The organism is Bradyrhizobium sp. WSM3983, from assembly GCF_000473045.1.
Taxonomy (GTDB): Bacteria; Pseudomonadota; Alphaproteobacteria; order Rhizobiales; family Xanthobacteraceae; genus Bradyrhizobium.
In genome coordinates this window covers 1-42,233 of record NZ_KI421490.1, presented here as the reverse complement: position 1 = coordinate 42,233, position 42,233 = coordinate 1, and the positions used below count along the sequence as shown (strand labels likewise).

Below are 42,233 nucleotides of genomic sequence, written 5' to 3'. Positions count from 1 at the left end.
CTATTGCCCCCGTCGTCTCGCAGATGACCGATACGAGGGCCCGGTCGAGCCACACGCATCACCACGAGCCTTGACGCACAGACCCCGGGCGTCAGGACCACACGATTTTGCCGTACGCAGATCACACCGGTCGTGCGCGCGACGCGTCCGCTCACGGTTGCCCGCCCTGCGAAGCCTTCGCGCCGACGTGACCCACATCCACCGCAATCCGGCCCGCGTTCGTGACGATCGCGATACGCCCCTCTTCCTTGGGCCGGAGTGAGGTGATGCATACGCCGTTTCCGAATTTCGGTAAAGTGGAATATTTTTGGCCGCGGGCATTGCCCCACGCCTAGCGTGTTTTGCCTGTCAGGCAACGCAAGGGATTGTAGTTCGCAGGGTTCAGGGGTCGAAACAAAATTCTCAAACTCTAAAAATTCTCAAACTCTAATTGTCAAAAAACATTTGGCAGTCCGGTCTTGGCCAGGTCGCAAGCTGGCGGGCCGGTCGTCATTCCGGCGAGGTCAGCACCCCTGGATTTTGTGCGGGCTTCGTCGCAGCCGGATAGCCTTCGGCATTGGCGAGGTCGCGACGTAGCGATGGCGGTGCCGCCTGGAGCGCGAAGATGATCGCGATCTGGGTTCGGTTATGGAGGCGATATTTGCGCATGATGTTGCCGATATGCGCCCGCACCGTGTTCTCCGAGATCTTGAGCTCGTAGGCGATGTTCTTGTTCTGTAGTCCACGCGCGATGAGCATCATCAGCTCGCGCTCGCGCGGCGTCGGCGTAATCAAATCTTTTGGATCCGGGCTCATGACTTGCTCCTCCCTGGCCTGTGGTTTGATGTCGTGGCCAACCCAGCATGTACTCACTCCGTCTTGAGCGCCTCGATCGGACTGAGCTTGGACGCCTTGTGTGCAGGATAGAAACCAAAGATGAGGCCGGTCGCGATTGAAAAGGCGAGGGCCAGGGCAATTGCTTCGCTGTCGATCGACGTGATCCAGCCGGCCATGCGCGCGACCGTCATCGACAGTGTGACGCCGCCGAGGACGCCGATGGCACCGCCGAGCAGGCAGAGCACGAGCGCTTCGCAGAGAAACTGGAGACGAATATCGCGCATGCGCCCGCCGAGCGCCCGGCGGATGCCAATTTCCCGGGTGCGCTCGGTCACCGATACGATCATGACGTTCATGATGCTGATGCCGCCAACAAGCAGCGAGACCGAGGCGATGGCGACGAGCAGAAGCGCCACAGTGCGGATCGCCCCCTGCTGCGCTTCCATCGCCGCGGCCGGATCCTGGACCTTGAAGTCGTCTTCCTGACCCGCAACGATCCGGTGCCGTTGCCGCAGCAGGCTTTCGATTTCCGATCGCGCCCCGGTCATCTGACCGTCGGCGGCCACCTTCGCAATGATGTAGGCGACTGAATCCCGGTTGATGTTGCTCGCGCTGCCGAGGAAGCGGAGCTTGGCCGTGGTGAGGGGGACGAAGGCGACATCATCCTGCGCGGGGCCCTTGCGATCGAGCACGCCGACCACTTCGAGGGGGACCTTCATGATCCTGATCTGCGCGCCAATGGGATCGTCGCCCGGCGCGAACAGCTCGCGCGCAACCGTGCTTCCGAGGATCACGACTTTTCCGGCGGCGGCTTCCTCGGTGTTGGAAAAGTAGCGTCCGGAGGAAAGCTGCCAATCCCGCACCATGAAGTGCCCGGTCGTCGTGCCGTTGATCGTCGTGTTCCAGTTCTTGCCCTCGTGGATGACTTGCGCCGTTCCGGCGATCGATCCGGCCGCGGCCTGGATTTCCGGAATCTGCTCGAGGATGGCCTGCACGTCGCTTTCGGTCATCGTCAGCTTGCTGCCTTCCTTGAGACGGACCCCGCCCTGGTAGACTGCGCCGGGCATGATCATCAGCACGTTGGCGCCGATCGAGCGGATCTGCTCCTGGAGCCGCAACTGCGCGCCGGCGCCGATCGCAAAAACCGTCACGATCGACGCAACGCCGATCACAATGCCGAGCATGGTCAGGAAGCTGCGCAACGGGTTGAGGCGCAAGGCGTGCAGAGCGATCCGGAAGCCCTGAAGCATCGTCATGACCCAATGCTCCGTCTGGGTAGCAACGCCGCCACCGTCTCGTCGCTGACGATCTCGCCGTCATGCAGGCGGATCGTGCGCCGGCACTGGGTCGCGATGCGCGGATCGTGCGTGATCATCACGATGGTCTGGCCGCGCTGGTTGAGTGCGGCAAACAGCGCCAGGATCTCGGCGCCGGTGCGGCTATCGAGTGCGCCGGTCGGTTCGTCCGCGAGAACGATCAGCGGAGAGGCGATCAGTGCGCGCGCGATCGCGATGCGCTGCTGCTCACCGCCTGACAGCTGTCGTGGAAAGTGATGCGCCCGGTGCACCATGCCGACCGCCGCCAGGCTCTCCTCGGCACGCGCGAGGCGCTCCTTGTGGCCGACGCCACAATAGACCAGCGGCAGGGCGACGTTTTCGATCGCGTTGTGGCGCGCGAGCAGATTGTAGGACTGGAACACGAAGCCGATGCTGCGGGCCCGCAACGTCGACCTGCGGTCTTCCGAAAGGTCGGCGACATTCGTCCCCTCGAGATAGATCACGCCCTCGCTCGGGAGGTCGAGCAACCCGATCATGTTCATCAAGGTGGACTTGCCGGAACCGGACGGTCCCATGACGGCGAGGATCTCGCCTCGCTCGATGTCGAAGCTGACATTGCGCACCGCTGCGACCGCGATCCCGCCTGCGCGGTAGGTCCTGCCGACGGATCGGAGGCTGATGAGGGGCAGGGCGTCTGTCATGATCCGAACCTGATGCCGAGAAATTCCATGCCGGCCGGCCGGATCGCCTGTCCGACGGCGACCTGGCTGCCCTCGACGAGCTCTCCGCTCTTGAGCGCGACCTGTTCGGTGCCCGCCGCGCCGACTGTCACGGGGATCCGCTGAAGTGCGCCGCTGGCGGTGCGCAGCCAGACGCCGCTGCGTCCGGGGACCGCGTCTGCCCGCGCGCCCGAAGGCTGGAAGCGCAGCGCGGCCAGCGGCACTTTCAGCACGTTGTCCTGCTGCTCGATCACAATCTTGACCAGGGCAGTCATTCCGGGCAGCAGCGCACCGTCGAGATTGGAAGTCGACAGGACGACGGTATAGGTGACCACGTGCTGCTGGTTTTGCGGAGCCTTGCGCACCTGCCGTACCGCCGCCTCGAAGCGGCGGTCGGGATAGGCATCGACCGTGAAGTGAGCGCGCTGGCCCGGCGCGATGCGTCCGATATCCGCTTCGTCGACCTGCGCGTGGATCTCCATGTCCTCGAGGCGATGGGCAACCACGAAGGTGGTGCGGGACTCGAGGCCGACCGCGAGCGTCTGGCCTTCGTTGACGAACCGGCCGACCACGACGCCGTCGATCGGCGAACGGATCACGGTGCGGTCCAGATCGGCCTGGGCTGCCGCAAGGACGGCGGCTTTTTCCGGCACCGCCATCCTTGCCTGGTCCAGCTCGGCCTCGATCCGGCGGACGTCGGCCAGCGCGCCATCCACCGAGTAGGTATTGAGGGACATCATCACCTCTGCCTCGCGCTCCTGGGCTACGCGGGCCGCGAACTCCGTCTGGGCGTCGTCGACCGTCGACGTCGCCACGACATTCTGCGACTGCAGTGCCAACTTGCGTTGCAGGGTCTTCTGTGCCGACGCCTTGACCGCCTGCGCGCTGTCGAGCTTGGCGGCGAGTACGTCCCTGCTGCCCTTGGCGTTCTGCAGGTCGATCCTGGCGCGATCGAGCTTGGCCCGCTCGATGTCGACCAGGGAGTCGGAAACCGCCAGCGCCGCCTTGGCCTCGTCGACCTTGGCCGCGAAGCTGCGGGGATCGATCAGGGCAAGCGGCTGGTCCTTGCTGACGGTGTCGTTGAAGTCGACATAGACACGCGCGAGTTGCCCCGACAGTTGCGAGCCGACCTCGATCGTCTTGACGGGCTGAAGAGCGCCGGTGACCGTGACGGTCTGCTCGATGCTGCCGCGCTGGATCGCGGCGTAGCGGAATACGGGGGCGTCCGACCCGAAGGTCGGAGTCTCGCCGCCGGCGGGCTTGAGGAACTGCTTCGTCGACTCGTAGGCACGACTGGCGCCGTCCGCGGCGCTCCCGGCAGCACCCGCAACGACATCCGGTGCCGCGCCGTAGATGGTGGCGAGGCCGCACACAGTTCCAAACAGGACAATGACTGGCACAAATCGCATATCAAAAACCCGCCCTTTTGAAATGACAATGTTGGCGGAAATGCCCGATAGCTCGCTACGGTTGTATTTCGTCAGATTAAATATCGTTGTCTCGGCAGTATGTCGTTGATCTTGGGGTGACGGACGGGTGCGCTCCATGATCCAGAAGTAAAATCTGGCGGCTGCGACCTTTCGTGATTTGCGCGGAACGCATACCGGGCGTATTCAAAAAGATGCGCGCGTATCGAAACTCGACAGCTGACTGAACGTCGCGTCTGTTTTGCGGGCGATCGGCGTTCGCGTTGGCGCATGGATGGCGAGCCATGACGCAGAGGGCGATATCACGGCGGCAGCGCCGGACTGTCACATCCTTGACATGGTATCGCGCCGTGATGCCGCCTGTGGCGGCATCGAGCCCTTTCAATCACGAAACCCGATATGTGAACGCCTTCACTCGTATCAAAGGGCTGTTGGCCTTAAGACGTGAGAGCTGCGGACCGATGAGATTCGCGCGGTCATCGCGCATGCTTTCAAGCACCTTGTTATCGATTGCAAGAACAATGGATGGCTCGTTGCTGGATCATCGAGCGCCAAGTCCGGGAGTGTATTGCAATGAGTTCAATTCAAGCCACAGTTTATGTTGTTGACGACGAAATCCAGATACGAAACGCGATTGGCAGCCTCTGCGAGGAGACAGGACATCAGGTGAGGCTGTTTGCCTCGACGGACGAGTTCCTCGAGGAGAGTCTTTCCGACGGACCGTCATGCCTCGTGCTCGATGTCCGCTTTCCCGGGACGTCGCCGACCGGGCTCGAGCTCCAGCGCAGGTTGGCTAGATCGGGCGTGCCGATTCCGATCGTCTTCATCAGCGGCCACCCGGACGTGCGTGTCTCGGTCGAGGCGATGAAGCTTGGCGCGATCGAGTTTCTGCCAAAGCCGTTTCGCGAGCAGGAAATCCTCGATGCCATCAGGCACGGCATCGAGCGCGATCGCAACCGGATAGAGCGCGAAGACGTGGTGCGTGAGGCGCGTCTTCGGGTCGAAACGCTGACCGCTCGCGAACGGGAGATCATGCTGCTGATGGCGGAGGGGCTCGTCGCCAAGCAGATCGCGGCGAAACTTGGCGTCAGCGAGGTGACCGCGAAGGTGCATCGCGCCAGGATGTTGCGAAAGCTGGAGCTGCGTTCGCCGATCGAAGTGGTGCGATTGATCGACAGCATGGGTCTCGAAGCCGAGACGATGCGGACCGGCGCCGGACAGCCGCTGATCTAGCGCTGTCGGCGGCGCGAGTCAGCACGACGTCTAGTCCGTAGCGACTAGCATGAACTGCAGTCTGTCGCACGGAGCTCGATCGGTTCAGAGTTATCCCTACGATGTCGGCCTCCTCCAAGACGGCATCTGCAAACTGCTCAGCAACTTAGCAAGAAAGGGATACTCCATGCGTAAATTGCTCCTCGCTTCCGTCGCCGTGTTCGCTCTGTCCTCCGCGGCCCAGGCCGCCAACACCGCGACCACCGTGCAAATCGGCGCAGCAAACGGCTCCACCGTGAACCAGCAGGGCCACGTGAATGACTCCTCGACCACGTTCCAACTCGGCATCGTGAACAGCGCGAGCACCATGCAGGGCACGACCTCTCCGTCTCTCAACAATGCCAGCTCGGTGACCCAGATTGGCGTCCTTGGCAACGCGGCCACCACTGGGCAGGTTGCCACCGGCAACAACACGAGCTCGATCAGCCAGTCCACGCTCCTCGGCTTCGCGCCGAACAACTCCGCTGGCGTCGGGCAGCTCGGTGGCGGCCTCAACCTCAGCACCATCACGCAGCACTAACCAGCCCCGTACCTCTGGGTGCGCGCGCGCCGCGTACCCAGAGTTATGTTCCAATGGCCAACGACCAGGCTTCTTGGTGGAGTGGCGGATCGAATAGCTGCTCCTAGCGGAGGAACTCACATGCGGATCAACTATCTACTCGCAACAGCAGCCATGCTCAGCGCGTTGGCTTCTGTCGATGCCGAAGCCGCCAACACGATCAGCGTGTTGCAATTCGGTACGACAAATCTCTCGTCCACAACGCAGACCGGCCCGGTGAACAACACTGCGACGACGCTGCAATTCGGGGCCTTCAACCAGGCATCGAGCGTGCAACTCGGTTCATTCTCTTCGGTCAATTCAGTGACGATTGGACAAGGCGGCACGACGCCTACCGCGACCAATATCGCTACGGCTGGCCAAGTCGGAGGCGCCAACACGAGCTTGATTGGCCAGATTGGTTTGAACAACGCCGCCGGGGTATCCCAGCTTGGCATTCTGAACGGCTCCACGATTCTGCAGCAGGCTCCGTGACCTGAGATCGTGTGGTGACTCGGCAAATATTGTGGAGGCATATGATGAACAAGCATCTTCTGGTCGTTGCGACAGTGGTTCTCGTCTCCTGTTTCGCCGCGAACGGCCCCGCGCGGGCGCAGGGCGCCGACATCAAGACGATCGTCTCGGTCAACGGGCCCCCCGTTGTCGTGAACCAGAGCAGCTCGCTCAACATGGTCGGCATATTCCAGGTTGGCGGCAACACCAGTGCGACCGTGGCCCAGAACGGCACCAACAATGCGGTCGGCGTGCTGCAATTCGGCGGGACGACATCGGCGTCGGTCGGGCAGGCTGGCGTGAACAATTTTGCCTTTGTCGGCCAGACCGGCCAGTCGGCGACGAGCCTCCTGTCTCAGCTCGGCAGCATGAATACGGGGGCGATCGCGCAGTTCGGCACGGTCAACTCCTCGACGGTGAACCAGACCAGTCCCTGAGCTGCGCACGAACTCGCCGTCGCCAGAGATGTGACGTGTTGATGAGGCAGGGTGATGAGATATGGTAGAGAGTTCCTGGCGTTGGCGGTGTTGTCCGCCGTCACCAGCGTTGCGTCCGAGGCATCCGCGGGATCCAGGCCATCGCCAGCCGTTGGTGGGCTTGTGCGTGCCTGGACCAACGGAAACGTGAGCATCGAGACGGTCGTGGAGTTCGGCAATAATCCGCAGCCGGTCACGATCGTCGAGAACAGCCGCATCAATATCGCGCGAGTCATCGAGATCGGGACGGGCACGGTCGATGCGACGATTGTCCAGAACGGGACGCGCAACTATGTCGATGTGATTCAGGTCGGGAGCACGACCAATGCGCTGATCGGACAATCGGGCGTGAGCAACATCGCCGACATCACCCAGGTCGGCAATTCGACCAATGCGCTGCTGCTCCAGGTCGGTGACATGAACACGGGAGCTGTCAGGCAGTTCGGACGTTTCAACTGGCTGGCCATCTTCCAGTTCGGACGATGATCGAGACGAAGAGGTGTGACATGAAATTCCTCCTGCTCGCATCCGGAATGACCCTCATGACCGCAATTGCGATGGCGCCGGCCGGGGCCGGGGAGACCGGTGACGGCCACACCACTGTGGTCCAGGACGAAAATGGGACAGCGGTCATCACGCAGAGTGGCGATCCGGCGCAGGCCGAGGTCAAGATCGACAAGGAGCCGGGCCGCACCACGGTCTATCGCCGTAGCGGTGGCAATACCGCCATCGTGTCGCAAGGCACGGGAAATGCGCAGGACATGCTGGATTGGCTGCGAAAGCAGCAGGGCCACTAGCGCGAGCGCCATCTTCCGGGCGTTCTGCCGCACCCGGTTCCCCGTTAATCCCGTGCCTTAACCAACAATTAATTATACGTTTGCGGGTGGGCGACAGCCCGGCCTAGCGTGCGATGGGGAGCCGCTATTCGCGAAGCCAAACGAGTTGGTGCGTATCATGATGTCCAGATCAAATGGGGCCTTGCTCGCCTCGCTCAGCGCAGCCGCGCTGCTCCTTAGCCCCAGCGACAGTTTTGCACGACCGGGCGGCGGCGCCCCGCATGGCATGGTGACTGCAGCCGCGCCGCCGGCTGTGGCGCGTCCGCCGATCGCGCCCGGCGCGCGGTTTCACCGTCGGAACAGTTCATTTGTCTATTGGCCAGGTGGAGGCGGATTCTTCAACGACAGCGCAGGCTACAGCCCGCCGTTCGCCGACGCCGGGCAGCCCGTCACCAACGACGTGCGCTATACCTACACCTACGACGTTCCCTGGGACTGGGCGCATCGCTTCCCGCCGAACGTCGTGCCGTCCGACCGGCCCTATGTGCCGAGCTGCCCGACGGAGCAGGTGACGGTGCCCGGCCGCGGTGGCGGCGAGCACACCGTCAACATCATGCGCTGCTACTGAGCAGGGCAGCTCATTCCAGAATGCATTACAAGATTCCTGCCGCGGCCGCCTGGTCGCGGTCGGATTGTTTCTGCCTGACGTTCGCGAGCTCGCGGCTGCAAGCCGCAAAAGAGGTCGTCCCCGGGCGCAGCCCGAACTGGCCGCAGACATCCCGATCCTCATCCGCAATGATGCGCGCGAGCTCCGCCTCGGCGGCCTCGCGCAGCGCTGGCGCCGAAACGACTGTGTTCAGCCCCAAGGCCGTCACGACGGCGAGCAGCAACGCAGCGGCGATCCCGGGACGCTGCAGATCATGGGCCGTAGGTTGAGAAGGGCGAGCCTTGCTTCTGGCTTCGGGCATGAAATCCTCTCGCATGAAACATCGATGGTCAGAAAAATGATGATCGAGCCGTCCGGCAAAATCGGCGGATCGAACACGAATACACGTCGCTCCGCAGCGGGGACGTGAAACAGATTACAATTTTCAAGCCGGCGCGGACCTAATTTCAGAGGCGATACTAGCCGAGTTCAAAACTGGTTACGCCGAACACGCGGTCGAGCCGCAGTGACGGGATCGGTCCAGTGTACATTCGCGCCGTTTCGAATGTCGGCTTCAGACCAAGGGATTCCGCAAGCGCAATAGCATCGCCGTTCACCGCGGGGATGTCGAGCACAATCTCGCTGCTTCCGGGACTGGCCAGCAGAGCCTGCACGATGGCGTCGGCGGCGGCGCGGTGATCGGCTACCAGTGGGCCGATCTTGCGGCCTGTCCGGCAGGGACGGACCACACCCCACGCGGCAAGCTTGCCGTCGCGCATCAACGCGCGTCCGACGTGTCCGGGCGTGTTGATCCAGGCGCGCAGGAAGGTCGCGCGTGGGGCAGGGAAGACGGTTGTATCGTCGGCTTCCACAAGTGCGAACGGGATCGTGTTGAGCGCAACGACATCGGCGGGCGGCTTCGGTGGTGCGGCGACCGCGCCGCCATAGCGGATATTGGCGTAGGCCAGCTGGAAGCCGGACTTCTTGTAATTGTCCTGCTGCGCCACGACGCCGTCGAGGCCGATCACGCGCGAGCCCGCATGCGCGATCGCGGCGTTCCAGATGCGCAGGCCGTGGCCTTTCCCACGAAAGCCTGCGCGCACGATGTAGAAGCCGAGAAACGCGAAGCGGTCGTCGTAGTTGACGCAGGAGACGGTCGCGACCGGCTCGCCGCCGATCTCGCCGACGAAGAAACCTTGCGCGTCCGGGATTGCGAAGCAGGCGTCGTCGCGCAGGCCGGGATTCCAGCCCTCGGCCGCGGCCCAGTCGATCGCGACGGAGATCTCCTCGGGACGCAGATTGCGGATCTGCAAATCGCTCATGTCGTGGTGCCTCGTGGCGATGGACCTGCGGGCAAGTCTGGCTGTAGAAGGCCTGGTGACAGGCTAACCTTCGGTTCGCTTCAACGTTATCACAGGGATCACCAGTTATGGCAGCAGAGAAGGTCGCACTCGTCACCGCAGGCGGCAGCGGCATGGGGGCAGGGGCCGCGCGGCGGCTCGCGGCCGACGGCTTTCGCGTGGGCGTCCTGTCGTCCTCCGGCAAGGGCGAGGCGCTGGCGGTCGAGCTCGGCGGCTTCGGCGTGACCGGCTCGAACAAGTCCAATGACGATCTGAAGCGCCTCGTCGACGGCGCGCTCGCGAAATGGGGACGCATCGACGTGCTCGTCAACAGCGCCGGCCACGGCCCGCGCGCGGCAATCACCGAGATTACCGACGAGCAATGGCACACAGGCCTCGACACGTATTTGCTGAACGTGATCCGTCCGACCCGGCTGGTGACGCCGGTGATGCAAGCGCAGAAGGGCGGCACCATCATCAACATCTCGACCGCCTGGGCGTTCGAGCCGAGCGCGATGTTTCCGACTTCGGCGGTGTTCCGCGCGGGCCTTGCCGCCTTCACCAAAATCTTCACCGACACCCATGCGGCCGACAACATCCGCATGAACAACGTGCTGCCCGGCTGGATCGACAGCCTGCCGCAGCTAGATGCGCGCCGCGACAGCGTGCCGATGAAGCGCTACGGCAAGGTCGAGGAGATCGCGGCGACGGTATCGTTCCTTGCATCCGACGGCGCGGCCTACATCACCGGCCAGAACATCCGCGTCGACGGCGGGCTGACGCGCTCGGTCTGAGGTGGGCCCATTCGAGTCGCGCTCTCGCGATCTTGTCGTGGCGCGACACGGCCCTGCATCGCCCGTCGCCGATCAAGGATGATGCGTGGCCCTTTGGTCACACCCGTCATCGGTTCGTATGAACTCGCGCGCACGCTACGTCACAGTCCCAGCGAACTTCGCGGCAGCCCAAGACGCCAAGCGGGGTGCCGCCTATGCCTAGCCCTTGCCGGAAACACTTGGCCGGCGCATTCGGAAACGCGCGTTTCGATCGCGTGGGGCAAGGAGACTGCAATGAAGAAGTTTTTGCTGGCGGCAGCGATGGTTGTTTTGGGCACCGCGTCCGTGCAGGCCGCCGACCTCGCGGCACACTACACCAAGGCGCCGATGATGGCGGCCGGCTACAACTGGACCGGATTCTATGTCGGCGCCAATGTCGGCGGACAATGGGGCAGCTCCGATCCGCGCACCTCGACCGTATTTGATCCGGCCGGATATTTCGCCAGCAGCAGCGTGCCGGCCATCAACGCGATCGGGATCCAGCACGCCAACAGCTCGAGCGTGACCGGCGGCTTTACCGCCGGCTACAATTGGCAGGTCAACAGCGCCGTGCTCGGCCTGGAGGGCGACATCAATTATTTCGGCTTCAAGGGCAGCGCCACCGGCTCGGCGCTTTATCCCTGCTGCGCGCCGACCGGCTTCACGGTGTCGTCGTCGGTGTCGGCCGACTGGCTTGCGACCATCCGCGGCCGCATCGGCTTCCTTGCTGCACCGACCTGGCTGGTCTACGCCACCGGCGGTGCCGCGATCGCCGAGGTGAAGGGCAACTTCAACTTCACCGACACGTTCTCCGCGGCGACTGAGTCGGCCGCAATCCGCGATACGCGGGTCGGCTGGACTGCCGGCGTCGGCAGCGAATACGCCTTCGGTGGCGGGTGGTCGCTCAAGGCGGAATATCTCTATGTCGATCTCGGCCGCGCCACGACGACCAGCACAAATCTCAATACCGTGGGCTTTGGCGCCTTCCCCACCAACGTCTACACCCACTCGGTCGACCTCAAGTCGAACATCGTGCGCGTCGGCGTGAACTACAAGTTCGGCGGACCGGTCGTCGCCAGGTACTGAGCATCCCGTTCCGAATCTGGTGTGGAAAGCCCCGGCTCAACTGGGGCTTTCTGCTTTGGTTGGCAGGTTCAGTGCGAGGCTACGAGCTTGGCCAGCGTAGGCAAGATCTTGTAACGCGCGATCTCGTGCGGATATTCGCCGCGATTGGCGAGCAGCACGATGCCGATCCGGTGGGCCGGTAAGAGGCCGATGTAACCCGACGCGTTGTTGAGGCCGCCCGGCTTGTCGACGATTGTGACGCCGGGAAGGTGCACGGTCTCCCAGGCCATGGCCTGGCCGAACCTTTGGTCGACGCGGAAACTTTCGCGCTGTGTCATTCGCAGCGCCTCGCGCAAATGCGGATCGAGCGCGCGGCCGTCGACGGAGGCCGCGACGAATGTCGCAAGATCCCGCGCGGACGAGAGCATCTGGCCGGTGCCGGGGAAATCGAAGTAGCTCTGCTGGTTGCCGATCGGGCCGATCGCGCTGCCCTGGTCGGAATAGCCCTGCGCCACGCGCCGCATGACGGCGTCGTCCATGTGCGCGCGGTTATCAGGCCCGCGTTCGGGAAGGAACGTCGCATGCATGCCGAGCGGCGTGAGCACGCGGCTCTCGATCAGCCTTTCGATCGGCGTGCGATAGCAGCGCTCGAGCACGAGCTGGAGCAGCACGTAAGCGGCATGACTGTAGATGCGCTGCTTGCCGGGCGCGACGTCCGCGGGCGGGGTCCAGGCGTTGAGCATCGCGATGAATTGCGCCTGAGAGTAGGAGTCGTTCGGCCAGGGCGGATGATCGGTCGGCAACAAGAGGCCAGAGGTGTGCGTGGCGAGCTCGCCGACGGTGACGCGGCGGATGTATTCGCCAGTGAGCTCCGGCAGATATTTCGGCAGGGGATCGTCGAGCCGCAGTTCGCCGCGGAGCGTGCCGAGCGCCACCAGCGTCGCCTCGAACGGTTTTCTTAAAGAGGCGAGGTTGAACAGCGTGTCCTGCGTTACGGGATTTCGCGTGGCTTCGTCCGCGAAGCCGTAGGTGAAGAATTCGACATCGCGGCCGGCATAGAGCGCGGCGGCGAGGCCGCCCGGATGCTCCGGCGTCGCCGTCGGCGCGAGCTCGTTGGCGACGATATCGCGCATCTGCGCGATCATGTCGGAATCTGCTGACGCGCGGCGAGGTCCGGCCAGCGCGGCCGCAAAGGGAACAAGCGCGGCGCGGGCGAGGGATCGCCTTGTGATTTGCGGGGAGATGACAACAGGCGGCACGTGATCTGACAACGATGCGGTGCGCCCCCGGAGACCATCTTAGCGAGACGGGTGCAGCGTCCAATTCACGATTGCGCGTTGTGGGTTCCATATCAGCCTCGAAAAAATACTTAGCTCACGAGCTAACAATCATTGACGCCGTTCGTGGTCGCGCCTATAGTTAGCTCCATGGCTAACCAATTATCCCAGCTCGACCAGGTTTTTGCAGCCCTTGCCGACCCCACGCGGCGGGCGATCGTGATGCGGCTGTGCGCCGGCGAGGCCTCGGTCGGCGAACTCGCCGACCCCTTCGACATGGCGCTGCCAAGCTTCATGAAGCACATCCATGTGCTGGAGCTCAGTGGGCTCGTGCAGTCGGAGAAATCCGGCCGCGTGCGCACCTGTCGCCTCAGCCCCGATGCGCTCGTCGGTGCGGAAGACTGGTTCCAGCACCAGCGCGCGATCTGGGAAGCGCGGCTCGACCGCTTCGAGGCTTACGTGATCAAGCTCAAGAAGGAGAGGGCGGCCGCCAAGCGGCCGTCCAAGACGTCTGACAAGACGGCTGACAAGACGACCAACAAAACAAGTAAACGGAAAGGTGCCGAGTAATGACGAGTTCTGCCAACGCTGCCCTGTCGCAATGGTCGATCGACCGCGAGATCGTGATGTCGCGCGTGATCGACGCGCCGCGCGATCTGGTGTTCGAGGCGTGGTCCGACCCAAAACATCTGCCGCAATGGTTCGGGCCGAAGGGATTCAAAATCGAGACCTTCGAGATCGACGTGCGTGTCGGCGGCGTCTGGCGCTTCAACATGATCGGCCCCGACGGCACCATCTATCCGAACCGCATGCGTTTCCGCCGCATCGAGCGGCCGTCCTTCATGGAGATGGATCATGGCGTCGACCAGGACGACGATCCCGGCATGTTCCGCTTCACCATCACCTTTGCCGAGCAGAGCAACGGCAAGACCGTGCTGATGATGCGGCAGCTGGCAGCGAGCACCGAGCAGCGCGACGGCATGATCGGCTTTGGCGCCGTCGAATACGGCTACCAGACGCTGGACAAGCTGGCGGCCTATGTCGGTGGACTGAAGAAATAAGCCCCGCATGATTCCCCGGGGGCCCTCGAAGTGGTGCCCCCGGAATAGGCTCGGGGACACGTGGAAGCGTAGTCGCCTTCGCAAATATGACAGCGCGCAGGCGAATTATGACAGCGCCGTCACGTAGATTTTTGTCGCGCCGGCCCGCAGATTTATGACAGAATTGCTACCGTTGGATGTCATATTGACTACGGCGGAGCGATTCATGTTGCAGTGGCAGGCACGGTCAAATCCCCTCGCGTGGTGGTGGGGCTCTCTGACGCTTGTCAGCGCAACGAACATCCTCGTCTGGTTCATGCTGTACCGCGAGTTCTATCCGACCGTGGCCGGCAGCGTCGGCGGCGGCTCGGATATCGGGCTGATGTTCCTGCTTTGCGCGGGCTATGTGTTCGGCTGCGCCTTCCGCTCGGTGCTGCCGCGCGCCGACGTGCAGCGCATATGCCTGTTCGATACCTGGCTGTCGAGCGTGTTCGTCGGTCGCACCGTCGCGACCGTGGCCGAGCTCTGCTTCGTCGCGCAATGGGCGATCATCCTGCATCAGCTCGGCCACATGACAGGCGGGGAGACCGCGGTGAACATCGCGCTCGTGATCGTGCCGATCATCGTCATCGCGGAGTGCTTCTCCTGGTACGCGGTGGTGACCACCAACTTCCTCTTCAATGCGATCGAGAACTCGCTGTGGGCGGTGACATTCTTCCTTGCCGGCATTGCGCTGTGCCGCCTGATGCCGGAATTCCAGGGACCGGTGCGCTGGGCACTGATCGCCGGCATCATCGGCATCGCGTGCTTCCTCGCCTTCCTCGTCACCGTCGACGTGCCGATGTATCTCAGCCGCTGGCGGGCGGGGCATAAAGAGGGCGGCAGGTTCCTCGGCTTCCTCGAAGGCCTGCATGACGTCTCGACGCGTTGGGTGGTGACCCACGACATCGCGCATTGGAAGGGCGAACTGACCTGGATGTTCCTGTATTTCAGCGCCGCCGTCTGGTCGAGCCTCGCGCTCTGCGCGCTCTACGCCATGGAAGGCTATCTCACGCGCTATCTGGCCTGAAGGTAGACTCTTTTTTGACGCGTTTTCTTAACGCGAACCGGTATCCACTTCGCTTGAAAACGCTCTATTTGCCGACCAGGCCGCACTTGCTGCGGTCGAGCGGGCGGAAGGCCTGGTCTGGCGGGATGGTCGCGACCAGCTTGACGAAGTCCCACGGCCCCTTGGACTCTTCGGGCGTTTTGACCTGCGCCAGATAGAGATCATGCACCATGCGTTGGTCCTCGCGAATGCGGCCGTTCGTCGTGTAGGCGTCCGACACCGGCGTCGCCTTCATCTTGGCCATCACGGTGGCGCTGTCATCCGAGTCGGTGTCCTTCACCGCTTGCAGGTAGTGGCGCACGGCGGAATAGACGCCGGCCTGGATCTGGGACGGCATCGCCTTGCGGCGGGCATAGAACGCATCGGAGAACTTTCGGGCCGCCGGCGAGACGTCCTCGAAGAACGAGGTGACGATGAGATCGCCGCGCGTGGCCTTGAGGCCGACCGCCTCGATATCGACGTTCTGGAACGACATCGGCACGATCTTGATGCCCTGGTCGGCAAGGCCGAATTCCTCCGCCTGCTTGATCGCGGTAGCGTTGTCGCCGGCGACATTGATCGCGAGGATCTTTGCGCCCGAGGACTGCGCCTGCAGCAGGAAGGAGCTGTAATCGGGCGTGCCGAGCTGAGCCTTGACGCCGCCGGCCACCTTGCCGCCGAGCGCCGCGATACGGTCGCGTGCGGTCGCCTCGATCGAATGTCCGAAGGCGTAGTCGCCGGTGATGAAGAACCAGGGCTCCTTGCTGGTCCGCATGATACCGGAGACCACGGCTGTCGCCGTGGAGTAGGCGTCCTGGGTCCACTGCACGCTGCTGGGCGCGCAGGCGTCATCGGTCAACTGGTTGGCACCGGCGCCGGAGACGAGGAAGATTTTTCCGTTGCCGCGCACGAGCTCCTGCACGGCGAGCGCCGCGCCCGAGCTGCCGCCGTCCGCAATCGCCTGCACGCCGTCGCTGAACCATTTTCGCGCGAGCGATGCCGCAAGGTCCGGCTTGTTCTGGTGATCGGCCTGCAGGATCTCGATCGGCTTGCCGTTGATCTTGCCGCCGAACTCCTCCGCCGCCATCCGCGCCGCCTCGACCGAGCCCGGGCCCATCGCGGTTGCGAAAATGCCGTTCATGTCGGTGAGGACGCCGATGCGGACGGCACCGCCCTTGATCTCGGCGCTCGCGGCGCCCGCGAGCGCCAGCGTGATCAGCAGGATGGCAGTGGATGTCATGCGGAGATTGGCCATGGCGTTTCCTGATTTTATCGTTGATGGGTTCGTGCTCGTGGTCACGCCTGTTCGGCGATGACCTTGTTGCGCAAAATGCCGATACCGGAGATTTCGACCTCGACCGTGTCGCCGGGGCGCATCCACAGCGGCGGCGTGCGCTTGGCGCCGACACCGCCGGGCGTGCCCGTGACAATGACATCACCGGGGACGAGCGGGCAGATCGTCGAAATGTAGGCGATCAGCTCAGGGATCGCGGTGATCAGGAGATCCGTCGTGGTGTCCTGCACGACGGTGCCGTTCAGGCGCGTCTGCAAGGTCAGCTTCGACGGATCGGGGATCTCGTCCGCCGTCACCAGCCATGGGCCAAAGCTGCCGCTCTCCGCAAACGTCTTGCCGGAGAGGAACTGGCTGGTGTGGCGCTGCCAGTCGCGGATGCTGCCTTCGTTGTAGCAGGCATAGCCGGCGATGTGGTCGAGCGCGCGGCTCGCGGGAATGTGGCGGCCTTCCTTGCCGATGACCAGCGCGAGTTCGCCTTCGTAATCGAAATCGTCGCTGACATTCGGCTTCACCATGGGCTGGAGATGGCCGACCTGGCTGCAGGGGAAACGGACGAACAGCGCCGGCTTCTCGGTGACGGTGCGGCCGGTCTCGGCGACGTGGTCGCGGTAGTTGAGGCCGACGCAGATGATCTTGCCGGGATCGGGGACGACCGGCGCGAAGCTGATCTTGTCGAGCGGATGATCTGGCGCCGTGGAGGCGACCAGCTTTGCCGCCTCGGCCACGCGACCCGCTTCGAGCAACTGCCGCAGCGTGGCGCAGGGCGCCATGCGCGTGCCGAGATCGACCACGCCGTTGTCCTTGACGGCCCCGAAGGAGGCGCGGCCGTCGGCGATGAAAGAGAGCAGCTTCATGAGATATCCTCGAGACTTGTTCGATCAGGCCGCGGACGGCACGTGGGTTGGAGGTGTGATGGCGGCGATGAGCCGGTCGAGCTCGGCATCGTTGCGGGCGGTGCCGCAGATGTAACGGTCGGGGCGAACCAGCGCCGCGGTAATGCCGTGCTCGCGCAGCCAGGGTCCGATGCCTTCGGCCTCGTCGCTGGTCAGGAGTTTGATCCCGGGCTGCGAGAGAGCGAGACGCTTTGCGCTCCCGACGAGGAGGACATGGCCGTAGCCGATCCCCTCGTCGCCGCGACTGCCGTCATTCAGCATGAACTGCGGCGCGAGATGTCCGGCGAGCGGCAGGTCGCCGAGCGCGAGCCCGGGGCCGAGCAGGGGCTTTTTCACCTCCAGCTTCACGGGCGCATTTTCACGCGCTTGCCCGGCGGCGAGGCCCGCTTCGATCGCCTTGGTGTTGATGACGCCGCCGAGGCGAATGGCAAGCTCGATGAACTCGCGCACATGCGGTTGGCGTTCGCTCTGATAGGTGTCGAGCAGATCGATTGCCGCACCGTCGCGAATGATGCTCGCGAGCTTCCAGGCGAGGTTGGCGGCATCGCGGATGCCGGCGCACATGCCCTGGCCGAGGAAGGGCGGGGTCTGGTGCGCGGAATCGCCGGCAAGCAGTAGCCGGCCGTTGCGCCATTGCTGCGCGATGACGGAATGAAAGGTGTAGACCGCGGCGCGCTCGAGCTCGGCGTCGTCAGGCGTGATCCAGCGCGACAGCAGCTCCCAGACCTTTGCCGGCTGTGCGACTTCGTTCGAATCCTCGTTCGGAAGGACCGTAATCTCCCAGCGCCGTCGCGTCCCGGTGCCACGGACGTAGGTCGCAGGCCGCCGGGGATCGCAGTGCTGGAGGCTGTAATCGCCGAGATCGTCGCGCGCGCGCTTGAGCAGCACGTCGATCACCAGCCAGCGCTCGTGGAAGCCGAGATCGTCCATCCCCGAGCCGATGAAGCGGCGCACGAGCGAACGCGCGCCGTCGCAGCCGATCACGTAGCCGGCGCGGACCTCGCTGAGCTTGCCGTTGGAGAGGTCCTCGTAGCGCACGCGCACGCCGGTCCCGTCCTGATCGAGCGCGAACACATCGCATCGGCTGCGCAAGCTGACGTGGGGCCAGCGTGCGAGGCCGCTGATCAGCACATCCTCCAGGTCGGGCTGGTGGAAGCGGTAGCTGAGATTCCAGCCCATCGGCGTCAGCGTCTGTGGCCGCGACCAGTCCAGCAGCATTTTGCCGTTGGCATCGAGGAAGAGCATGCCGGGGCTGAGGATGACATGCGGCAGGATGGCGTCCGCCAAGCCAATGGTCTGGAACACCCGCATGCATTCGTCGTCGAAATGCACCGCGCGCGGCAGATGATAGGTCCGCGCCTCGCGCTCCAGCACCAGCGTCCGCACGCCGCAGAGGCCGAGCAGATTGGCGAGCGTGGCGCCGACCGGGCCGCGGCCGACGATCACGACGTCAAACTCCTCGGGGGCGGATTTATTCTGCATGGCGCTATCTCTCTCCCAGCCATGCCCCGCTCTTCAACGCCGGCGTCCCAAGTGTCCGCCCAGCGGACGGATGTCGGCCGCCGTGCGGGCGAACGAAACCTCTTGCCAATCCTGCGTGGTCATTATATGTACGATTGAACATATACGAGGAAAGGCGATGATCGCCACGACGAAAAGGCAAAAGGCACCGCCCTCTCGGCCGAAGGGCCGCCGAAGCAAAGACATGCCGGACGGCCGGCAGGCGCTGCTGGCTGCCGCCACCAGCGCATTCGCCAGCCACGGTTTTGACGGCGCCGATCTCCGCAGCGTGGCCGCCGCGGCCCAGGTCAGCCCCAACCTGGTTCGCGTTCATTTCGGCCACAAGGCGGCGTTGTGGGAGGCCTGTCTCGCGCAAATCGTGGCGATGGCGATCCCTGCCATGGCCAGCATTCGCGCGATCGCGGCCGAGCCCAGCCGCCCGCTCGGCGCTCGGCTGCGCGACGTCATCGTGGCAATCGGCGCTTTCTATGCTGAGCATCCGGATGTCAGGGACTTTGTCGTCCGGCACGGTGCGGAGGCGCCGGAGCGCGCTCTGCTCGTGACCGAACGACTGCTGCGCCCGGCCTATGAGACCGTTCGAGAGCTCTTCGTGGCCGGCATTGAAGCAGGCATCATCCGCAGCAGTCATCCGGCGCTGTTCTTTGCGCTCCTCAACGCCGCGCTAAATCAGCCTCCGGCGGCTCCCGTGCTGCTCAAACGGCTTGCCCCCGACATCGACGTCGAGGCGTCGAGTGCGCTCCTGATCGAGACCACGGTGACGACGTTCCTTCACCTTCCACCGTCCGATCGAAGCGTCAAACCCCGGTGAGTCCGCCTTGCCGACAATCCAACCTGAGAGTGAGAGCATTCATGAATTTCCGCGTCGCCTTCCTTCTGTTGAGCGCCACGATCACGCCAGCCTTTGCTCAGGCCGGTCCGAGCGAAACTGAGCAGCGCCAGGCCTGCATGGGCGACGCGATGCGTCTTTGCTCCGCCTACGTTCCCAATCGCGCTCAAATCCGAGACTGCATGGCGGCTCAGCTCGACCGGCTCAGCCCGCAATGTCGCGCCGTATTCGACGCGTCCGCTCAGGCGCAAAGATCATCGTCCGCGCGGAGCCATTAGTCTCATTCGACCGGGATGGCGGCGGCCGCGTCGCGCAATGGCGCGGCAAAGTCGGCGATCGCCTTGTCGATTGCGAGCGCGGTTCTGATCCAGATGATCGAAATGCAACCGAATACGATCTCGTTGCGAACGATCGGGACGGCGATCGAGGCAGTCTTCGGATTGTATTCGCCCTCGCTGCGGATCGCGTAGCCGCGCGCGGCCGTCTCGGTGATCATCTGGTCGAGGCGGCGCTGGTCGAGGAAGGGGCGGTCGTCGGCCTCGTCGATGCGGCGGAGATGGCTGACGATGAGGTCGCGTTCGCGCGCGGGGCAGGTGGCGAGATAGGCGCGGCCGGCCGAGGTCCGCAGCATCGGCAGGCGTTTTCCGATCATGCCGCGATCAATCGAGAGCGGGCTGCGCGAATGGGTGGTCTCCTGCACCACCATCGCGGCGTTCTCGTAGGTGGAGAGATCGACCGGCCAGACCAGCGTCTTGCTGAGCTCGGCAAGATAAGGCGCGGCCGCCTGGCAGATCAGCACGCCGGGGTCGTAGCCATCGCCGAGGCTGAGGGCGAGCCGGGTGACGCGAAAGCGGTCGTCGCTGGCGCTACGGGCGACATAGCCGAGTTCCTCCAGCGTTTCGAGCAGCCGGTAGACGGTCGGGCGGGGCAGGTCGAGCGCGCGGGCGACGTCGCCGGCGCGGATGCCGCCGGAGCGGTTGACCTCCTGCAGCACGTCCAGCCCGCGTTTGAAGGCGCGGACGCCCTCCGACTGCCGCGGCTGGCCGTTCCGCGTCCGCTCCTTGGACACTTCGTATTTCCTCCCTTGTGGCTTCCGGCCTCGCGATTATCGTCTTTGCGAACGCGACGCGATTGCGGGACGTCACCGTAGGATCGTGCGCGACCGGTATCAAGTTCGCCGCAGTGCAGCGGGTACCTTTGGGAGAACGTCGATGGAAATCACCGCGCTCGGCTATATCGGGATCAACTCATCACAGCTCGACCAGTGGGGCCGGATGGCGACCGGGCTGCTCGGCATGCAGCAGGTCGATCGCGGCGGCAAGATGCGCGCCTTTCGCATGGACGATCGCAAGCAGCGCCTGATCGTCGACGGCAGCAGCGATGCCGGCCTTGCGGTGATGGGCTGGGAGGTTCCGTCGAGCGCTGAGCTGGACCAGCTCGCAGGGCGGCTGGAGAGCCACGGCGTCAAGGTGACGCGCGGCTCGCGCGCGCTGGCCGATGAACGGCACGTGGCGGAGCTGATCACGTTTGCGGACCCCGCCGGCAATCGGTTGGAGGCCTTCTGCCGGCCCGAGCTTGCAAGCGAGCCGTTCAGCCCAGGCCGGCCGATCTCGGGCTTTCGCACCGGCGCGCTTGGCATGGGGCATGTCGTGCTCAATGTGGAGGATGTCGAGCCGCTGCTGCCATTCTATCGCGACGTGCTCGGCTTCCACGTCTCCGATTTCGGCCTGAAGCCTTACGGGCTGTATTTCTTCCACGTAAACGGCCGCCATCACTCCTTTGCAATGGTGGGATCGGGACGGAAAGCGCTGCATCATTTCATGGTGGAGCTCGGCAGTCTCGACGATGTCGGTCAGGGCTATGACCTCGCGCAGCTCGAAGACGGCCGTGTCGTCTACACGCTGGGCCGGCACACCAACGACCACATGACCTCGTTCTATGTGAACACGCCGTCCGGCTTCTTCATCGAATATGGCTGGGGCGGGCGCATCATCGATCCCCAGACCTGGCAGCCGCACGAGACCTTTGACGGCCCGTCGCTATGGGGCCATGAGCGGCTCAACATGCCGGAAGAGCAGCGCAAGCGCCTGCGCGATATGCGGATGGATGCGGCGGCCCGCGGCGTCCGCGTTGCCGATCCGCGCCTGCCGCCGCTGAACTGCGCGTGGCTGGACTCCGTCATCACGCGCGAATGATCCGCGGGGTCACGCGCCTCAAGCCTCCCCGAGATCGAGCTGCGTCAAAATTCCCTGGCGCAGCGCCAGCCGGACCAGCTCGATGTCCGAGCCGACGCCGAGCTTGTCCTTGATCAGCGAATGCAGGTTAGCCACCGTCTTCGGGCTAACGTGCAGCGTCTCGGCGATCTCCTCCGTCGTGTTCTCGGCGAGCAGCAGCCGCAGCACCTCGAACTCGCGCGGCGTGAGGACATCAGCGGCCGAGCTCTCGCCGCTGATCCGGCTCAGCGCAAGCTCGTGGTCGATATCCGGGCTGATCGCGATCTTGCCGGCGAGCACGTCCATCACCGCGCGCACCAGTGTCTCCGGTGGGCTGGTCTTGGTGACGTAACCCCTCGCACCGGCGCGGATCGCCTGCACGGCAAAACCGGCGTTCTCATGCATGGTAAAGACGAGGATCTTTGCCGCCTTGTCCCATTGCCTGATGCGCCTGACGGCCTCGACGCCGCCGATGCCGGGCATGCTGAGATCCATGATGACGAGGTCGGGCGCCTTGGACTTGTAGAGGCGATAGGCCTCGGCGCCGTCGCCGGCTTCGGCGATGACGCGCAGGCCCGGCTGCTTCTCGAGCACGGAGCGATAGCCTTCGCGGACGACGGAATGATCATCGACCAGCAGAATGGTCGCGGTCATGCCGCGTGCTCCAGCGCTTGCGGATTGGCGGCGGCGAGCGGAATGACGACGCGCAGCGCGGAGCCGCCAGCGGGCCCGGCCTCAAAACTCAGACGGCCGCGCAGGGCTGCGACGCGCTCGCGCATGCCGAGCAGGCCCATTCCGGATTTCGCCGCGGGATCGTGCGATCGTCCGTCATCGTCGATCGCGAGCGCAATCTCGTCGGCATGCATCGTCAGTTCGAGGTTTACCTTCGTGGCATCGGCATGCTTGGCGGCGTTGGTGAGCGCTTCCTGCACGATGCGATAGAGGTTGGCACTGATCGTGGCCGGCACGGTCTCGAACGTGCCGTCGAAGCGGATCGAAAAACGGGTTTCACCGCGGCTGCGTCCATTCCAGCCGGCGACGAGACCTTCGAGGCTGGCGACGAGACCGAGCTCCTCGACGTCAGGCGGCCGCAGCCGGAACAGCGTGCCGCGCAGCGTCTCCATCATGCCGGTTGCGGTCCGTGCGATGCCGTCGCACTCGCCAAGCAAGGAGGGGCAGTCCTGTGCGGCGGTCTGGCGCGCGGAGGAGGCGAGCGCGCGGATGGCGGCGAGCGACTGGCCGAACTCGTCGTGCAGTTCGCGGGCGAGATGGCGGCGCTCCTCGTCCTGAAGCGCGATCAGTTTCCGGGTCAGCTCGGCGCGCTCGGCAAGCGCAGTGTCGAGGCTTTCGGCGAGATGGTTGAAGACATCGCGAACCGCCGACAGCTCGGCGAGATCGAACGGCGGCAGCCGCGCGGTGAGGTCGTTGGCGGCGATCCGCTCGAGGCCGGCGCGGATCATGTGGGTGGGGCGCAGTGCGCGGGCCAGTGCGGCATAGACCAGGACGCACAACAGCGGCAGGGCGATCGCAAGCGCGAGCATCAGGCGGCCGGCCTCGTGCCAGGCCTCCGCCGTCTGCACGGCCGGATCGACCGAGACCACGGCCTCGCCGAGCTTCGTACCGCGCAGGATCACGGGTCGTGCGGCCTCGCGGCCGGGGTCGAACAGGCTGTGGTAGAACGCCGTGAAGATTTGCGGCGGCGGGTCCTCCGGGATTGGTGCGCCGCTACAGAAGCGCTGGAGCATCTCGCCGCTCGTGCCGCGGAAGGCCAGGCACAGGCCGGGCGTCATCACATAGGCTGAAACGGGGTCGAGGTTGGGAAAATCCGAGCGGGGGCTCGCCGCCCACAGGACCTTGCCCTGTTGCAGCTCCAGCGTCTTCGCCACGATGGCGGCGATGCCGTCGATGCGGGCATGGGCCGCGCGGTCGGCCGTGATCAGGAAATAGGCGGAGATCGCGGCGAAGCAGGCGGCCGATATGGCAGCCACGCGCAAGGTCAGGCGGACCTTGAGATCGAATCTCGGGCGGTTCCACATCGGTGGGCACCTGGCGCGAACGGAATTGTCGCTCCCGCATTAAAGGGCAGAATGTGAGCGGCGCAAAGCGGCACCCATACTGCGGTGCAACGTCGTGAAATTTTCCCGGTGCCGGCCGGGACAGCCATGGCTGCGGTGCACGAAGCGTCCGTCTAGCTTGCGGTCTTTCCGTCACGCGAGGGCTGTCATGCGCCGTACCCTGTCGTTGCTGTCTTTCCTTGTTCTTCTCAGCGTCGGGCTGGATGGCCGGGCCATAGCCACTGAAACCACCGCCATTGCGCTCGATGACTTCAGCTACACCGATACATCGGCCGAGCCCACCGACCAGACCGGCGCCCATGAGCGGCGGCTGCAGGCGTTCATGGTCGCGCTCCGGCGCGACATCGCCGCCGACCCGCGCTACCGGCTTCTGCCGTCCGTGCAGGAGGGGGCGGCGTTCAAGGTCATCGGCGGCATCCAGAAGACCAGCACGCTGGTGCAATGGGCCAAGGTCGCGGTGATCGACGTCGGCGCCAAAAAGGTCGTGATGGACAAGCTCTACACCTTCCGCGGCGATAACGACGAGTCTTGGGAGCGTGCCGAGATCTTCGTCTCCCGCGAGGTCATGGCCGCGCTGGCGCAGCCCTAAAGCGCGATGAACATCGTCGCGCTTTAGGTTATTGTTTGAGCATGATCTTTTCGGAAAACCGCTGCACACTTTTCCGGATCATGCTTTAGAACGTCAGCTGCACCTTCATCGACTGCGAGCGGTCGCTGGCAAGCTCGAAGGCGGCGACCGCGTTCTCGAACGACATGGTCGCCGTGATCAGCGGCTTGACGTCGATCAGGCCTTCGCCCATCAGCCGCACCGCCAGCTCAAACTCGGGGTCGAAGCGGAAGGTGCCGCGGAGCTGCAATTCCTTGGCGACGATGGAATTGATCGGCAGCGTCATCTCCCCGCCGAGGCCGAGCTGAACCAGCGTTGCGCCCGGCCGCAGTACGTCGAGCGCGGTGCGGAGCGCTGCCTGGTTGCCGGAAGCTTCGAACAGCGTATCGAACACGCCCTTGCCGGCGCGCCAGGGATCGAGCGCGGTGGCATTGGTCGCGACATTGATCGCGTGCGTGGCGCCAAGCTTCCTGGCGACTGCCAGCGGCGCATCAGCCACATCGGTCACCACGATTTCGGATGCGCCGCCGAAGCGCGAGACCAAAATCATCAGCGCGCCGATCGGGCCGCAGCCGGTGATCAGAACGCGCTTGCCGAGAAGGGGGCCGGCCTGCTTGCCGGCATGCAGACACACCGCGAGCGGCTCGGCGACCGCGGCTTCCGCCAGGGAGAGCTTGTCGGAGATCGGCACGGCTTGAGTCGCATCGACCGTGATGAACTCGCGAAAGCCGCCTTGCACATGGGGAAAACGCATCGCGCTGCCGAGGAAGCGCATGTCGAGGCACTGGTTGCGCATGCCGTCCTGGCAATGCAGGCACTGGCCGCACGGCTTGCTCGGATTGACCGCGACGCGGGTGCCGGCCTTCACGCCGGTGACGCCGTCACCGACGGCTGCGACCACGCCGGCGATCTCATGCCCCAGCGCCATCGGCTGCTGGATGCGGACGACGCCGAAGCCGCCGTGATGGTAGTAGTGCAGGTCGGAGCCGCAGATACCGCCATTGGCGATCTTGACGCGGACCTCGCCCGGGGCGGGCGCAGGATCGGGATAATTGTCGATCCGCAGATCCTTGGGGGCGTGGATGACGACGGCGCGCATGGTCTCGTTCCCTGTTTCGCGATTACATCGCGGCGATCATGCCGCCATCGACATAGATGATCTGGCCGTTGACGTAGGTCGAGGCGTCTGACGCGAGGAAGATCGCCGCGCCGACCAGCTCGTCCGGCTTGCCCCAGCGCTTTGAGGGGATGCGGCCCATCAGCCAGTTGTTGAAGTCGGTGTTGTTGACCAGCGCCTCGTTCATGTCGGTGAGCATATAGCCGGGGCCGATCGCATTGGCCTGGATGCCGTGCTGGGCCCATTCCACCGCCATCGAGCGGGTCAAATTCTTGATGCCGCCCTTGGCGGCGGTGTAGGGCGCGATGGTGGGACGCGCGAGCTCGCTGCCGAGCGAGCCGATATTGATGATCTTGCCGTGCCTGCGCGGGATCATGCGCTTGGCGGCCTCGCGGCCGATCACGAAGGCGCTGGTGAGGTTGGTCTCGATCACCTTGCGCCATTCGTCGGTCGTGAATTCCACCAGCGGCTTGCGGTGCTGGATGCCGGCATTGTTGACGACGATGTCGACCGCAATGCCCTTCTTATCGAAATCATTGAAGGCGGCGATGATCGCAGGCTCATCGGTCACGTTGAACGCGGCGCCCTCGGCCTGATGCCCGGCTGCGCGGAACTCGCCGACGGCTTGCTCGACCCGCTTCGGGTCGACGCCATTGACGATGATCCTGGCGCCAGCTTTGGCCATGCCCTCGGCGATGGCACGACCGAGACCGCGGGAAGAGCCGGTCACAAGCGCAGTGCGGCCAGAAAGGTCGAAGAGGGCGGTGCTCATCTCAAAAAATCCTCAGACGTTGGAGCGACGCACGGTCAGATCGGAGCGATCGAAGACGGCAGGCAGAAGGTCGACGCCGAGACCGGGGCCTTCCATCGGATAGACATAGCCGTCCTTGATGGTGGGCATCGTGGTAACCAGCTCATTGTACCAGCCCTTGTAGAAGGCGCGCACGGATTCCTGGATCAGCGTGTTGGGCTGGCTGAACGACATGTGGATGGCGGCGATGAAGCCGATCGGGCCTATGCAATCGTGCGGCGCGAAGGGACGGTGATAGGTCTCGGCCATCGCCGCGATCTTGCGGCCCTCGGTGAGGCCGCCGGTCCAGCACAAATCCGCCATCACCACATGCATGGCGTCGCGGTCGAGCATGTCCTTGTAGGGAAAGCGCGAGCCCAGCGTCTCGCTGGCGCAGACCCAGACATCGGTCGAGCGGGCGTATTCGGCCAGCGCCTGCGGCGAGTTCATGCGGATCGGGTCTTCGTACCAGGTCGGCTTGTAGGGCTCGAGCGCGCGCGCGATCTGTTTTGCGGTCGGCAGATTCCACAGCGAATGGAGCTCGACCATGATCTCCATCTTGTCGCCGACGGCCTTGCGGATTTTTTCGAACGGCTCGATTGCCTGCTTCATCTGCGCAGCGGTGATGTACAGGCCTTTGTTCTCCTGCGCCGCAGGATCGAACGGCCAGATCTTCATCGCGGAGATGCCGTTCTCCAGCAGATTTTCGGCGAGCGCGTCGGCGCGATGCATGAAGCCATCGAGATCCTCGTAGGGCCCCTTGTTGGCACCGAGATTCCAGTTCGAGACCGGGCTGATGTTGGTGGAACGAACATATTGCGTGCCGGCGCAGGTGTTGTAGATGCGCTGCTTGTCGCGGCAGAGGCCGCCGAGCATCTGGTGCACCGGCTGATTGCAGACCTTGCCGAACAAATCCCACAGCGCGATGTCGATCGCCGAGGCCGCACGATATTCCACGCCGGTGGACGACTGCGCCATCGGCAGGTTCAGCATGTCGCGATGGATCGCTTCGATGTGGAGGGGATTACGGCCGAGCAGGCGGCCGGCAAAGGTGTCGTGGATTTGTGCTTCGACTGCGCCAGCACCATAGAAGGTTTCGCCGAGACCGTTCATGCCCGTGTCGGTGTGAACGCGCACCCAGATGACGTTGGAGAATTCCTCGGTGCGCAGCGTCTCGATCGACGTGATCTTCACGGCAATTCTCCTCCCGTCACAGGCGCCTCGCACCGGTCGTGTTTTCATTTTGCGCTGCAACATGCAACGCGTCCGCGAAAGTCTTACGCTTGCTTGTAATATATCACAACATGTTTTAAGGGTGCCACAAATGAGGCGCCGCCCTGCAACGAGAGCGCAGGCGGACGGGAGGCAGAGATGGCACGGCGCAAGCGCGCGCTCGCGGTGGTGAGAAACGAGGACGACGGCGAGGGCAAGCCCTCGCGGCGCAACCGTCTCAATTTCTTCGAGCTGGCCTATCAGAAGATCGAGGAGCTGCTCGTTCATTGCGAGCTCAAGCCTGGTCAGTTCATGACCATGCTGGAATTGCAGCAGATCACCGGCTTCGGCCGCACGCCGGTGCACCACGCGGTCAATCGTCTCTCCGCCGATACACTCATCATCATCCGTCCGCGCCACGGTCTGCACATCGCGCCGATCGATCTCGCGCGCGAGCGCATGCTGCTGGCTTTGCGGCGTGACATGGAACGCTTCGTCGTTCGTCTTGCGGCCGATCGCGCCAGTCTCTCGCACCGCAATCAGGCGCTGCACATCGAACGTTTGTTGCGCGAGCGCCGCGCCACCCTGACCCTCGACGAGTTCAACAGCATCGATCGTCGCATCGACGCGCTGGTGCTGGAAGCCGCGGGCGAGCCGTTCCTGGTGCATACGCTGCGGCCGCTGCATACGCTGTATCGCCGCATCGGCTACATCCACCACCGCTTCATGCCGGGACAGACGGATCTGTCCGGCACGATCGATCGTCATCTCGCCATTCTCGTTGCGGTCGCCGGCCGTCGCGTCGAGGACGCGGTGAAGGCGAGCGATGCACTGATCGACTACATGGACCAGATGTTCACGGGCATGGAGGTGGGGATCGATCCGCGCCTGCTCGATTGCAGCATCGAGCCGCTACTCGGCGCGTAAAGAGTTTTGAAGAAGGGACCAAACATGTCAACGATGGCTGTGCCACAACCGACCGCGAGCGAAGCCGCGGTCCGCTACCTCATCACCAACTACAGTCCCAAGGGCAACAAGGTCGGCTGGCTGATGATGGCCTCGATCCTGGTCGAGGCATGGGATCTCTATTCGATCGCCTTCGTGCTGATCTTCATCAAGGAGCAGTACAATCCCGATCCGCTGATGCTCGGCCTTGCCGCGGCGGGTACGCAGGGCGGCGCCCTGATCGGCGCGCTGCTCGGCGGCTGGCTGTCCGACAAGATCGGCCGTCGCGTGATGTTCCTGGTGACGATGGTGATGTTCATCGTGCTGGCACTAGCGCAGGCTTTCGTGCCCAGCGTCGGCTGGCTCATCGTGATCCGCTTCCTGCTCGGTGTTCCCCTCGGCTCGGACATCTCGACCGGCTACACCTACATCATGGAATCCATGGCTAAGGGTGAGCGCGAGGTCATGGGCAACCGCTGGCAGTTCATGTTCGCCGTCGGTGAAGTCCTGACCATCGGCGTCATCGTCATCTTCCTGCTGCTCGACATTCAACACGAGATGCTGTGGCGCGTGACGCTCGGCCTCGGCGCGGTGCCGGCGCTGATCATCCTGATCATGCGCCACGACGTGCCGGAGACGGCGGTGTGGCTGGTGCAGAAGGGACGTTATCGTGAGGCCAAGCAGGTCGCGCGCGAGATGTTCAACGACGACCTTGCCATGCTGCCGGACCAGGACGTGCAGGTCCCGAAGGTCAGCACGCGTGCATTCCTCGCCGACCTCAAGCAGGATCCGATCCGCTGGCGGGCCACGATCTATGGCTGGATCGCCTGCTTCGCCCAGGGCAGCGAGTTCTCGACCTTCGCGTTCTACCTGCCGGTGCTGTTCGTGATGGTCGGCGTGTCGAGCGTGCTCGGCATCAATCTGGTGACGATGGCGCTGTTCTGCTTCGCCGCTCTGTCCGGCTGGGTCGGGCCGCTGCTGACGCCGAAGATCGGCCATCGCGGCATCGCGATTGCCGGTTTCGGCATCGTGCTGGCTTCGCTGCTGGTCGCGGCCTTCGCGCTCTACACCGACAACAAGATGCTGCTGCCGTTCGCGGCGGCCGCGATGCTGTGGGGCCATTACTGGGACGCCTCGAACTGCATGACGATCCCGACGATGGTCGCCAAGCCGAAGTATCGCGGCACCGCCAGCGGCTTCGCCTACATGTTCGTGAAGCTGCCGTCGTTCCTGGCGATCTTCCTGTTCCCGTCGCTGTTCGCCGCGATCGGCCAGGCCGGCGCCACGCTGTTCGTCGCGATCTTCCCGCTGATCGGATTGCTCGCCGCAATCTTCATCCTGCCGGAAGTTTACGGCTACGAGAACGACTGATCTTGCTCGTTACCTGATCGCGGCAGCCAATGCCGCGATCAGGGCCGGCGGCGTCACCAGCACACCGAGCTTGAGGAACGGCCAGGCGCCGACCTCGATCTTCTCCCGCCTCAGCGCGACCAGCCAGAGAATGGTGGCAAGCGAGCCAGTCACCGACAGATTGGGCCCGAGATCGACGCCGATCAGGATGGCGCTGACGACCGTTGCCGGCAGGTGATCACTGGCGGCGACGGAGCCTGCAACGAGGCCGACCGGCAGATTGTTGGCAATGTTGGTAGCCGCTCCAGTCGCAATGCCGACACTCCAGGCGGCCTGCGGAACTGATTGCGCGACGGCTTGATGCAAGAGCGCGCTGAGTTGCCCGATCACGCCGGTCTTCACCAGCGCTTCTACCATCACGAAGAGCCCGCCGACCAGCGGCAGCACGCTCCACGACACGCCGCGCAGCACGGGCAGCGGCGATTGCCGGTTGATCAGCAGCACAATGGCAGCCGTCACCACGCCGCAGATGAAGGTCGGCAGGCCCAGCTGCTTGTCCAGCGCGGAGGCCGTGACCAGCACGACGCCAATCGCGACGATGCCCACAGCCGTCAGCTTGCCGCCGCGGCCAAGCTTTGGATGCGGCACGCTGCGCGCGATCGTTTCTTCCTTGAGGGCGCGGTGCTGGGTCAGACGCAGCACGACATAGGTCAGCAGGATCGACGCCGCCGAGGGCAGGGCAAACAGGCGCAGCCATTCGGTCAGCTGCGGCATGCGCGCGCCGAACACGACGAGATTGGCGGGGTTCGAGATCGGCAGCACGAAGCTCGCCGCATTGGCGATGAAGGCGCAGACGAACAGGTAAGGCAGCGGTTTTGCGCCGGAGGCGCGCGTCGCGGCATAGACGGCGGGCGTCAGCACGATCGCGGTGGCATCATTCGACAGCAGCACGGTGACGACCGTGCCGACGATGTAGATCAGCAGGAACAGCCGCTGCGGCGAGCCCGCGGCATATTCCACCGCAAGGGCTGCGAGATAGTCGAACAGGCCCTCGAGCCGGGCGAGTTCCGCGATCAGCATCATGCCGATCAGGAAGAGGTAGACGTCAACGCCCTTCCCAATGCCGGTGAGTGCGTCCTGCCATGGCAGCAGGCCGGGCAGCACAAGGGCGCCGGCGCCGAGCACGGCCCAGATCGCCTCGGGCAGGCGAAAAGGGCGGATGATGACGCCTGCGGTCGCGGCGACGATGATGCTCCAGGCCCAGATGTTGTGAGACGGCACGTTCAACCCTTGAAATGAAACGGATTCATTCGGCAGCGATAGCGGAAGCTGATGCCACTGTCTTCCCCTGCGGGCGCGGGCTGCGGTTAGCGGTTTGCCGCGTCTCGGGAAGGGCCAGGAGGCAGATGACGGCGCCAATCGCCGCGACCGCGCCGAGGGTGATGAAGGCTGCGCTGTAACCGGCGCCCACTACGACGAAGCCGGCCAGTGTCGTCGACAGCGCCGCGCCGATGCTCTGGGCGGTGATCACAGCGCCTAGCGCGACATTGAAACGGCCGGCGTTGCGCATGAGGTCGGCGACGATGACGGGGAAGATCGCGCCGAAAATGCCGGCGCCGACGCCATCGAGCAGTTGCACGCCGACCAGCCAGAACGGATTGTCCGAGAGCGTATAGAGCGCGCCCCGGATCGGCAGGATCAACAGCGCGGCGAGGAAAAAGCGCTTGTGGCCCCAGCGGTCGGCCCGGGCGCCGACCAGCATCGCGAATGGCACCATCACCAATTGGGCTGCCACGATGCAGGCCGACATCAGGCTGGTGCCCATGTTTTTGTCCTGGAGCGCGAGCTTCTGCCCGACCAGCGGCAGCATCGCCGCGTTGGAGAGATGGAAGAGCACCACGCAAATTGCGAAGATGAGCAGGGGGCGACAGGTCAGCAGCACATCGACGCCGGACGGCTGGTCGTGTTGGCCGCCCGTGCCGGTGTTGTGAAGGCCGCGGGCCAGATCGTGGTCGATTGCCTCTTCGGGGATCGCGAGGATGCTGGCGAGGCTTGCGACCGCCATGGCGCCGAGAAGGTAGAAGACGACGGTAGGTCCGAACCAGCAGGCGGAGAGGCCGGCGAGCCCGGCCGCGACCGCATTGCCGGCGTGGTTGAACGTCTCATTGCGGCCGATCCGCCGGGTGAAGGCGGTGTGGCCGAAAATGCCGAGTGAGACGGCGGCGATTGCGGGAGGAAAGACCACGGCGGCCGCGTGCGCGACGCTTTGCGAAATCACGACCGGCAGAAAGCTTGGAAACAATGGAACTGCCAGCGAGGCTATCGTCACCGTGATGGCGGCGACGGCCGTCACCAACCGCTTGGCGCGCGTTGCATCGACCAGCGCACCGGCCGGCGTCTGCGCCACGATACCGGCCAGCGTTCCGATCGACATGACGAGGCCGATCCTGGCCTCGCCCCAGTGCTGCTCGGTCAGGAGATAGACCGCAAGATAGGGACCGAGCCCGTCGCGCACGTCGGCGAGGAAGAAGTTCGCCGCATCCAGCGCGCGGCCGGCGCGCCCTTGGTCGACATTTCCGGCCATCAGAGTCCTCCGAAATACGGCTGCTCTCTTCCCTGCGCGAAGCCTTCGTCAGGCCGCGCGAGCGTCGTCCTCGTGCTTCGGCTCCTTGTCTTTTTCCTTGGGCTTCGGCTTCCGCACAGGCTTCAGCCTCGCGGCGTCGGGGCCAAGCTCCAGCGCATGGATCACGCGGCCATGCCGGGTCTGAAGGCCGTCGCCGCGCGCCGCGAGCTTTGCTCCGGGCGCAAGCAGGGCTGCAACCTGCTCGGCCTCTTTCGGGCCGACGCGCAGGACGGTCCCGTCGGACAGCAGTGCGCCGCGCAGCTCACCCTTCGGCCCGAACAGCGACATCTGCACGATGCCGTCGGCCGTCATGGGCTCGTGCTTCACCTTCGGATGCTTGCGATCGTGGTCCGGGCCTTGGTCGATGATTTGCCGGCCGCTCGCGGTCGTGACGGCGACCGCGGCCAGCAGTTCGGCGCCGCGGGGACGCACCCCGCGCACGCGGACGCTGTCGCCGGGCGCGAGGTGGAGGCTGAGCTCGCTATCCAGGTGCGGCGGCGTGTGCACCAGGATGGCGGCGTCCTTGCCTTTCATGACAAAGCCGTCAACCTCACCATGGGGATTGAGTACGAAGCGCTCGAATGTGCCTGCGACTTCAGGCAGGCTGTCGGGATTGATCCAATGCATGTTGAGCCCTTTCTCTGTTTGTCTCGATTGTGAATGAGGATCAGCCGCGTGGAGGCGGCGGTGGAGCAAAGCCGGGAGGCGGCGGCGGGCCGCGACGATCGGGGCCGTCGTTCGGGCCGGGCGGACGCGGGCCACGCAGCTCGGTCATCTGGTCCGGGAAAGCGCCGATGGCCCTCACATCGACGACCTTGCCGAGCGCGGTGTCGAGAACGTCGCCGCGCGCAGCGACGGTCTGGCCCTGGCGCAGGTACTCCTGCATGCGCTCGGCCTCCGGCGGCGGCAGCCGGAGGGTGGTCCCGTCGTCGAGCAGCACGCCATTCACCTCGCCGCGCTTGCCGTGCAATTGCAGCGCGATCCTGCCACTGACGACACGATCATCATTGCCGCCGCGCCGGTCCGGCGGACCATTGTCGACGACGCTCTTGCCGGTCGCGATATTGGTGATCGACGCCGCGTCGACCAGCGGCAGGGCGCGGGCGCGCAGGCCGCGCACCGAGACCTCGTCGCCGGGGTGGATCGCGAATACGGTCTGGGCAGTAAGATGCGGCGGCAGTTTGACTTCGGTGCCGTTGCTGAGAATGACCCCGTCGACGTCGCCGCGCGGCGTCAGCGTGTATTGCTTGACGGTGCCGCGCGATTCCGGGAGCTGCGAGGAATCCCATATCGGATCCCTCGCCTGTGCGTAGGCGGCTGCTCCGCCGCCGATCGCCGCCGTGGCGAGCAGCAGGCAAAACAGCGCGCGCATGCGTGTTGTCTTCATGGAACGTCTCCTTTCGATTTCGCGACGTTGTCGCGTGCGATGCTTCAGCAAGCGACGTGCCAGCCGGACAATCGCTGTTTCGAAAGAGAAATTCGCCGAAGATGCAGAATCAGTCGTCGTCTTTCACGACACGGTCCGTCAGATTTTCTGACGGCTCGGCAAGACCGTAACGCTGCATCTTCGTATAGAGAAGCTGACGGTTGATGTTGAGACGCCGTGCTGCCTCGGTGCGGTTGCCGTCGCAGGCCTCCAGCGCACGCTGGATCATTTCCGCTTCGAGCTGGGCGACGGCGGCGGGGAGGTCTGAATCCGGCTGCGCAGGGCCGGCCGTGATCTCGCTTGCGCCGATGTCGATGTCGCCGGCGCCGATGATGTCTGCGCGCGTCAGGATGCAGGCCCGCTCGATCACGTTGCGGAGCTCGCGGACATTGCCGGGCCAGGCATGGTGGCGCAATTTGTCGAGCGCAGCCGCGTCGAGTTGCTTGTGCCGCCCGCTCGAAGCGCTCGCGCCCGCCAGGAAATGCCGGGCAAGTGGTCCGATATCCGCAGTTCGCTCGCGCAGCGCAGGGATTGCAATCGGCACGACGTTGAGCCGGTAGTAGAGATCTTCACGGAATTGATGCGCCGCCACCAGCTTGGCGAGATCACGATGGGTGGCGGCGACGACCCGCGCATTGGTGCGCACCGGCTTGCCCCCGACCGGCGTAATCACATGCTCCTGGAGCGCGCGCAGGATCTTGGCCTGCATCGCGAGCGGCATATCGCCGATCTCGTCCAGGAACAGCGTGCCGTTGGCTGCATCGCGGAAGGCGCCGGCACGATCGGCGGTCGCGCCCGTGAAGGATCCCTTGACATGGCCGAACAGCTCGCTCTCGAGCAAATCTTCCGGGATCGCCGCACAATTGACGGCGACGAAGGGGCCGTCCTTGCGCTTGCCGTGCACATGAAGCGCGCGCGCCACCAGCTCCTTGCCGGTACCGGTCTCGCCGAGGATCAGCACGATCGCGTCGTTGTCGGCGGCAAGCCCGATCGCCTTTTGCACGCGGCGCATGCCCTCACTCGCCCCGATCAGGGTGTCCTCGGTTTCGTCATTCGGATCCCCGACCATGGACCTGCGCTCGGGCAAGCGCTCTAGCAAGGCTTTCAGCGCATCGCGCCCGATCGGCTTGCTGAGATGGTCGAACGCGCCGAGCCGCATCGCCTCGATCGTGTTCGCGGCGCTAGCGAAGGCGGTCAGCACCACCACCGGCGGCGCGTCGTTCTCCGATCGAATCCGGCGAAGCACCTCAATTCCGTCCATGCCGCCGGGCATGCGCAGGTCGAGCAGGACGACGTCGATGTCGCGGCCGAGGGCGGCGAGGCCTTCCCGGCCCGAGCCCGCGAGGCGCGGCGTATGCCCGAGATCGGTCAGCGCTTCGGCTAGTCCCTCGCGCAGCGCCGCATCATCGTCGACGATCAGGACGGTTGCCATGGGACCTCGATCTCGAATACGGCGCCGCCGGCGGCCTCGACCAGACGGATGTCGCCATGATGGTGTCGTGCGATTTCGCGAACGATGGCGAGACCAAGACCGGTGCCGTCGGCACGCCCGGTGACGAAGGGTTCGAACAGCCGTTCACGCACCTCTTCGGCAATCCCGGGACCGGTGTCGGCCACGCGCAACAGCAACATGTCGTTTTTCCGGTGTGCCTCGACGGTAATCGCACCGCCGGCAGGTGTGTTTTGAAGGGCGTTGATGATCAAATTGTCCATGGCCCGTTGCATTTGGGATGGATCGAACTTCGGTAACTGCGCGAACGCGGGCCAGGTTCCGGCGGTCAGGATCACGCCTCTCGCCGCTGCAAGGTCGCGATGGGTCTCGACGGTGCGGGCGAGAAAAGCCGCAAGATCGACCCCCGCGAATTTCGGATCGCGCGCCTGGGTCATTTCCAGAAGGTCGCGCAACAACACATCCAGCCGGTCCACTTGCTGGAGAATCGTGTTCAAAGCCGCCGAGCTGCGCGATCCGTCGGTCACGGCCAAGGCGTTCTCGGCCTTTAGCCGCATTGCGGCGATGGGATTGCGGATTTCGTGAGCCAATCCCGCCGACATGCGGCCGAGCGCCGCCAATCGCTCGGCAGCGGCGGCGCGGCGGCGCTCCAGCGACAGGCGCTCGCCGGTGCTGTTGAGGGCGTCGACCAGGCGGTCGAGCTCCGGGGCTCCGGTCTGCGCCAGCTTCGGCAGATCGATCGCACCCTCTCGACGATCATCCAGCGCCGTTTCGATCTGGTTGATCTTGCCCGACCAGACATAGAGAACACGCGCGAGCCAGGCTGCCGAGCCGAAGATGGTGAGCGCAAGCACCACGAGGCCCGCAAGAAGCTGGTTGTAGGCGGGACCTTCTGCCGTGAAGGCCCTTGTCATGGTCCATCCGGTGACCCCTGCCAGCGGGCTGCGCAACGGGCAGGCGTGGACGATGAGCACCTGGGAGCGGCCGGGTTGCCGGATCGACGCTGCGCGCCCGGATCGCAGCGCCTCGGCATTGACCTCGCGGATGGTGTTGAGCTCGGCAGCGGGAAGGTCGGTCTTCGGGCCGGTGCCTTCATAGGTCGGGAACGCGTAGGCGAGGGAGCCCTCGTCGGACTGCCAGATGCCGCCTTCGACGCCGGGCACGCCTGCAAGCGCAGTCTGGGCGACGGCAGCCAGTTGCTGCTTCAGTTGATCGTCGATCAGTCCGCCGTGCCAGCCGGTTATGAAGAACTGATAGCGATCGGCGAGGTCGCGGCAGGCGCGCGCGACCAGCTCCTCGGACCGGGCCTCCCGCGCGTTCGCGGTCTGCTGAAAAGATTCGAACAGCAAATAGCCGGTGGCGACACCAGACACCACCAGCATGATCCAGAGGGCCAGCAATCGAGAGCGAAGCGAACGCATGGGCTTAGAACGCGCAACTCTGCAATCTGTGTCCTACAACTTCACCGCCAATAGCACCGCGCCGGCGCCGATCATGGTGATCCCGATCCATCCCTGTGCGGTTGGCCGCTCGCCGAGAAAGGCGAAGGCGAAGAGAGCGACCAGCACGACGCTGAGCTTGTCGATCGGCGCCACCAGCGTCGCGGGGCCGAGTTTCAGCGCGCGGAAGTAACACAGCCACGACGCGCCGGTCGCAAGCCCCGACAGCACCAGGAACAGCCATGTCTTCGGCGACACAGCCGAGGGCACGACGAATTGCCCAGTGAAGAACAGCAGCATCGAGAAGGCCAGTAGCACCACGATGGTCCGGATGAAGGTAGCGAGATCCGGATTGATGTTCTCGACGCCGACCTTGGCGAAGATCGCGGTCAGTGCGGCGAAGCAGGCGGAGAGCAGCGCCCAGGTCTGCCAGGCGGAGAAGAGGGCGGGTTTCATGGAAGGCTCTGTTATGCGGGCAACTGTAGCTTAACACTCAATCGTCGTCCCGGCGAAGGCCGGGACCCATATCCACGAAAAGGTGTTTGGCGAAGATTGCCAATGACCATCTCGTGTCAAACTTCTCCCTGGGGGTATGGGTCCCGGCCTTCGCCGGGACGACAGCGTGGGCTTGGTACGCGCTCACCGTGCCACCGACAGCTTTTCCATGATCGCCTTGCGCAAAATGCGCGAGAGCGACTCCACCGAATAAGGCTTCTGGATCAGCTCGAATCCGCGATGTGCGTTTTCGGCGAGCACGTTGCTGTAGCCGCTGGTCAGCACCACCGGGAGGCCTGGATAGCGCTCTCGGATGATGCCGGCGAGCTCGACGCCGTTCATGCCGGGCATGATGACATCGGAGAACACAAGATCCACCGCGAATTCGTTCTCGCGGAGGATGGCGAGCGCGGCATTGGCATTGGCGGCACGGCGGGTGACATAGCCCAGGTCTTCCAAAAGCTCGGTCGAGAACTGGCCGACATCATCATTGTCCTCGACCACGAGCACGCGATAGCCGCGCCCGGTGGTGGCGGCCTCGTGGGTCAGCGCTGCGGCTTCCTTCTCGGCGGCGGGGCTGTGCGCCAGCGGCAGGTAGATGGTGAAGGTCGCCCCTTGGCCGTGCGTGCTTGTCACCGCGATGTCGCCCTCGGACTGCTTGGCGAAGCCGAACGCCTGACTGAGGCCGAGGCCGGTGCCTTTGCCGACCTCCTTGGTGGTGAAGAACGGCTCGAAGATCGCGTCGATGTTTTCAGGCGCGATCCCGCTGCCGGTATCCGCGACCGAAATCGCGACATAATCGCCGCCGCGCGCCGACTGCGCGCGCAAATTCGGGATGCCCTGAACCTTGCGCACGGCGATGGTGAGGCGGCCTTCGCTGTCCATGGCGTCACGGGCGTTGATGGCGAGATTGATCAGCGCGATCTCGAACTGCGCGATATCGGCGACCGTGGAGCAATCGGCATCGTCGATCTCGACGACGATCTCGATGCGGCCGCCGACCAGCGGCCGGACCAGCTGCGCCACGCCCTCGACCTGGCTGCCGACATTGAAGATCTGCGGCTTCAGCGGCTGGCGGCGCGCAAAGGCCAGAAGCTGCGCGGTCAGTTTTGAAGCACGCTCGACAGTGTCGGAGATCGCGTCGACATAGCGGCGGCGGCGCTCCTCCGGCAGTTCGCGTCGGCGAAGAAAGTCGGTCGCCGAGCGGATGATGGTGAGGAGGTTGTTGAAGTCGTGTGCGACACCGCCAGTGAGTTGGCCGATCGCCTCCATCTTCTGCGACTGCCGCAGCGCCTCCTCGCCGCGGCGGCGTTCGGTGATATCGACGGCCTCGGGCACGGCACCCGTGATATTGCCGTGGCGGTCGAGCACCGGGCGCATGCCGAACTCGAAGTCGCGCTCGCCGATCGGCAGACGCAGTCGCATCTCCATCCGCACCGCTTCGCCTTTCAGCACGGTATCGAAAGCTTCGCGCACGGTTGCGCTCATGCCGTGGGTGCCGGTGAACCAGGGCGTCTCCCACAGCGGCTTGCCGATCACGTCTTCACTGCGTGCCTTGATGCCGTCGAGCGCAGTGTTGTTGGCGTACAGCAATTCGCCCTTAAGGTTCACCAGACCCTGATACTGATTGCTGGTGGCGAGGATGGCGCGCAGCCGGGACTCGTTGGATTCGAGCTCTGCGGTGCGCTGGACGATGCGCTCTTCCAGCGTCTCGTTGAGCTGCCGCAGCTCGATCTCGGCCTGCTTGGCTGCAGTGATGTCGTGGGCGACACCGATGAAGCCGATATGCTTGCCGGTCGGGTCCCAGCGCGGTTGCGATTCCGAGCGCAGCCAGCGCCATTCGCCGGAGGCATCCTTGTAGCGTGCCTCCAGCACGAACGGTTTGAGCGAGGCTTCGCCTTGCACGGACTGCTGCAGCACGTGCGGCAGGTCATCCGGATGCAGAACCTTGCGCCAGTCGAAGGCGATGGCCTGGTCGTAGGGCAGGCCGACGAAGTCGACATAGGCCTGGTTGGCGAAGGAGCGCGTACGGTCGAGCTTCGTGACCCAGATCGGCACCGGCGCGCTGTCGGCGATCAGCCGAAAACGCTCCTCGCTCTCGCGCAAGGTCTCGCGCACCAGCATCTGGTCGGTGGCGTCGATATGGGCGCCGACGAGGCGGATGGCGCGGCCCTCGCGGTCGCGCTCGATCTTGGCGACGACGCGGATCCAGCGGGTCTCGCGGTCGCTGGGGCGGATGATGCGGTATTCGGCTGTGTAGTCCTCGCCGGTCCCGGCCAACGCCTCGAAGAAGTGTTTGACCGCGGCATCGCGGTCATCGGGATGGATGCGGCTGACCCAGTCTTCGTGGGTCTCGTCGACGGCCTCGGGCGGCAGGCCGTGGATCATCAGATATTCCGGCGAGCGGCGGTTCTTGAAACCTTCGCGGAAGTCGACCTCGAGCCCGCCGACCTTGCCAATGCGCTGGATGCGCGCGAGCTCCGCCTCGCGCTCCTGGAGCGCGCGATAGGCTTCATCGCGCTCTCGCGCAATGTCTTGGAGGTGCTGGCGCAGCCTTTCGGCGGCAATGGTCTCGGGCAAAGGATCGTTCAAGGCGTCGGCCGTTGTGATGCGGGAGCGCACGTGCCGACCCAATATTCACACAGACAAAGCGTGATAGCCATTGCTCAAAAGGGACTAAGCAGGGAAATGGCCCGTCGGAAGGCATGTGGCGGGTTTGAGCGAACGCGGGGTCTGGCTATTTGTTCCGAATATTGGAACGATGGACCGCCGGCGCGCGTATGTGCGGCGTCACAACTGATATTCGTAAGACTCCCTTTCTCCAAGAGGCTAGATCTTGAAGCTCTTTGTCTGCCAGGCCTGCGGCAATGTTCTCTATTTCGAGAACCGCGCCTGCGAACGTTGCGGCCACCAGGTCGCCTTCCTGACGGAGAAGGAGACGATGTCGGCGATCGAGCCCGACGGGGAGAGCTGGGCCACGCTGGCCGACAAGGGCAAGGGGCGGATGCTGTGCCGCAATGCGGAGTACGACGCCTGCAACTGGCTGACCGATGCCAGCGATACCACCGGCTATTGCCGCGCCTGCCGTCACAACGGCATCGTGCCTGATCTGTCCGACCCCGCGCAGCTCGCCGGCTGGCGCGAGCTGGAGGTGGCGAAGCACAGGCTGTTCTACTCTCTGATCCGCTGGAAGTTGCCGCTCCAGACCCGGCAGGACAATCCCGAGCACGGCCTGATCTTCAATTTCCTCGCCGACGATCCCAACAGCGGACAGAAGGTCATGACCGGCCACGACAACGGCCTGATCACGATCGCGCTCACCGAGACTGATACCATCGAGCGCGAGCGGCGCAGGCTGGAGATGGGCGAGCCGTACCGGACGCTGCTGGGCCATTTCCGCCACGAGGTCGGACATTATTTCTGGGACGTGCTGGTGCACGACGGCGGCAAGCTGGAAGAATGCCGCGCGGTGTTCAGCGACGATTCCGTCGATTATGGTCAGGCCCTGCAACGCCACTATGCCGAAGGTGCGCCGCCGGACTGGCAGCAGAGCTATGTGTCGTCTTATGCGACGACGCATCCCTGGGAAGACTTTGCCGAGACCTGGGCGCATTACCTCCACATCGTCGATACGCTGGAGATGGCTGGCGAGTTCGGCATGGAGGTGCGCCCCAAGGTCGACCGCGACGGTGAGTTGTCGACCCGCATCCGCTTCAACCCCTACGAGGCCAGGGACGTCGAGGCGATCGTCAACGCATGGCTGCCCTTCACCTTCGCCATGAACAGCGTCAACCGCGCCATGGGCCTGCGCGACCTCTATCCCTTCATCCTGTCTTCGGCCGTGGTCGCCAAACTGGGCTTCATCCACAACCTGGTCCGGGACGTGGCCAAGGCGGGAAAGCCATAGGCCGTCCCAGGGGCTCACCAAGCCCGTTCCGGTCTTGCGCTGGTACGCCACAGCGTGCCGGATTTTGGCCGTTGCCTCCGGCCCATTTTGCTGTACCACGACAGGATACGGCCCCTGTCCGATCGGCCCGCCAAAGGCCCGGGAGGGGTCCCGCCCAAGGGACGAAACTCAAGACAAACAATGTTCAAACGCATCCTGATCGCCAATCGCGGCGAAATCGCCTGCCGGGTCATCAAGACCGCCCGCAAGATGGGAATTCAAACCGTTGCGGTCTATTCCGAGGCCGACCGCGACGCCCTCCATGTCGAGATGGCCGACGAGGCCGTTTTGATCGGCCCGCCGGCCGCGGCCGAGAGCTATCTGGTGATCGAGAAGATCGTCGAGGCCTGCCGCAAGACCGGCGCCGAAGCCGTGCATCCCGGTTACGGCTTCCTGTCCGAGCGCGAGGCGTTTCCGCGCGCGCTGGAAGCCGCCGGCATCGTCTTCATCGGCCCGAACCCGGGCGCGATCGCTGCGATGGGCGACAAGATCGAATCCAAGAAGGCGGCTGCGAAAGCCAAGGTCTCGACTGTGCCGGGCTATCTCGGCGTCATCGAGGACGACAAGCACGCGGTCAAGATCTCCGACGAGATCGGCTATCCCGTGATGATCAAGGCCTCCGCCGGCGGTGGTGGCAAGGGCATGCGCATCGCACATTCGAAGGCTGAGGTCGCCGAGGGTTTCAACCTCGCCAAGGCCGAGGCGAAAGCCTCGTTCGGCGACGACCGCGTCTTCGTCGAAAAGTTCATCGTCGATCCCCGTCACATCGAGATCCAGGTGCTGGGCGACAAGCACGGCAACGTCATCTATCTCGGCGAGCGCGAATGCTCGATCCAGCGCCGCAACCAGAAGATCATCGAGGAGGCACCGTCGCCGCTGCTCGACGAGGCCACCCGCCGCAAGATGGGCGAGCAGGCGGTCGCGCTGGCC

Annotated in this window: 42 protein-coding genes and 1 pseudogene; 19 read left to right on the top strand and 24 right to left on the bottom strand. The window is 64.5% G+C overall.

Going from position 1 to position 42,233, the window contains the following annotated elements; translation table 11 throughout:
• Window positions 1-489: 489 nt before the first annotated feature.
• Genes YUA_RS0142280 through YUA_RS0142265 form a run of 4 tightly spaced genes read right to left on the bottom strand, consistent with a single transcriptional unit; the run spans window position 490 to window position 4,221 of the window.
• On the bottom strand, window positions 490-795 hold the full coding sequence (locus YUA_RS0142280) for a response regulator transcription factor (protein WP_035973158.1): 306 nt from the start codon (window positions 793-795) through the stop codon (window positions 490-492).
• Between the two features lie 53 nt (window positions 796-848).
• Entirely contained in the window at window positions 849-2,072 is a 1,224-nt protein-coding gene (locus YUA_RS0142275) for an ABC transporter permease (RefSeq protein ID WP_027536058.1), read from the bottom strand.
• Window positions 2,069-2,794: an ABC transporter ATP-binding protein gene (locus YUA_RS0142270; protein WP_027536057.1), complete on the bottom strand. Its 726-nt coding sequence runs from the start codon at window positions 2,792-2,794 to the stop codon at window positions 2,069-2,071. The genes YUA_RS0142275 and YUA_RS0142270 overlap by 4 nt, the downstream gene beginning before the upstream one ends.
• Complete coding sequence (locus YUA_RS0142265) at window positions 2,791-4,221, bottom strand: efflux RND transporter periplasmic adaptor subunit (RefSeq protein WP_027536056.1); 1,431 nt, start codon at window positions 4,219-4,221, stop codon at window positions 2,791-2,793. Before YUA_RS0142265 ends, YUA_RS0142270 begins: the two co-directional genes overlap by 4 nt.
• A 591-nt stretch (window positions 4,222-4,812) precedes the next feature.
• Between YUA_RS0142265 and YUA_RS0142260 the strand changes: the two genes are divergently transcribed.
• From YUA_RS0142260 to YUA_RS0142230, 7 genes are all read left to right on the top strand, one after another.
• Window positions 4,813-5,472 carry a response regulator transcription factor gene (locus tag YUA_RS0142260; RefSeq protein WP_027536055.1) on the top strand — a complete coding sequence of 220 codons (660 nt, stop codon included), beginning with the start codon at window positions 4,813-4,815 and terminating at the stop codon, window positions 5,470-5,472.
• Between the two features lie 166 nt (window positions 5,473-5,638).
• Window positions 5,639-6,031, top strand: a complete 393-nt coding sequence (locus YUA_RS0142255) for a hypothetical protein (protein ID WP_027536054.1) — start codon at window positions 5,639-5,641, stop codon at window positions 6,029-6,031.
• A 120-nt stretch (window positions 6,032-6,151) separates the two neighbouring features.
• Window positions 6,152-6,544 carry a curlin gene (locus YUA_RS0142250; protein WP_027536053.1) on the top strand — a complete coding sequence of 131 codons (393 nt, stop codon included), beginning with the start codon at window positions 6,152-6,154 and terminating at the stop codon, window positions 6,542-6,544.
• 44 nt (window positions 6,545-6,588) lie between these two features.
• Window positions 6,589-6,999, top strand: coding sequence for a curlin (locus YUA_RS46720; protein ID WP_027536052.1), 411 nt, complete (start codon window positions 6,589-6,591; stop codon window positions 6,997-6,999).
• A 54-nt stretch (window positions 7,000-7,053) separates the two neighbouring features.
• Window positions 7,054-7,524, top strand: coding sequence for a minor curlin subunit (locus YUA_RS0142240; RefSeq protein WP_027536051.1), 471 nt, complete (start codon window positions 7,054-7,056; stop codon window positions 7,522-7,524).
• 20 nt (window positions 7,525-7,544) lie between these two features.
• Window positions 7,545-7,835: a hypothetical protein gene (locus YUA_RS0142235; protein WP_027536050.1), complete on the top strand. Its 291-nt coding sequence runs from the start codon at window positions 7,545-7,547 to the stop codon at window positions 7,833-7,835.
• Between the two features lie 157 nt (window positions 7,836-7,992).
• The gene (locus YUA_RS0142230) at window positions 7,993-8,442 is read left to right on the top strand and encodes a hypothetical protein (RefSeq protein WP_027536049.1); all 450 of its coding nucleotides are present in this window, start codon (window positions 7,993-7,995) and stop codon (window positions 8,440-8,442) included.
• 25 nt (window positions 8,443-8,467) lie between these two features.
• Here YUA_RS0142230 and YUA_RS0142225 read toward each other — a convergent pair whose 3' ends face one another.
• Window positions 8,468-8,704: a hypothetical protein gene (locus tag YUA_RS0142225; protein WP_156947623.1), complete on the bottom strand. Its 237-nt coding sequence runs from the start codon at window positions 8,702-8,704 to the stop codon at window positions 8,468-8,470.
• Between the two features lie 235 nt (window positions 8,705-8,939).
• Entirely contained in the window at window positions 8,940-9,782 is an 843-nt protein-coding gene (locus tag YUA_RS0142220; protein ID WP_027536047.1) for a GNAT family N-acetyltransferase, read from the bottom strand.
• Window positions 9,783-9,889: 107 nt separating this feature from the next.
• Here YUA_RS0142220 and YUA_RS0142215 point away from each other — a divergent pair, with 107 nt between their 5' ends.
• Window positions 9,890-10,594, top strand: a complete 705-nt coding sequence (locus tag YUA_RS0142215) for an SDR family oxidoreductase (RefSeq protein ID WP_027536046.1) — start codon at window positions 9,890-9,892, stop codon at window positions 10,592-10,594.
• A gap of 273 nt (window positions 10,595-10,867) precedes the next feature.
• Window positions 10,868-11,698: an outer membrane protein gene (locus YUA_RS0142210; RefSeq protein ID WP_027536045.1), complete on the top strand. Its 831-nt coding sequence runs from the start codon at window positions 10,868-10,870 to the stop codon at window positions 11,696-11,698.
• A gap of 68 nt (window positions 11,699-11,766) precedes the next feature.
• Here YUA_RS0142210 and YUA_RS0142205 read toward each other — a convergent pair whose 3' ends face one another.
• Window positions 11,767-12,822, bottom strand: a complete 1,056-nt coding sequence (locus YUA_RS0142205) for a serine hydrolase (RefSeq protein ID WP_027536044.1) — start codon at window positions 12,820-12,822, stop codon at window positions 11,767-11,769.
• A gap of 282 nt (window positions 12,823-13,104) precedes the next feature.
• On the opposite strand from YUA_RS0142205, the gene YUA_RS0142200 reads away from it, so the two are divergent.
• The 3 genes from YUA_RS0142200 (at window position 13,105) to YUA_RS0142190 (ending at window position 15,063) form a co-directional block, all read left to right on the top strand.
• Entirely contained in the window at window positions 13,105-13,524 is a 420-nt protein-coding gene (locus YUA_RS0142200; protein ID WP_027536043.1) for a helix-turn-helix transcriptional regulator, read from the top strand.
• Window positions 13,524-14,015: an SRPBCC family protein gene (locus YUA_RS0142195; RefSeq protein WP_027536042.1), complete on the top strand. Its 492-nt coding sequence runs from the start codon at window positions 13,524-13,526 to the stop codon at window positions 14,013-14,015. Before YUA_RS0142200 ends, YUA_RS0142195 begins: the two co-directional genes overlap by 1 nt.
• Before the next feature lie 205 nt (window positions 14,016-14,220).
• A complete protein-coding gene (locus tag YUA_RS0142190; RefSeq protein WP_027536041.1) occupies window positions 14,221-15,063 on the top strand; it encodes a hypothetical protein in 843 nt (280 codons plus the stop codon).
• 64 nt (window positions 15,064-15,127) lie between these two features.
• Here YUA_RS0142190 and YUA_RS0142185 read toward each other — a convergent pair whose 3' ends face one another.
• The 3 genes from YUA_RS0142185 to YUA_RS0142175 are packed head-to-tail and all read right to left on the bottom strand — an operon-like array spanning window position 15,128 to window position 18,750.
• The gene (locus tag YUA_RS0142185; RefSeq protein WP_027536040.1) at window positions 15,128-16,336 is read right to left on the bottom strand and encodes an ABC transporter substrate-binding protein; all 1,209 of its coding nucleotides are present in this window, start codon (window positions 16,334-16,336) and stop codon (window positions 15,128-15,130) included.
• A 41-nt stretch (window positions 16,337-16,377) separates the two neighbouring features.
• Window positions 16,378-17,229 carry a fumarylacetoacetate hydrolase family protein gene (locus YUA_RS0142180; RefSeq protein ID WP_027536039.1) on the bottom strand — a complete coding sequence of 284 codons (852 nt, stop codon included), beginning with the start codon at window positions 17,227-17,229 and terminating at the stop codon, window positions 16,378-16,380.
• 24 nt (window positions 17,230-17,253) lie between these two features.
• Window positions 17,254-18,750, bottom strand: coding sequence for a bifunctional 3-(3-hydroxy-phenyl)propionate/3-hydroxycinnamic acid hydroxylase (locus tag YUA_RS0142175; protein WP_027536038.1), 1,497 nt, complete (start codon window positions 18,748-18,750; stop codon window positions 17,254-17,256).
• A 70-nt stretch (window positions 18,751-18,820) separates the two neighbouring features.
• Here YUA_RS0142175 and YUA_RS0142170 point away from each other — a divergent pair, with 70 nt between their 5' ends.
• The gene (locus tag YUA_RS0142170; protein ID WP_245285399.1) at window positions 18,821-19,597 is read left to right on the top strand and encodes a TetR/AcrR family transcriptional regulator; all 777 of its coding nucleotides are present in this window, start codon (window positions 18,821-18,823) and stop codon (window positions 19,595-19,597) included.
• Between the two features lie 298 nt (window positions 19,598-19,895).
• Here YUA_RS0142170 and YUA_RS0142160 read toward each other — a convergent pair whose 3' ends face one another.
• Window positions 19,896-20,684: a DNA-binding transcriptional regulator gene (locus tag YUA_RS0142160; RefSeq protein WP_027536035.1), complete on the bottom strand. Its 789-nt coding sequence runs from the start codon at window positions 20,682-20,684 to the stop codon at window positions 19,896-19,898.
• A 142-nt stretch (window positions 20,685-20,826) separates the two neighbouring features.
• On the opposite strand from YUA_RS0142160, the gene YUA_RS0142155 reads away from it, so the two are divergent.
• Window positions 20,827-21,810 carry a VOC family protein gene (locus YUA_RS0142155; protein WP_027536034.1) on the top strand — a complete coding sequence of 328 codons (984 nt, stop codon included), beginning with the start codon at window positions 20,827-20,829 and terminating at the stop codon, window positions 21,808-21,810.
• An 18-nt stretch (window positions 21,811-21,828) separates the two neighbouring features.
• Here YUA_RS0142155 and YUA_RS0142150 read toward each other — a convergent pair whose 3' ends face one another.
• On the bottom strand, window positions 21,829-22,482 hold the full coding sequence (locus tag YUA_RS0142150) for a response regulator transcription factor (RefSeq protein ID WP_027536033.1): 654 nt from the start codon (window positions 22,480-22,482) through the stop codon (window positions 21,829-21,831).
• The gene (locus YUA_RS0142145) at window positions 22,479-23,864 is read right to left on the bottom strand and encodes a HAMP domain-containing sensor histidine kinase (RefSeq protein ID WP_027536032.1); all 1,386 of its coding nucleotides are present in this window, start codon (window positions 23,862-23,864) and stop codon (window positions 22,479-22,481) included. Before YUA_RS0142145 ends, YUA_RS0142150 begins: the two co-directional genes overlap by 4 nt.
• Before the next feature lie 187 nt (window positions 23,865-24,051).
• On the opposite strand from YUA_RS0142145, the pseudogene YUA_RS46715 reads away from it, so the two are divergent.
• Window positions 24,052-24,489, top strand: a pseudogene (locus YUA_RS46715) (DUF2380 domain-containing protein); the annotation flags it as partial.
• 88 nt (window positions 24,490-24,577) lie between these two features.
• Here YUA_RS46715 and YUA_RS0142135 read toward each other — a convergent pair.
• Genes YUA_RS0142135 through YUA_RS0142125 form a run of 3 tightly spaced genes read right to left on the bottom strand, consistent with a single transcriptional unit; the run spans window position 24,578 to window position 27,611 of the window.
• On the bottom strand, window positions 24,578-25,609 hold the full coding sequence (locus tag YUA_RS0142135) for an L-idonate 5-dehydrogenase (RefSeq protein ID WP_027536031.1): 1,032 nt from the start codon (window positions 25,607-25,609) through the stop codon (window positions 24,578-24,580).
• Window positions 25,610-25,631: 22 nt separating this feature from the next.
• Window positions 25,632-26,399 carry an SDR family oxidoreductase gene (locus tag YUA_RS0142130; RefSeq protein ID WP_027536030.1) on the bottom strand — a complete coding sequence of 256 codons (768 nt, stop codon included), beginning with the start codon at window positions 26,397-26,399 and terminating at the stop codon, window positions 25,632-25,634.
• Window positions 26,400-26,411: 12 nt separating this feature from the next.
• Window positions 26,412-27,611: a mandelate racemase/muconate lactonizing enzyme family protein gene (locus YUA_RS0142125; RefSeq protein ID WP_027536029.1), complete on the bottom strand. Its 1,200-nt coding sequence runs from the start codon at window positions 27,609-27,611 to the stop codon at window positions 26,412-26,414.
• Window positions 27,612-27,788: 177 nt separating this feature from the next.
• On the opposite strand from YUA_RS0142125, the gene YUA_RS0142120 reads away from it, so the two are divergent.
• Window positions 27,789-28,556: a GntR family transcriptional regulator gene (locus YUA_RS0142120; protein ID WP_027536028.1), complete on the top strand. Its 768-nt coding sequence runs from the start codon at window positions 27,789-27,791 to the stop codon at window positions 28,554-28,556.
• Window positions 28,557-28,580: 24 nt separating this feature from the next.
• Window positions 28,581-29,945: an MFS transporter gene (locus YUA_RS0142115; protein WP_027536027.1), complete on the top strand. Its 1,365-nt coding sequence runs from the start codon at window positions 28,581-28,583 to the stop codon at window positions 29,943-29,945.
• A 9-nt stretch (window positions 29,946-29,954) separates the two neighbouring features.
• Here the strand turns inward: YUA_RS0142115 and YUA_RS0142110 are convergent, their stop codons facing one another.
• The 8 genes from YUA_RS0142110 to YUA_RS0142075 form a co-directional block, all read right to left on the bottom strand.
• Window positions 29,955-31,205 (bottom strand): arsenic transporter, encoded by a 1,251-nt coding sequence (locus YUA_RS0142110; protein ID WP_027536026.1) that lies wholly within the window; start codon window positions 31,203-31,205, stop codon window positions 29,955-29,957.
• A gap of 25 nt (window positions 31,206-31,230) precedes the next feature.
• Window positions 31,231-32,508, bottom strand: a complete 1,278-nt coding sequence (locus YUA_RS0142105) for an MFS transporter (RefSeq protein WP_027536025.1) — start codon at window positions 32,506-32,508, stop codon at window positions 31,231-31,233.
• 48 nt (window positions 32,509-32,556) lie between these two features.
• Window positions 32,557-33,174, bottom strand: a complete 618-nt coding sequence (locus YUA_RS0142100; protein ID WP_027536024.1) for a hypothetical protein — start codon at window positions 33,172-33,174, stop codon at window positions 32,557-32,559.
• A gap of 40 nt (window positions 33,175-33,214) precedes the next feature.
• A complete protein-coding gene (locus YUA_RS0142095) occupies window positions 33,215-33,934 on the bottom strand; it encodes a hypothetical protein (protein WP_027536023.1) in 720 nt (239 codons plus the stop codon).
• 109 nt (window positions 33,935-34,043) lie between these two features.
• Window positions 34,044-35,405 carry a sigma-54 dependent transcriptional regulator gene (locus YUA_RS0142090; protein ID WP_027536022.1) on the bottom strand — a complete coding sequence of 454 codons (1,362 nt, stop codon included), beginning with the start codon at window positions 35,403-35,405 and terminating at the stop codon, window positions 34,044-34,046.
• Window positions 35,390-36,844 carry a PAS domain-containing sensor histidine kinase gene (locus YUA_RS0142085; protein ID WP_027536021.1) on the bottom strand — a complete coding sequence of 485 codons (1,455 nt, stop codon included), beginning with the start codon at window positions 36,842-36,844 and terminating at the stop codon, window positions 35,390-35,392. The genes YUA_RS0142090 and YUA_RS0142085 overlap by 16 nt, the downstream gene beginning before the upstream one ends.
• Before the next feature lie 33 nt (window positions 36,845-36,877).
• Window positions 36,878-37,318, bottom strand: a complete 441-nt coding sequence (locus YUA_RS0142080) for an EamA family transporter (protein WP_027536020.1) — start codon at window positions 37,316-37,318, stop codon at window positions 36,878-36,880.
• A 183-nt stretch (window positions 37,319-37,501) separates the two neighbouring features.
• Window positions 37,502-39,979, bottom strand: a complete 2,478-nt coding sequence (locus YUA_RS0142075; protein WP_027536019.1) for a PAS domain S-box protein — start codon at window positions 39,977-39,979, stop codon at window positions 37,502-37,504.
• 214 nt (window positions 39,980-40,193) lie between these two features.
• On the opposite strand from YUA_RS0142075, the gene YUA_RS0142070 reads away from it, so the two are divergent.
• Both YUA_RS0142070 and YUA_RS0142065 read left to right on the top strand, forming a co-directional pair.
• A complete protein-coding gene (locus YUA_RS0142070; RefSeq protein WP_027536018.1) occupies window positions 40,194-41,264 on the top strand; it encodes a putative zinc-binding metallopeptidase in 1,071 nt (356 codons plus the stop codon).
• A 180-nt stretch (window positions 41,265-41,444) separates the two neighbouring features.
• Window positions 41,445-42,233 (top strand): biotin carboxylase N-terminal domain-containing protein (locus YUA_RS0142065; RefSeq protein ID WP_027536017.1); only part of this gene is annotated, 789 nt, incomplete at its 3' end.

What these genes read in the sequence shown, in the direction of transcription:
- YUA_RS0142240 (WP_027536051.1), top strand. Translation starts at nt 7,054, where the DNA reads ATGAGATATGGTAGAGAGTTCCTGGCGTTGGCGGTGTTGTCCGCCGTC.
- YUA_RS0142255 (WP_027536054.1), top strand. Translation starts at nt 5,639, where the DNA reads ATGCGTAAATTGCTCCTCGCTTCCGTCGCCGTGTTCGCTCTGTCCTCC.
- YUA_RS0142180 (WP_027536039.1), bottom strand. Translation starts at nt 17,229, where the DNA reads ATGAAGCTGCTCTCTTTCATCGCCGACGGCCGCGCCTCCTTCGGGGCC.
- YUA_RS0142280 (WP_035973158.1), bottom strand. Translation starts at nt 795, where the DNA reads ATGAGCCCGGATCCAAAAGATTTGATTACGCCGACGCCGCGCGAGCGC.
- YUA_RS0142205 (WP_027536044.1), bottom strand. Translation starts at nt 12,822, where the DNA reads ATGATCGCGCAGATGCGCGATATCGTCGCCAACGAGCTCGCGCCGACG.
- YUA_RS0142200 (WP_027536043.1), top strand. Translation starts at nt 13,105, where the DNA reads ATGGCTAACCAATTATCCCAGCTCGACCAGGTTTTTGCAGCCCTTGCC.
- YUA_RS0142185 (WP_027536040.1), bottom strand. Translation starts at nt 16,336, where the DNA reads ATGGCCAATCTCCGCATGACATCCACTGCCATCCTGCTGATCACGCTG.
- YUA_RS0142080 (WP_027536020.1), bottom strand. Translation starts at nt 37,318, where the DNA reads ATGAAACCCGCCCTCTTCTCCGCCTGGCAGACCTGGGCGCTGCTCTCC.
- YUA_RS0142135 (WP_027536031.1), bottom strand. Translation starts at nt 25,609, where the DNA reads ATGCGCGCCGTCGTCATCCACGCCCCCAAGGATCTGCGGATCGACAAT.
- YUA_RS0142095 (WP_027536023.1), bottom strand. Translation starts at nt 33,934, where the DNA reads ATGAAGACAACACGCATGCGCGCGCTGTTTTGCCTGCTGCTCGCCACG.
- YUA_RS0142230 (WP_027536049.1), top strand. Translation starts at nt 7,993, where the DNA reads ATGATGTCCAGATCAAATGGGGCCTTGCTCGCCTCGCTCAGCGCAGCC.
- YUA_RS0142210 (WP_027536045.1), top strand. Translation starts at nt 10,868, where the DNA reads ATGAAGAAGTTTTTGCTGGCGGCAGCGATGGTTGTTTTGGGCACCGCG.
- YUA_RS0142120 (WP_027536028.1), top strand. Translation starts at nt 27,789, where the DNA reads ATGGCACGGCGCAAGCGCGCGCTCGCGGTGGTGAGAAACGAGGACGAC.
- YUA_RS46720 (WP_027536052.1), top strand. Translation starts at nt 6,589, where the DNA reads ATGAACAAGCATCTTCTGGTCGTTGCGACAGTGGTTCTCGTCTCCTGT.
- YUA_RS0142100 (WP_027536024.1), bottom strand. Translation starts at nt 33,174, where the DNA reads ATGCATTGGATCAATCCCGACAGCCTGCCTGAAGTCGCAGGCACATTC.
- YUA_RS0142085 (WP_027536021.1), bottom strand. Translation starts at nt 36,844, where the DNA reads ATGCGTTCGCTTCGCTCTCGATTGCTGGCCCTCTGGATCATGCTGGTG.
- YUA_RS0142265 (WP_027536056.1), bottom strand. Translation starts at nt 4,221, where the DNA reads ATGCGATTTGTGCCAGTCATTGTCCTGTTTGGAACTGTGTGCGGCCTC.
- YUA_RS0142105 (WP_027536025.1), bottom strand. Translation starts at nt 32,508, where the DNA reads ATGGCCGGAAATGTCGACCAAGGGCGCGCCGGCCGCGCGCTGGATGCG.
- YUA_RS0142090 (WP_027536022.1), bottom strand. Translation starts at nt 35,405, where the DNA reads ATGGCAACCGTCCTGATCGTCGACGATGATGCGGCGCTGCGCGAGGGA.
- YUA_RS0142195 (WP_027536042.1), top strand. Translation starts at nt 13,524, where the DNA reads ATGACGAGTTCTGCCAACGCTGCCCTGTCGCAATGGTCGATCGACCGC.
- YUA_RS0142220 (WP_027536047.1), bottom strand. Translation starts at nt 9,782, where the DNA reads ATGAGCGATTTGCAGATCCGCAATCTGCGTCCCGAGGAGATCTCCGTC.
- YUA_RS0142235 (WP_027536050.1), top strand. Translation starts at nt 7,545, where the DNA reads ATGAAATTCCTCCTGCTCGCATCCGGAATGACCCTCATGACCGCAATT.
- YUA_RS0142250 (WP_027536053.1), top strand. Translation starts at nt 6,152, where the DNA reads ATGCGGATCAACTATCTACTCGCAACAGCAGCCATGCTCAGCGCGTTG.
- YUA_RS0142145 (WP_027536032.1), bottom strand. Translation starts at nt 23,864, where the DNA reads ATGTGGAACCGCCCGAGATTCGATCTCAAGGTCCGCCTGACCTTGCGC.
- YUA_RS0142260 (WP_027536055.1), top strand. Translation starts at nt 4,813, where the DNA reads ATGAGTTCAATTCAAGCCACAGTTTATGTTGTTGACGACGAAATCCAG.
- YUA_RS0142170 (WP_245285399.1), top strand. Translation starts at nt 18,821, where the DNA reads ATGTCGGCCGCCGTGCGGGCGAACGAAACCTCTTGCCAATCCTGCGTG.
- YUA_RS0142155 (WP_027536034.1), top strand. Translation starts at nt 20,827, where the DNA reads ATGGAAATCACCGCGCTCGGCTATATCGGGATCAACTCATCACAGCTC.
- YUA_RS0142190 (WP_027536041.1), top strand. Translation starts at nt 14,221, where the DNA reads ATGTTGCAGTGGCAGGCACGGTCAAATCCCCTCGCGTGGTGGTGGGGC.
- YUA_RS0142130 (WP_027536030.1), bottom strand. Translation starts at nt 26,399, where the DNA reads ATGAGCACCGCCCTCTTCGACCTTTCTGGCCGCACTGCGCTTGTGACC.
- YUA_RS0142215 (WP_027536046.1), top strand. Translation starts at nt 9,890, where the DNA reads ATGGCAGCAGAGAAGGTCGCACTCGTCACCGCAGGCGGCAGCGGCATG.
- YUA_RS0142270 (WP_027536057.1), bottom strand. Translation starts at nt 2,794, where the DNA reads ATGACAGACGCCCTGCCCCTCATCAGCCTCCGATCCGTCGGCAGGACC.
- YUA_RS0142115 (WP_027536027.1), top strand. Translation starts at nt 28,581, where the DNA reads ATGTCAACGATGGCTGTGCCACAACCGACCGCGAGCGAAGCCGCGGTC.
- YUA_RS0142175 (WP_027536038.1), bottom strand. Translation starts at nt 18,750, where the DNA reads ATGCAGAATAAATCCGCCCCCGAGGAGTTTGACGTCGTGATCGTCGGC.
- YUA_RS0142275 (WP_027536058.1), bottom strand. Translation starts at nt 2,072, where the DNA reads ATGACGATGCTTCAGGGCTTCCGGATCGCTCTGCACGCCTTGCGCCTC.
- YUA_RS0142150 (WP_027536033.1), bottom strand. Translation starts at nt 22,482, where the DNA reads ATGACCGCGACCATTCTGCTGGTCGATGATCATTCCGTCGTCCGCGAA.